The 49,862-nt window shown below is 66.1% G+C and carries 48 protein-coding genes, 1 pseudogene and 1 riboswitch; of the genes and pseudogenes, 27 read left to right on the top strand and 22 right to left on the bottom strand.

The features are described from left to right. The 7 genes and pseudogenes from C1H84_RS17275 to C1H84_RS17245 all read left to right on the top strand — a co-directional run. Nucleotides 1-188 (top strand): annotated as a pseudogene (locus tag C1H84_RS17275) (serine hydroxymethyltransferase); the annotation flags it as partial. Nucleotides 189-190: 2 nt separating this feature from the next. Continuing rightward, entirely contained in the window at nucleotides 191-1,408 is a 1,218-nt protein-coding gene (locus C1H84_RS17270) for a sarcosine oxidase subunit beta family protein (RefSeq protein ID WP_047120392.1), read from the top strand. 11 nt (nucleotides 1,409-1,419) lie between these two features. Beyond that, on the top strand, nucleotides 1,420-1,716 hold the full coding sequence (locus C1H84_RS17265) for a sarcosine oxidase subunit delta (protein ID WP_047120391.1): 297 nt from the start codon (nucleotides 1,420-1,422) through the stop codon (nucleotides 1,714-1,716). Then, the gene (locus C1H84_RS17260; protein ID WP_113608119.1) at nucleotides 1,713-4,616 is read left to right on the top strand and encodes a sarcosine oxidase subunit alpha; all 2,904 of its coding nucleotides are present in this window, start codon (nucleotides 1,713-1,715) and stop codon (nucleotides 4,614-4,616) included. The genes C1H84_RS17265 and C1H84_RS17260 overlap by 4 nt, the downstream gene beginning before the upstream one ends. Next, nucleotides 4,609-5,220, top strand: a complete 612-nt coding sequence (locus tag C1H84_RS17255) for a sarcosine oxidase subunit gamma (protein WP_047120389.1) — start codon at nucleotides 4,609-4,611, stop codon at nucleotides 5,218-5,220. Before C1H84_RS17260 ends, C1H84_RS17255 begins: the two co-directional genes overlap by 8 nt. Before the next feature lie 339 nt (nucleotides 5,221-5,559). Next, nucleotides 5,560-6,420, top strand: coding sequence for a formyltetrahydrofolate deformylase (gene purU, locus C1H84_RS17250; protein WP_047120388.1), 861 nt, complete (start codon nucleotides 5,560-5,562; stop codon nucleotides 6,418-6,420). A 73-nt stretch (nucleotides 6,421-6,493) separates the two neighbouring features. Next, complete coding sequence (locus C1H84_RS17245; RefSeq protein WP_113608118.1) at nucleotides 6,494-7,603, top strand: hypothetical protein; 1,110 nt, start codon at nucleotides 6,494-6,496, stop codon at nucleotides 7,601-7,603. Here C1H84_RS17245 and C1H84_RS17240 read toward each other — a convergent pair. Next, the gene (locus C1H84_RS17240) at nucleotides 7,600-8,016 is read right to left on the bottom strand and encodes a DUF1801 domain-containing protein (RefSeq protein WP_113608117.1); all 417 of its coding nucleotides are present in this window, start codon (nucleotides 8,014-8,016) and stop codon (nucleotides 7,600-7,602) included. The two genes, C1H84_RS17245 and C1H84_RS17240, sit on opposite strands and share 4 nt — an antisense overlap. Nucleotides 8,017-8,031: 15 nt before the next feature. Then, a complete protein-coding gene (locus tag C1H84_RS17235) occupies nucleotides 8,032-9,420 on the bottom strand; it encodes an MFS transporter (RefSeq protein ID WP_425323575.1) in 1,389 nt (462 codons plus the stop codon). 294 nt (nucleotides 9,421-9,714) lie between these two features. Here C1H84_RS17235 and C1H84_RS17230 point away from each other — a divergent pair, with 294 nt between their 5' ends. From C1H84_RS17230 to C1H84_RS17215, 4 genes are all read left to right on the top strand, one after another. Further along, complete coding sequence (locus C1H84_RS17230) at nucleotides 9,715-10,056, top strand: DUF1801 domain-containing protein (protein ID WP_244910939.1); 342 nt, start codon at nucleotides 9,715-9,717, stop codon at nucleotides 10,054-10,056. Between the two features lie 151 nt (nucleotides 10,057-10,207). Beyond that, nucleotides 10,208-11,824 (top strand): AMP-binding protein, encoded by a 1,617-nt coding sequence (locus C1H84_RS17225; RefSeq protein ID WP_113608116.1) that lies wholly within the window; start codon nucleotides 10,208-10,210, stop codon nucleotides 11,822-11,824. Between the two features lie 123 nt (nucleotides 11,825-11,947). Next, nucleotides 11,948-13,378 carry a glycosyltransferase family 2 protein gene (locus C1H84_RS17220; RefSeq protein ID WP_047120383.1) on the top strand — a complete coding sequence of 477 codons (1,431 nt, stop codon included), beginning with the start codon at nucleotides 11,948-11,950 and terminating at the stop codon, nucleotides 13,376-13,378. 2 nt (nucleotides 13,379-13,380) lie between these two features. Continuing rightward, the gene (locus tag C1H84_RS17215; protein ID WP_244910938.1) at nucleotides 13,381-13,602 is read left to right on the top strand and encodes a hypothetical protein; all 222 of its coding nucleotides are present in this window, start codon (nucleotides 13,381-13,383) and stop codon (nucleotides 13,600-13,602) included. Here C1H84_RS17215 and C1H84_RS17210 read toward each other — a convergent pair. Beyond that, nucleotides 13,564-14,259, bottom strand: a complete 696-nt coding sequence (locus C1H84_RS17210; RefSeq protein WP_181728195.1) for an EAL domain-containing protein — start codon at nucleotides 14,257-14,259, stop codon at nucleotides 13,564-13,566. The two genes, C1H84_RS17215 and C1H84_RS17210, sit on opposite strands and share 39 nt — an antisense overlap. Nucleotides 14,260-14,399: 140 nt before the next feature. Here C1H84_RS17210 and C1H84_RS17205 point away from each other — a divergent pair, with 140 nt between their 5' ends. After that, nucleotides 14,400-15,422, top strand: a complete 1,023-nt coding sequence (locus C1H84_RS17205; protein WP_181728194.1) for a GGDEF domain-containing protein — start codon at nucleotides 14,400-14,402, stop codon at nucleotides 15,420-15,422. On the opposite strand, the gene C1H84_RS17200 is transcribed toward C1H84_RS17205, so the two are convergent. Further along, nucleotides 15,419-16,903 (bottom strand): SulP family inorganic anion transporter, encoded by a 1,485-nt coding sequence (locus tag C1H84_RS17200; RefSeq protein WP_053799046.1) that lies wholly within the window; start codon nucleotides 16,901-16,903, stop codon nucleotides 15,419-15,421. The genes C1H84_RS17205 and C1H84_RS17200 overlap by 4 nt on opposite strands. A 94-nt stretch (nucleotides 16,904-16,997) precedes the next feature. Here C1H84_RS17200 and C1H84_RS17195 point away from each other — a divergent pair, with 94 nt between their 5' ends. The 9 genes from C1H84_RS17195 to C1H84_RS17155 all read left to right on the top strand — a co-directional run bounded on the left by C1H84_RS17195 (nucleotide 16,998) and on the right by C1H84_RS17155 (nucleotide 26,750). Further along, nucleotides 16,998-17,186 (top strand): hypothetical protein, encoded by a 189-nt coding sequence (locus tag C1H84_RS17195; RefSeq protein WP_047120380.1) that lies wholly within the window; start codon nucleotides 16,998-17,000, stop codon nucleotides 17,184-17,186. 640 nt (nucleotides 17,187-17,826) lie between these two features. Further along, complete coding sequence (locus C1H84_RS17190) at nucleotides 17,827-18,903, top strand: sugar diacid recognition domain-containing protein (RefSeq protein ID WP_181728193.1); 1,077 nt, start codon at nucleotides 17,827-17,829, stop codon at nucleotides 18,901-18,903. 9 nt (nucleotides 18,904-18,912) lie between these two features. Then, on the top strand, nucleotides 18,913-20,079 hold the full coding sequence (locus tag C1H84_RS17185; RefSeq protein ID WP_047120378.1) for a glycerate kinase: 1,167 nt from the start codon (nucleotides 18,913-18,915) through the stop codon (nucleotides 20,077-20,079). Between the two features lie 108 nt (nucleotides 20,080-20,187). Then, nucleotides 20,188-21,021 carry an alpha/beta fold hydrolase gene (locus tag C1H84_RS17180; protein WP_113608112.1) on the top strand — a complete coding sequence of 278 codons (834 nt, stop codon included), beginning with the start codon at nucleotides 20,188-20,190 and terminating at the stop codon, nucleotides 21,019-21,021. 192 nt (nucleotides 21,022-21,213) lie between these two features. Further along, a riboswitch (SAM riboswitch) is annotated at nucleotides 21,214-21,304 on the top strand. 51 nt (nucleotides 21,305-21,355) lie between these two features. Beyond that, nucleotides 21,356-22,561, top strand: coding sequence for an acyl-CoA dehydrogenase family protein (locus C1H84_RS17175; RefSeq protein ID WP_181728192.1), 1,206 nt, complete (start codon nucleotides 21,356-21,358; stop codon nucleotides 22,559-22,561). 49 nt (nucleotides 22,562-22,610) lie between these two features. Then, entirely contained in the window at nucleotides 22,611-23,828 is a 1,218-nt protein-coding gene (locus C1H84_RS17170; protein WP_113608111.1) for an acyl-CoA dehydrogenase family protein, read from the top strand. A gap of 57 nt (nucleotides 23,829-23,885) precedes the next feature. Continuing rightward, nucleotides 23,886-25,616, top strand: a complete 1,731-nt coding sequence (locus C1H84_RS17165) for an HNH endonuclease signature motif containing protein (protein WP_113608110.1) — start codon at nucleotides 23,886-23,888, stop codon at nucleotides 25,614-25,616. A 117-nt stretch (nucleotides 25,617-25,733) separates the two neighbouring features. Continuing rightward, nucleotides 25,734-26,162: a DUF6069 family protein gene (locus C1H84_RS17160; RefSeq protein WP_113608109.1), complete on the top strand. Its 429-nt coding sequence runs from the start codon at nucleotides 25,734-25,736 to the stop codon at nucleotides 26,160-26,162. A 150-nt stretch (nucleotides 26,163-26,312) separates the two neighbouring features. After that, nucleotides 26,313-26,750, top strand: coding sequence for a DUF6069 family protein (locus C1H84_RS17155; protein WP_113608108.1), 438 nt, complete (start codon nucleotides 26,313-26,315; stop codon nucleotides 26,748-26,750). Nucleotides 26,751-26,813: 63 nt separating this feature from the next. Here C1H84_RS17155 and C1H84_RS18355 read toward each other — a convergent pair whose 3' ends face one another. From C1H84_RS18355 to C1H84_RS17130, 6 genes are all read right to left on the bottom strand, one after another. Next, complete coding sequence (locus tag C1H84_RS18355; protein WP_181728191.1) at nucleotides 26,814-26,969, bottom strand: hypothetical protein; 156 nt, start codon at nucleotides 26,967-26,969, stop codon at nucleotides 26,814-26,816. Between the two features lie 249 nt (nucleotides 26,970-27,218). Continuing rightward, nucleotides 27,219-28,016, bottom strand: coding sequence for an HpcH/HpaI aldolase/citrate lyase family protein (locus C1H84_RS17150; RefSeq protein ID WP_113608107.1), 798 nt, complete (start codon nucleotides 28,014-28,016; stop codon nucleotides 27,219-27,221). Then, nucleotides 28,013-28,513 (bottom strand): MaoC family dehydratase, encoded by a 501-nt coding sequence (locus C1H84_RS17145; RefSeq protein ID WP_113608106.1) that lies wholly within the window; start codon nucleotides 28,511-28,513, stop codon nucleotides 28,013-28,015. Before C1H84_RS17145 ends, C1H84_RS17150 begins: the two co-directional genes overlap by 4 nt. Continuing rightward, nucleotides 28,506-30,479, bottom strand: a complete 1,974-nt coding sequence (locus C1H84_RS17140; protein ID WP_113608105.1) for an acetyl-CoA carboxylase biotin carboxylase subunit — start codon at nucleotides 30,477-30,479, stop codon at nucleotides 28,506-28,508. The genes C1H84_RS17145 and C1H84_RS17140 overlap by 8 nt, the downstream gene beginning before the upstream one ends. A gap of 2 nt (nucleotides 30,480-30,481) precedes the next feature. After that, entirely contained in the window at nucleotides 30,482-32,077 is a 1,596-nt protein-coding gene (locus tag C1H84_RS17135) for a carboxyl transferase domain-containing protein (RefSeq protein ID WP_113608104.1), read from the bottom strand. Beyond that, nucleotides 32,074-32,706: a TetR/AcrR family transcriptional regulator gene (locus C1H84_RS17130; RefSeq protein ID WP_113608103.1), complete on the bottom strand. Its 633-nt coding sequence runs from the start codon at nucleotides 32,704-32,706 to the stop codon at nucleotides 32,074-32,076. The genes C1H84_RS17135 and C1H84_RS17130 overlap by 4 nt, the downstream gene beginning before the upstream one ends. A 271-nt stretch (nucleotides 32,707-32,977) precedes the next feature. On the opposite strand from C1H84_RS17130, the gene C1H84_RS17125 reads away from it, so the two are divergent. Continuing rightward, a complete protein-coding gene (locus tag C1H84_RS17125) occupies nucleotides 32,978-33,427 on the top strand; it encodes a hypothetical protein (RefSeq protein ID WP_113608102.1) in 450 nt (149 codons plus the stop codon). Nucleotides 33,428-33,474: 47 nt separating this feature from the next. Here C1H84_RS17125 and C1H84_RS17120 read toward each other — a convergent pair whose 3' ends face one another. Genes C1H84_RS17120 through C1H84_RS17105 form a run of 4 tightly spaced genes read right to left on the bottom strand, consistent with a single transcriptional unit; the run spans nucleotide 33,475 to nucleotide 38,184 of the window. Continuing rightward, the gene (locus C1H84_RS17120; RefSeq protein WP_113608101.1) at nucleotides 33,475-35,121 is read right to left on the bottom strand and encodes a glycoside hydrolase family 13 protein; all 1,647 of its coding nucleotides are present in this window, start codon (nucleotides 35,119-35,121) and stop codon (nucleotides 33,475-33,477) included. 10 nt (nucleotides 35,122-35,131) lie between these two features. After that, nucleotides 35,132-35,992 carry a carbohydrate ABC transporter permease gene (locus C1H84_RS17115; protein WP_052772596.1) on the bottom strand — a complete coding sequence of 287 codons (861 nt, stop codon included), beginning with the start codon at nucleotides 35,990-35,992 and terminating at the stop codon, nucleotides 35,132-35,134. A 5-nt stretch (nucleotides 35,993-35,997) separates the two neighbouring features. Next, nucleotides 35,998-36,912 (bottom strand): carbohydrate ABC transporter permease, encoded by a 915-nt coding sequence (locus C1H84_RS17110; RefSeq protein WP_113608100.1) that lies wholly within the window; start codon nucleotides 36,910-36,912, stop codon nucleotides 35,998-36,000. 9 nt (nucleotides 36,913-36,921) lie between these two features. After that, nucleotides 36,922-38,184 carry an ABC transporter substrate-binding protein gene (locus C1H84_RS17105; RefSeq protein ID WP_047120361.1) on the bottom strand — a complete coding sequence of 421 codons (1,263 nt, stop codon included), beginning with the start codon at nucleotides 38,182-38,184 and terminating at the stop codon, nucleotides 36,922-36,924. Between the two features lie 87 nt (nucleotides 38,185-38,271). Here C1H84_RS17105 and C1H84_RS17100 point away from each other — a divergent pair, with 87 nt between their 5' ends. From C1H84_RS17100 to C1H84_RS17090, 3 genes are all read left to right on the top strand, one after another. Then, a complete protein-coding gene (locus tag C1H84_RS17100; RefSeq protein ID WP_113608099.1) occupies nucleotides 38,272-39,450 on the top strand; it encodes an ROK family transcriptional regulator in 1,179 nt (392 codons plus the stop codon). After that, nucleotides 39,447-40,649 carry an MFS transporter gene (locus C1H84_RS17095; protein WP_244910937.1) on the top strand — a complete coding sequence of 401 codons (1,203 nt, stop codon included), beginning with the start codon at nucleotides 39,447-39,449 and terminating at the stop codon, nucleotides 40,647-40,649. Before C1H84_RS17100 ends, C1H84_RS17095 begins: the two co-directional genes overlap by 4 nt. A gap of 273 nt (nucleotides 40,650-40,922) precedes the next feature. After that, nucleotides 40,923-42,107: an ATP-binding protein gene (locus C1H84_RS17090; RefSeq protein WP_231735879.1), complete on the top strand. Its 1,185-nt coding sequence runs from the start codon at nucleotides 40,923-40,925 to the stop codon at nucleotides 42,105-42,107. 3 nt (nucleotides 42,108-42,110) lie between these two features. Here the strand turns inward: C1H84_RS17090 and C1H84_RS17085 are convergent, their stop codons facing one another. From C1H84_RS17085 to C1H84_RS17070, 4 genes are all read right to left on the bottom strand, one after another. Further along, nucleotides 42,111-42,866, bottom strand: coding sequence for an iron ABC transporter ATP-binding protein (locus C1H84_RS17085; protein ID WP_113608098.1), 756 nt, complete (start codon nucleotides 42,864-42,866; stop codon nucleotides 42,111-42,113). Next, nucleotides 42,863-43,846 carry an iron chelate uptake ABC transporter family permease subunit gene (locus C1H84_RS17080; RefSeq protein WP_113608122.1) on the bottom strand — a complete coding sequence of 328 codons (984 nt, stop codon included), beginning with the start codon at nucleotides 43,844-43,846 and terminating at the stop codon, nucleotides 42,863-42,865. Before C1H84_RS17080 ends, C1H84_RS17085 begins: the two co-directional genes overlap by 4 nt. A gap of 55 nt (nucleotides 43,847-43,901) precedes the next feature. After that, nucleotides 43,902-44,882 (bottom strand): ABC transporter permease, encoded by a 981-nt coding sequence (locus tag C1H84_RS17075; protein WP_053799493.1) that lies wholly within the window; start codon nucleotides 44,880-44,882, stop codon nucleotides 43,902-43,904. An 87-nt stretch (nucleotides 44,883-44,969) separates the two neighbouring features. Beyond that, nucleotides 44,970-45,956 (bottom strand): siderophore ABC transporter substrate-binding protein, encoded by a 987-nt coding sequence (locus tag C1H84_RS17070; protein ID WP_113608097.1) that lies wholly within the window; start codon nucleotides 45,954-45,956, stop codon nucleotides 44,970-44,972. Nucleotides 45,957-46,257: 301 nt separating this feature from the next. Between C1H84_RS17070 and C1H84_RS17065 the strand changes: the two genes are divergently transcribed. Continuing rightward, nucleotides 46,258-46,854: a GNAT family N-acetyltransferase gene (locus C1H84_RS17065; protein ID WP_113608096.1), complete on the top strand. Its 597-nt coding sequence runs from the start codon at nucleotides 46,258-46,260 to the stop codon at nucleotides 46,852-46,854. On the opposite strand, the gene C1H84_RS17060 is transcribed toward C1H84_RS17065, so the two are convergent. Both C1H84_RS17060 and C1H84_RS17055 read right to left on the bottom strand, forming a co-directional pair. Further along, nucleotides 46,844-47,374: a DUF488 domain-containing protein gene (locus C1H84_RS17060; RefSeq protein WP_047120357.1), complete on the bottom strand. Its 531-nt coding sequence runs from the start codon at nucleotides 47,372-47,374 to the stop codon at nucleotides 46,844-46,846. The two genes, C1H84_RS17065 and C1H84_RS17060, sit on opposite strands and share 11 nt — an antisense overlap. Before the next feature lie 3 nt (nucleotides 47,375-47,377). Then, nucleotides 47,378-47,593: a hypervirulence associated TUDOR domain-containing protein gene (locus C1H84_RS17055; RefSeq protein WP_113608121.1), complete on the bottom strand. Its 216-nt coding sequence runs from the start codon at nucleotides 47,591-47,593 to the stop codon at nucleotides 47,378-47,380. A 196-nt stretch (nucleotides 47,594-47,789) separates the two neighbouring features. Between C1H84_RS17055 and C1H84_RS17050 the strand changes: the two genes are divergently transcribed. Further along, nucleotides 47,790-48,470: an SDR family oxidoreductase gene (locus C1H84_RS17050; RefSeq protein ID WP_113608120.1), complete on the top strand. Its 681-nt coding sequence runs from the start codon at nucleotides 47,790-47,792 to the stop codon at nucleotides 48,468-48,470. Nucleotides 48,471-48,650: 180 nt separating this feature from the next. Here the strand turns inward: C1H84_RS17050 and C1H84_RS17045 are convergent, their stop codons facing one another. Then, on the bottom strand, nucleotides 48,651-48,854 hold the full coding sequence (locus tag C1H84_RS17045) for a cold-shock protein (RefSeq protein WP_047120355.1): 204 nt from the start codon (nucleotides 48,852-48,854) through the stop codon (nucleotides 48,651-48,653). 467 nt (nucleotides 48,855-49,321) lie between these two features. Beyond that, on the bottom strand, nucleotides 49,322-49,862 hold a 541-nt coding region (locus C1H84_RS17040; RefSeq protein WP_181728190.1), incomplete at its 5' end, for a fatty acid desaturase family protein.

Raw genomic sequence — 49,862 nt, 5'->3', positions numbered from 1 at the left:
GCACCCCGGCGTTGGCGACCCGCGGGTTCTCCGAGGAGGCGTTTGCCGAGGTTGCGGAGATCATCGCGCAGACCCTGATTGCCGGGGCCGAAGGCAACACCGGGGTGTTGCCGGAGTTGAAGGCCCGGGTTCTGGAGCTGGCCGCAGCCCACCCACTGTACCCAAACCTGAAAAAGATCGGAGAATAGCCATGGCTGATTTGCTGCCTGAGCACCCGGAATTCCTCTGGGCCAACCCGGAGCCGAAGAAGTCCTATGATGTCGTCATCGTCGGCGGCGGCGGCCATGGCCTGGCCACCGCCTACTACCTGGCCAAGAACCACGGCATCACCAACGTCGCCGTCCTGGAAAAGGGCTGGCTGGCCGGCGGGAACATGGCCCGCAACACCACCATCATCCGCTCGAACTACCTGTGGGACGAATCCGCGGGCATTTACGAGAAGTCCCTGAAGCTGTGGGAGCAGCTGCCCGAGGAACTGGACTACGACTTCCTGTTCTCCCAGCGCGGCGTGCTGAACCTCGCCCACACCCTGGGAGATGTGCGCGAATCAGTGCGCCGCGTGGAGGCCAACAAGTTCAACGGAGTCGACGCCGAGTGGCTCACCCCGGAACAGGTCAAGGAAGTCTGCCCGATCATCAACATCGGCGACGACATCCGCTACCCGGTCATGGGCGCCACCTACCAGCCGCGCGCCGGCATCGCCAAGCACGACCACGTGGCCTGGGCCTTCGCCCGCAAGGCCAACGAAATGGGCGTGGACATCATCCAGAACTGCGAAGTCACCGGCTTCCTGAAGGACGGCGAGAAGGTCACCGGCGTGAAGACCACGCGCGGCACCATCCACGCCGGCAAGGTCGCCCTGGCCGGTGCCGGGCACTCCTCGGTGCTGGCGGAACTGGCGGGCTTCGAACTGCCCATCCAGTCCCACCCGCTGCAGGCCCTGGTCTCCGAGCTGTTCGAACCGGTCCACCCGACGGTGGTCATGTCCAACCACATCCACGTCTACGTCTCCCAGGCCCACAAGGGCGAACTGGTCATGGGCGCGGGCATCGACAGCTACAACGGCTATGGCCAGCGCGGCGCGTTCCACGTGATCGAGGAACAGATGGCCGCCGCGGTGGAGCTGTTCCCGATCTTCGCCCGGGCGCACGTGCTGCGCACCTGGGGCGGCATCGTGGACACCACCATGGACGCCTCGCCAATCATTTCCAAGACGCCGATCCAGAACCTCTACGTCAACTGCGGCTGGGGTACCGGCGGCTTCAAGGGAACCCCGGGCGCCGGTTTCACCCTGGCGCACACCATTGCCAACGACGAGGCCCACGCGTTGAACGCACCGTTCAGCCTGGAACGTTTTGAAACCGGCCACCTGATCGACGAACACGGCGCAGCAGCCGTGGCCCACTAGGAGCAGCCACCATGATGCTGATTGAATGCCCGAACTGCGGGCCGCGCAACGAAACCGAATTCTCCTACGGCGGCCAGGCCCATGTGGCCTACCCCGAGGACCCGAACGCCCTGAGCGACAAGGAATGGTCCCGCTACCTGTTCTACCGCGAGAACTCCAAGGGGATCTTCGCCGAACGCTGGGTCCACTCCGGCGGATGCCGCAAGTGGTTCAACGCCCTGCGCGATACCGCAACCTATGAATTCAAGGCCGTCTACCGGGCCGGGGAACCGCGTCCGGAACTGAACACCCAGGGAGGATCCCGATGAGCCAGAACACGTCCTACCGGCTGCCGGCCGAGCAGTCCCCGGCCGCCCGGATCGACCGCGGAGAAGCCCTGGTCCTGACGGTCGACGGAAAGCAGCTGGAAGCCTTCCGTGGCGACACCGTAGCCAGCGCCATGCTCGCCAACGGCCAGCGCGCCTGCGGCAACTCGATGTACCTGGACCGCCCGCGCGGTATCTTCTCCGCCGGCGTCGAGGAGCCCAACGCCCTGGTGACCGTGGAGGCCCGCCACGAGCAGGACATCAACGAGTCGATGCTCGCCGCCACCACCGTTCCGGTGACCGCCAACCTGAGCGCCACGCTGCTGCGCGGCCTGGGCGTGCTGGACCCGAGCACCGATCCGGCCTACTACGACCACGTGCACGTGCACACCGATGTGCTGGTGGTAGGCGCCGGCCCTGCCGGCCTGGCCGCCGCCCGCGAGGCGTCCCGCTCCGGGGCCCGTGTGCTGCTGCTGGATGAGCGCGCCGAAGCCGGAGGCTCGCTGCGCGATGCCGCCGGCGAGCAGATCGACGGCCAGGATGCCGCAGCGTGGATCGATGCGACCGTCGCCGAGCTGGCAGCGGCCGAGGAAACCACCCACCTGCAGCGCACCACAGTGCTCGGCTCCTACGACGCGAACTACGTGGTCGCCGTGCAGCGTCGCACCGTGCACCTGGATAGGCCTTCCGGCGCCGGCGTCTCGCGTGAACGCATCTGGCACATCCGCGCCAACCAGGTGGTGCTGGCCACCGGCGCCCACGAGCGCCCGATCGTGTTCGAGAACAACGACCGCCCGGGCATCATGCTCGCCGGCGCCGTGCGCAGCTACCTGAACCGCTACGGCGTGCGCGCCGGGGCGCAGATCGTCGTGGCTACCACCAACGACTCCGCCTACCCGCTGGTTGCGGACCTCGCCGCCAGCGGTGGAGTAGTCGCCGTCATCGATGCCCGTACCACGGTGTCCGCCGCGGCGGCGGAAGCAGTGGGCGCCGGGGTTCGTGTCATCACTGGCTCCGTCGTCGTGGACACCGAAGCCAACGAGTCAGGCGAACTGTCGGCAGTGATCGTCGCCGAGCTGGGCGAGGACCGCGACCTGGGCGAGCCGCAGCGCTTCGAGGCCGACGTGCTGGCAGTGGCCGGCGGCTTCAACCCGGTGGTGCACCTGCACTCACAGCGCCAGGGCAAGCTGGTGTGGGACACCTCGATCCACGCCTTCGTCCCTGACGCGGCAGTGGCCAACCAGCACCTGGCCGGCGCGCTGACCGGCCTGTTCGACACCGCCAGCGCGCTGTCCACCGGCGCCGCGGTGGGGGCCGCGGCGGCCACCGCCGCGGGCTTCGAGCGCATCGCCCAGGTGCCGCAGGCGCTGCCGGTGCCGGCCGGGGAAACCCGCCCGGTTTGGCTGGTGCCCTCGCTGAACGGCGACCAGGCAACGAACTACACCACCCACTTCGTCGACCTGCAGCGCGACCAGACCGTCTCCGACGTGCTGCGTGCCACCGGCGCAGGCCTGGAATCGGTGGAGCATATCAAGCGGTACACCTCGATCTCCACCGCCAATGACCAAGGCAAGACCTCTGGCGTCGCGGCCATCGGCGTGATCGCCGCGGTGCTGGGCATCGAGAACCCGGCCGAGATCGGCACCACCACCTTCCGCGCCCCGTACACCCCGGTCGCCTTCGCCGCCCTGGCCGGCCGGACCCGCGGTGAGCTGCTGGACCCGGCGCGCATCACCCCGATGCACTCCTGGCACCTGGCGCAGGGCGCGAAGTTCGAGGACGTGGGCCAGTGGAAGCGTGCCTGGTACTACCCGCAGGACGGGGAGGACATGGACGCTGCGGTCTACCGCGAATGCGCAGCGGTGCGCGAGTCGGTCGGCATGCTCGACGCCACCACCCTGGGCAAGATCGAGATCCGCGGCGCGGATGCAGCCGAGTTCCTGAACCGCATCTACACCAACGGCTACACCAAGCTGAAGGTCGGCATGGCCCGCTACGGCGTGATGTGCAAGGCCGACGGCATGGTCTTCGACGACGGCGTGACCCTGCGCCTGGCCGAGGACCGCTTCCTGATGCACACCACCACCGGCGGCGCCGCCGGCGTGCTGGACTGGCTGGAGGAATGGCTGCAGACCGAATGGCCGGAGCTGGATGTCACCTGCACCTCGGTGACCGAGCAGCTGGCCACCGTGGCGGTGGTCGGTCCGCGGTCGCGCGATGTGGTGGCCAAGCTGGTGACCGGGCTGGACGTCTCCAACGACGCGTTCAAGTTCATGTCCTTCCAGGACGTGACCCTGGATTCGGGCATCGAGGCGCGCATCAGCCGCATCTCCTTCTCCGGCGAACTGGCCTACGAGATCGCGATCCCGTCCTGGCACGGCCTGCGCGTCTGGGAAGACGTGTACGCCGCCGGGCAGGAATTCAACATCACGCCGTACGGCACCGAAACCATGCACGTGCTGCGCGCCGAAAAGGGATTCATCATCGTCGGCCAGGACACCGACGGCACGGTGACCCCGCAGGACGCCGGCATGGAATGGGTGGTCTCCAAGCTCAAGGACTTCGTGGGCAAGCGCTCCTTCTCGCGGGAAGACAATCTGCGCGAGGATCGCAAGCACCTGGTCTCCGTGCTGCCGGTGGACACCGCGCTGCGGCTGGCCGAGGGCGCCGCCCTGGTCGCCGACGGCGCGGTGGAAACCGAGGGCTGCACCCCGATGGAAGGCTGGGTCACCAGCTCCTACAACTCGCCGGCGCTGGGCCGCACCTTCGGCCTGGCACTGATTAAGAACGGGCGCAGCCGCATCGGCGAAGTGCTCAAGACCCCGGTCAACGGCCAGCTGGTCGATGTCCTCGTCTCCGATCTCGTACTTTTCGACCCGGAAGGGAGCCGCCGCGATGGCTAGCAACACCCTGATTGAATCAACCTCCGTGCGCCGTTCCCCGGCCGAGCACCTGGCCGAAGCCATGGCCCAGGGCTCCACCGCCGGCACGGTCCAGCTGCGGGAAATCGCCTTCGCCACCCAGGTCGGCGTGCGCGCGGTGCCTGGCAGCGGCGGATTCGCCGCGCTGGCAGAAGCCGTCGGCACCGGGCTGCCGCAGCAGGTCGGGGAGGTCGCAGGCTCCGTGGAGGGCACCGCGGTGCTCTGGCTCGGACCGGACGAGTTCCTGGCCATCGCGCCGGAAGGCGCGGAACTTGCCGCAGAGCTGGTTGCGGCGCTGGGGGACGAGCCCGGCCAGGTGGTCGACCTGTCGGCCAACCGCAGTGTGCTTGAACTGTCCGGACCGGCCGCGCCGCTGGTGCTGCGCAAGAGCTGCCCGGCGGACCTGCACCCGCGCGCCTTCGGCGTCAACCGCGCCATCACCACCACGCTGGCGAACATCCCGGTGCTGCTGTGGCGCACCGGCGAGCAGTCCTGGTACATCCTGCCGCGCGCCTCGTTCACCGAGCACACCGTGCACTGGCTGATCGACGCGATGAGCGAATTCGCCTCGGAGCCGGTCGCCTAGCGCGGCGTAGTCCTCCATTCCGGGCGCTGGCTGGTTTGCGGCCCGACCGGTTCCCGCCACGTCCAGTGCCGGGAACCGGTCGGTGGCGACCGGCGCCGGCGTTGCTCAGCCGGGATGGGCTGCGCCTCGCCGCCGCATTGGGAGGTCCGGCGGCGGAGCGTTGAGCGGTCCCTGCCCGGCGGGTTGATGGTTCCCGCCGGGCACCGGGGCTTCACCGGTTCAGCCCGCCGAGGGGGAGTAGCCTGGGAGCACCCCGGGCGAAGAAACCAGACACAAACTTTTTCGCGGAGCACGCCCCGAGTGCGTGTTCCGCCCCAGACACCTGAATGGAAGTGGATCATGAGCGAACAGGTTCGGCACGTCTTGACCCTTCAGTGCCCTGAAGGCATCGGCATCGTGCACGCGGTGACCGGTTTCCTGGTCCGGCACCAGCGCACCATCGTGGAGCTCAAGCAGTACGACGACATGAGCGCCGGACGCCTGTTCCTGCGCGTGGATTTCGCCGGCGACTCCGCCCCGGATCTGTTGGACGCCCTGCGCAGCGAGTTCTCCGAGGTCGCCGCGAAATTCGACATGGACTGGCAGCTGCGCGAGCGCGGCCAGAAGACCAAGGTGCTGATCATGGTCTCCAAGTTCGAGCACTGCCTGCAGGACCTGCTTTTCCGCATGCACTCGGGGGACCTGCCCATCGAGGTGGTCGGGGTTGCTTCCAACCACCCGGACCACCGCTCGCTGGTGGAATGGTACGGAATCGGCTTCCACCACATCCCGATCAGCAAGGACACCAAGCCGCGGGCCGAGGCCGCGCTGCTTGAACTGATCGATCAGACCGGCGCCGAGCTGGTGGTGCTGGCCCGCTACATGCAGGTGCTCTCCGACCACTTGGCCAGCGAGCTGACCGGAAAGACCATCAACATCCACCATTCGTTCCTGCCATCCTTCAAGGGCGCCAAGCCTTACCACCAGGCGTGGGAACGCGGCGTGAAAACGGTGGGCGCCACCGCGCACTACGTGAATTCGGAACTCGACGAGGGCCCGATCATCGCCCAGCAGGTGGTGGAGGTGGACCACACCTACGGCCCGCAGGACCTGGTGGCCGCCGGCCGCGACTCGGAATGCAAGGCGCTGTCCAACGCGGTGCGCTGGCACTGCGAAGGGCGCGTGTTCCTCTACGGCAACCGCACCGTGGTGCTGCGCTAGCATCCGGGTCGCAGGAGGCCAGCCGTTGCCCGTAGGCTTAATGGCAAACCTCCACCCAAGCGAAGGACGGCTCATGGCCAGCAAGAAGCGTCAAGGCAAAAAGAACTCCGGCGCAGGAAACCCTGCCAAGGCGGCCCAGCGCGGCCGCAGCGTGCACAAGATCCAGGCCGAGCTGTCGGTTGACGCGCTGCGCGGCCAGTACGTCGCCTGGGTCGCCGCCCAGGTTCCTGCCTTCTCTCCGGCGGACGCAGCCCAGGCCGCGGAGATCCAGTTGGACGTCATCCGCACCATCGGCGGGGAGTACGCCGAAACCGCGCGCAGCTCCAACCTGTTCGACCTGGACCCGGAGCTCTTCGGCCAGGCCCTGGCCGACTTCCTGGTCAACCTGCCGGACAACGTGGCGCCCGAGCCGATCTTCTCCACCTGGCTGGACTTCTTCAGCTTCGCCGAGGACACCAGCCTGTGGCAGGGCGGCGCGGATAATCTCGAGGAAGTGCGCGAGATGCTGGAAGACGCCCTGGACGGCTTCGCTGAAGGCGATGCGGAAATCTGCGCCCTGCTGCGCGCCACCCCGCTCTTCGACGCCGTGAAGAACTTCGCGGTGGCCATCGGCGACGGCATCGCGACCAACGACTTCACCGATTCCGCCAGCTCCTCGCGGGCCCAGGTCTTCGAGGCCATGGGCATCGACGCGCAGTCCGTGGAAGCCGACGCCCCGGCCCCGCTGCGCTTCAACTACATCTGGAACGCGGCGATGATGTCCGTGGTGACCACCACCGAAACCAGCATCGTGCGCGACGAGGAAGCCTTCGCCGAATTCCTGGACGGCGAGCAGGCCGACAGCGCCCAGCTGCTCTTCGAGATGGCCGTCGCCTGCGTGCAGGCGCACCTGAACCCGACCATGGACACCAGCCTGCGCGACGAAGCCCACTACCTGGTGGTGCGCAACCTGCTGGTCACCGCGTCCACCGGACGCGACGGGGACCTGGAAGGCCTGCGCCGCAATGTCGGCGCGAAGATCTACGACTCGGTGCTGCCAGAGGCCACCGAGGCAATGGCCTCGCTGGCAGGTTTCGGCCTGCTGCAGCGCGACGGGGAAACCTACAGCATCGACGAACGCCTGGTCCCGGTGGTCTCCGCCGGCATCAGCGAGGTGGAAGCCTTCTTCGAGGAAGCCGTCTAGTCATCCCCGCGTGAAAACGCAATCGCGATGAGCCTGCGCAGCACCGACTCGTCGACGTCATCCAGCTTCTTCACGTAGACGCAGCCTGCTCCCTCGGTATACGTGCCGAGTTCCGGGAGCAGCGCTGCGCCTGCGGGCAGGTCCTTGAGCCCGTAGATGGACAGCGCCGTTTTGCGCGGCGAGAATCCGGTTTTGGGCCAGATGCCGGTGGTGCGCGCATTGGCGGGGGAGACATACCGGTACTGGCCGTAGCCCACGATCGACGGCCCCCACATCACCGGGTCGGCCCCGGTGGTTTCGGCGAAGATCCGGGCCAGCTGCTCGCCGTCGGTCCGGCGTTTGGCCGGGGTGGCGGCGGCGAGGAACTCCTCGACGCTGGCATCGGTGGGCTGGGTCTTGGGTGCACTGGCCATGGCGGGCTCCTGGTTCTAGCTGGCTTCGGCGGCCGGCGTCGGCTCGTCCGAAAGGAAGATGGCGGACAGCTTGCGGTACTGCCCGGTGGTCATGGCCAGCAGCGCGGCCAGGATCATGACCAGGCCGCCGACCAGGAAGATCAGCGCGATCCCGCGCGCCTGCCCCTGCCCGACCAGCCAGCCGAAGGCGGCGTCGCCCTCGGCGCTTTTCATGAACGGGATGATCAGGTACTGGGCCAGCGGGGCGACCAGGAATGCGGTGATCGGGGCCGCGGAAGCCTCCATCATCTGGGCGAAGCCGAACACGCGGCCCTGCCGCCGGAACGGCACGACCTTCTGGATCACTGTCTGCTCGGCCGCCTCGCAGGCAGGAATCAGGCACATGTACAGCCAGATGCCCGCGATATACAGCCATACCCATTCGCGCACCGTGAAGACCGCGCCCAGGAAGCCCATGCAGGCGACCAGGATCAGCAGCGTGCGGATCGGATTCCTGCCCAAGCCGAACTTCGCCACCAGCGCGCCGCCGACGATGAAGCCGGTCGAGGCCAGACCGAAGGTGATGCCCCAGGCCTCCACCGACATCACGGTCAGCCCGTAGGGATCCATCAGCGCCATGTAGATGCCGCCGATCAGGTTGTTGAACATCGAGAAGATGATCAGCGCCAGTAGCCCCGGGATCGCCATCACCGTGGTGAAGCCCAGCCGCAGGTGCGCGGTCTTCCCGCCCGAAACCTCGGGGTCGGCCTGCGGCTTGTCCTCAGGGATGGAGATGGTGACCAGATGCAGCATCGTCAGCACCACAAGCGCGATGGAGATAACCAGCGTCCAGCCCATGCCCAGCAAGCCGATCGACAGCCCGGAGAACACGCTGGTGACGATGAACGCCAGCCCCTGCACGGTGCCGACCAGGCCGTTGGCGTTCGCGTGCCGTTCCACCGGGATCAGCAGCGTCACCGTGGTGGACAACGCGATGCCCCGCATCTGCTCCACGATGGCGCCGAGCAGGATCACGATGCAGAACAGCCAGAATTCCCAGCCGTCGATGTCCAGGATTCGCTCGGTGGGCAGCCACAGGTAGAGCAGCCCCGCCAGCGTGAACATCACCGCGGTCACGGCGGCGGAAAAGACGAATACGATTTTCTTGCGGTGCTGGTCCACGATGGTGCCGAAAACCATGGAGAACAGCGCAATCAGCAGCATGAAGGCACCGCCGATGATGCCGGTGGCCATGACGTTCTCGGTTTCCAGGTACACCCAGAAGGTCAGCGCGAACCACAGGTAGCTCGTGGTCAGGTTGGCCACGGCGGTATTGATCAGGATATGCAGGAATGAGCGCATTCCATGCTCCGGAACCTGCGGGTTCGAATCATGAACATCGCTTCCCTGCGGGATCTCGCTCATGTCGATTCCTCGGGTCGGTGCAGCGTATATCGGTAGTGAAAAGGATACGGACACCCACCCACAGAGTCAGCAGGCGCTGCGCGAATCCCTGCCTGCTCCAACGGTTGCCGCAACCTGTCTGATCCTGTGCTGACCTGTACGGAAGGAAGCGGCAGTTGGCCGCTGTCGGCGAATTCAGACGCGAAAAAAATTCTTCTGCATGCCGCCGGAGGCAGGACCTAGAATTGCAGGCGGGGCGTGGCGCATCTAAGCCTGCCCCGTGGACATCCACCGGCCACCTGAAGGAGCCAGCCAATGATTTTCGGTAAAAAGGGCGACGACGCGGTCCTCGCCAAGCTCGCCTCGGCACCGGAACCCTACCGCGGGATCGCCGAACGCCTTCACGCCATCATCCGCGAGACCGCGCCCGGCCTGGAGCCCGTTCTCCGCTGGGGCCTGCCGTTCTATGTCAAGGACGGCGAGGACGTCTGCTACATCAAGCCGGACAAGGACTACCTGGTCTTCGGCTTCGGCGAGGTAGCGAACCCCGCCTTCGAACAGGGCGCACACATGCACCCAGTAGCCTGGACGCTCACCTCGCTGGACGATGCCACGGAGCAGCGCATCCGGGAGCTGGTGGCCAAGGCGGCCGGCTAGCTCCGACCCCGATGGCGGGAAGCGTCGGTGGACAGGCACAGGGTCCGCCGCTGCTTGGCTGGACACGGGCCGCGCGTTAGGGTGTGGAATGTGACGCCGGACACCACGGCGCCGCTGCCGCCCATCCGCTGAAGACCCAGGGAGTACACGCATGAAGGCCTATGCCAAGGGCGAGAACGAACCAGCGCTGCTCGATAAGACCATCGGCGCGACGCTTCAGGACACCGCTTCCCGCTTCGGGGCGCGCGAGGCGCTTGTCGACGCCGCCGCCGGCCGGCGCTGGACTTGGGCGGAACTGGACGCCGACGTCAACCGCCTGGCCAAGGGGCTGCTCGCCGCCGGGCTGCACGCGGGGGACCGGCTGGGCATCTGGGCGCCGAACTGCGCCGAATGGGTGCTCACCCAGTTCGCCACCGCCAAGCTCGGCGTCATCCTGGTCAACGTCAACCCGGCCTACCGCACCCACGAATACGCCTATGCCGTGAACCACAGCCGGATGCGCATGCTCATCACGCTCACTCAGTTCAAGACCAGCGACTACCGGGGCATGGTGCAGGCCACCGCGGCCGACACCCCGAGCCTAGAGCGCGTGGTCTACCTGGACACCGGGGACTGGGACGAGCTGCTGGCGCAGGGAGAATCCGTAACGGACCAGGCGCTCGCCGAGCGGCTGGCAGCCACCTCACCGGGGGACGCCATCAACATCCAGTACACCTCCGGCACCACCGGCTACCCCAAGGGTGCGGTGCTCAGCCACCACAACATCCTGAACAACGGCCACCAGGTCACCGGCATGATCGACCTGACCGAAGAAGACCGGCTGTGCATTCCGGTGCCCTTCTACCACTGCTTCGGCATGGTCATGGGAAATCTGGGCTGCGTGGCCCGAGGCACCGCCATGGTCATTCCGGCGCCCGGCTTCGACCCGGAAGCCACCTTGAGGGTGGTCGCCGAGGAGCAGTGCACGGGCCTGTACGGGGTACCCACCATGTTCATCGCCATGCAGAACCATCCGAACTTCGCCGACTACGACCTCTCGCTGCTGCGCACCGGCATCATGGCCGGATCCATCTGCCCGGTTCAGGTCATGCGCCGTTGCGTGGAAGACATGGGCATGAGCGCGGTGTCCATCGCCTACGGCATGACCGAGACCAGCCCCGTCTCCTGCCAGACGCGCAGCGACGACGACTTCGAGCACCGCACCAGCACCATCGGCCGCGTCCATCCGCACGTGGAAATCAAGGTCATCGATCCGGTGAGCGGCGAGACTCTGGAACGCGGCGAAACCGGGGAATACTGCACCCGCGGCTACTCCGTGATGCTCGGCTACTGGGACGACGATGAGAAAACCCGCGCCGCCATCGACGCCGAGGGCTGGATGCACACCGGGGACCTGGCGGTCATGCGCGAGGATGGCTACTGCACCATCGTCGGGCGCATCAAGGACATGGTCATCCGCGGCGGGGAGAACATCTACCCGGCGGAGATCGAGGAATTCCTCTACAAGCACCCGGACATCGAGGACGTCTCGGTCATCGGAGTGCCGGACCCGAAATTCGGCGAGGCCATCTGCGCCTGCATCCGGATGAAAACCGGGCGCGAACCGTTGGATGTCGAGCAGCTTCGCGCCTACTGCGAAGGGCATCTGGCGCACTACAAGATCCCCGCCTACGTGCGCATCCTGGAGGAATTCCCGACCACCGTGACCGGCAAGATCCGCAAGAACCAGTTGCGCGAGGACGCCGCGCAGCAGCTTCGTCTTTCCTAGGCGCGCAAAGCTGCGGATTCCGGGTGCACCGCACGGCGAGTCCTGTACGAACTCCGAGGTGATGGGATAGGTTTTAGCTGGGGTCCCACAGCTGAATATTTTGCCTATTTCCGAAAGATAGTTATGCACAAGCATTTCGGTCGCCTCGTGGGTATCGCCGTCATCGTCATCGTCGTGCTGGCAGCGCTGCTGCTCTGGTGGGTGCTGAGCGCCAGCGGGACGACTCCGCAGATGTGGCACCCGGTCAAGGTGCAGCTCGGCGGCATCTGGTCCACGTTCTACAGCACCCAGTTGCCCGACCTGTCGATCCTCATTGGCGCGGTGCTCATCGCCCTGGTCCTCATCCTGTTCGTCGTGGTCGGCGAACGCGTGGTCACCCTGCGCTACCGCCGCACCCCGATCCAGAAGTCCTCCCGGCCGCTGGCGCCCAAGCGCATCATGGACCGCACCCGCGGCGTGTACGCCGGGCCGGTTACCGTCACCGTGCTGATTCCCGCGCACAATGAGGAAACCTCGCTGGGGCACACCATCAACGCGCTGAAGCAGCAGAGCTTCCTGCCCGCCCGGATCCTGGTGGTCGCGGACAACTGCACCGACGGCACCGTGGACGTCGCCCGAGCGCACGGCGTCGACGTGTTCGAATCCGTGGACAACAAGCACAAGAAGGGTGGCGCGCTGAACCAGGCGCTGGCGCAGATCCTGCCCGGCATGGGCGACAACGACTGCGTCATGGTCATGGATGCCGACAGCCAGATCGGCACCGACTTCCTGGCCACCGCCCGCGACCGCTTCACCGCCGACCGCGCGCTGATGTCCGTGGGCGGGCTGTTCCACGGCGAAGAGGGCCACGGGGTGCTGGGCCAGTTCCAGCGCAACGAATACGCCCGCTACCAGCGCGAGATCGCCCGCCGCGACGGCCGCGTTTTCGTGCTCACCGGGACCGCCTCGGTCTTCCGCGCCACCGCGCTGCGCGAGGTGGCCGCCGCCCGCGGCACCACGATCCCGGGCAAGCATGGCGAGGTCTACGACACCGCGGCGCTGACCGAGGACAATGAGCTGACCATCGCGCTGAAGTCCCTGGGCGCGCTGATCACCTCCCCGAACGAGTGCACCGTGGTCACCGAGCTGATGCCCAACTGGAAGATGCTCTGGGCGCAGCGCCTGCGCTGGCAGCGCGGGGCGCTGGAGAACCTGGGCGCCTACGGCGTCACCCCGCAGACCGTGCGCTACTGGTCGCAGCAGATCGGCATCGGCTACGGGGTCATCGCCCTGTTCAGCTACTTCTTCCTGATGGTGCTGATGCTTGTTTCCATGGACACCTGGGTGTGGTTCCCGTTCTGGATGCTGCTCGGCCTGGTCTTCGCGGTTGAACGCGTGGTCACCGCCTGGAGCGGCGGCTGGAAGGCCCGGCTCCTGGCGGCGCTGGTGCTGCCGGAGCTGGTCTACGACGCCTTCCTGGACCTGGCGTTCCTCAAGGGCGTTTGGGACATCGCATTTGCCAAGAGCGCCGACTGGAAGCACGTCGAGCACGCACCGGCCCGAAAGGAAGCCTAGTCATGATGGAATTAGCGATGCATGTCCCGCGAGGCATACTGCTTCCCGAGTCGGTGCTCTACGCGCAGTGGTTCAGCGTGCTGGCGTCGTTCGTCGCGATCAACACGGTGATCTACCTGATCCTGGGCATCACCAAGATCCTGCCGCCGATCCGCTTCGGCGGCTCCAAGGGGCGCGAGCGGCGCTCAGAAACCCGGAGTATCGATCCCGACGCGCCGGTTTAACTCGCGCATGGCATCTGCAAGCTCCGCGGCGGGCAGGCCCCGGCTGTAGTAGAACCCCTGGGCGTAGCTGAAGCCCAGCCGGTCGACCAGCTCGATGTGCTCCGGGGTCTCGACGCCCTCGGCCAGGGTCCGGGCCCCGGTCTCCCGGGCGGCCTCCAGCAGGTTGGCGACCATGCCGCGTACCTCGGCGGAGGACTCGTAGTTGATGATCATGCTGCGATCCAGCTTCACGATGTCGGGATGCAGGCATTCGATGCGCTCGCGGTTCGCGTAGGCGACGCCCGCGTCGTCGATCAGCAGCAGACAGCCAAGGGTATCGGCGTACTGCCGGGCGCGGCCGGAGCTGCAGGGCTCAGATTCCTCATTCAGCTCCAGCCCCCAGACCAGCCGCCCATCAAGCTTCATCGCGGAAGCGGCGAAGGCCTCGATAGTCGGGCCCGAGGCATTGAGCGTGACCAGGTACTCGTCTGGCAGCCGGCGGCTGGCGTCGAGGATTCCCTTTATGGCCTCCAGCTCCAGCTCGACGATCCGGCCATCGGCGCGGGCTTCGCTGAAATGCTCTTGAGGGCCGCGGCCGTCGTCGAATCGGGTCAGTGCCTCGAAACCCAGTAGAGTTTTGTTTCGAAGATCAATGAGGGGCTGGAAAACGAACTTCACTATTTGCCTAACGGGTGAGGGACCGTACGTTGCGTCTGGCCAAGGTCAGCCGGAGCTTACGCCCGAAGCAGATTTTACACATCCGGCCGATCCGATGCGGTCCGTTTTTGAACAATTTGTAGACAATGGGGTGGCGGGGCTTGGAAAAACAGGTAGAGCGGCGAAGTCAGACGGGTATTTCATGGCGCTCCAGGCTGCTTCCCGCGCGAGTCCGCGCCATCACCAGTATGGAGATCGCGGTGACCGGCATCGTCGCCTGCTTCCTGTCCGTCTTCTACGGCCTGAACCTGTTCAGGACCTTCCCTTCGGAAGCGCTGCAGCTAGTGGCCGTAGGGCGGTTTGCCGGGGCCCTGGGTGTCGTGACGCTGGTGGTGATCCTGCGCGACGCGTTCCCGCTGTGGCTCGCCTACCTCGGCGCCTTGGCGGAACTGACGGCCTTCGTCTACTTTGTGGGCTTCACCGTCGACCACGAGCAGTTCGTCTTCCGGCTCCAGGAGTTCCCGCTGATCGCGCTGTACATGGCGTGGCTCTTCCCTTCGGTGATCTCCCGGATGACCATTTATCCCATCCTCGTCTTCACCCTCACCTATTCGCTGCTGTTCGGCCCGGCGGTGGGCACCGAGCACCAGAACGGCCTGCTTAACGTCCTGAGCCTGGTGTTCTTCACCGTGGTCGGCATGTTTGTCGGCAGCTTCGTGAAACGCAAATTCAAGCAGCAGACGGAAATCGACGTGCTCACCGGCGCCTACAACCGCCGGGCGCTGGGCCGGATGGGCGATGCCGCCCTGGCCCAGGGGCGCCGGCAGAACCAGCCGGTCAGCGTCGCGTTGGTGGACATGGACGGCTTCAAGCAGATCAACGACCAGTTCGGCCACGCGGCCGGCGACGAGGTGCTGCGCGGGCTGGTCCGGCACTTGAAGCGCGCGACCCGCAAGAACGATGTGATCACCCGGCTGGGCGGCGACGAATTCGTGCTCCTGATGCCCCAGACCGGATACGACCAGGCCCAGCAGCTCATGGAACGCGTCCACGAATCCTCCGAGCACAGCTGGAGTTTTGGGGTGGCCACCGCGGAACCGGACGATAACCTGAGCATGGTCATCCTGCGTGCGGACCGCGCCATGTATATCTCCAAGCGCGAGCGGGCGGAGCAGCGCGACTAATCCAGGTTGCCGCTGAGCCGGTCGCGGAACCTGGCGCTGGGCTCGTTCAGCCCGCGGACCTCGACGCTCTTGCCGTAGCCGGCGTACTTGGCGGCTACGGAATCCAGCGCGGCCACGGTCGAGGCGTCCCACACGTGCGAGGCGCTTAGGTCAATCACTACCTGCTGCGGATCCTGCGCGTAGTCGAACTGCGTGTACAGGTCGTTGGACGAGGCGAAAAACAGTTCGCCGGTCACCGTATAGATTGCGGTGTCCCCGTCCACCCTGCGGTCGACCGTCACGAAATGCGCCACTCGGTTGGCAAACAGCACCATCGCCGTGAGGATGCCGGCGCCTACCCCGATGGCCAGGTTGCTGGTCGCCACGGTCAGCACCACGGTGACGAGCATGACGAAGGTTTCGCTCTTGGGCATCATCCGCAGCGTGGAAGGCCGTATGCTGTGCCAGTTGAAAGTCGCGGCGGAGACCACTACCATCACCGCGACGAGCGCGGCCATGGGGATCTGCGCCACCACGTCGCCGAACGCCACGGCCAGCACCAGCATGAACACGCCCGCGAACAGCGTGGAAATGCGCGTGCGCCCGCCGGAAACCTTCACCCCGATCATGGTCTGGCCGATCATCGCACAGCCGCAGATCCCGCCGAAGAAGCCGGTCACCACGTTGGCGGCCCCCTGCGCCCAGGACTCGCGCGTCTTGTTCGACGGCGTGTCGGTGATGTCGTCGACAAGCTTCGCCGTCAGCAGCGACTCCAGCAGGCCGACGAACGCCACCGCCACCGCGAACGGCGCGATGATCCGCAGGGTTTCCATGTCGATCGGGACAGTGGGCAGCGTGAAGACCGGCAGCGACTCGGGCAGTTCGCCCTGGTCGCCCACCGTGGGCACCGTGATCTTCGCGAACACCGTCACCGCCGTGAGCACCGCAATGGCGATCAGCGGCGCCGGAACCGCGTTGGTCAGCTTCGGGAACAGGTACACGATCGCGATCCCGACTGCCACCAGTGGATACACGGCCCACGGCACATCGACCAGCTCGGGCATCTGTGCCAGGAAGATCGAGATGGCCAGGCCGTTCACGAAGCCGATCATCACCTGCCGCGGTATGAACCGCAGCAGCTTGGCCACGCCCAGCGCGGCCAGCAGGATCTGGATGATTCCGGCCAGGATCACGGCCGGGAACAGGTACTCCACGCCGTGGGTCCTCACCAATGGAGCGACCACCAAGGCCACCGCTCCAGCCGCCGCGGTAATCATTGCCGGCCGTCCGCCAGTGAAGGCGATGACAACTGACATGGTGAACGAGGCGAAAATGCCGACCCGCGGATCCACCCCGGCGATCACGGTGAACGCGATGACCTCCGGAATCAGCGCCAGCGAGACCACCAGCCCGGCGAGCAGCTCGGTTTTCAGCAATCGGGGAGACTTGAGGGTTCGCCACACCGACTGCCGTTCTAAGGGGGTCAATGCCGCCGTTGCCATGGTGGACCTGTTCTTTGGCTCGCCGAATTCCGTACCTATGTATTCTAGTTGCCCGGCAGGTTCCAGCACTGCGCTTGGCTGTTAGATTACTGCCATGGCCATATTGAAGGATCCCACCAAACGCACCATCAATATCTGTGAAGCCGCGGGGAAGCAGCGGTACCGCACTAACGCGATCGCACTCAAGGCCGCGCTGAGGCATTCCACGGTAGCTGGCAAGCAGCTGGGCACCTACGCATGCGAACAGTGCAAAGGCTGGCATATCGAAGGCCAGGGCGGTTAAAGAAAAGTTCCCGTTGGGAGGAAATCCAACGGGAACTTCACGATCATCACTCGCACCTTTATGAGGTACTTCAATTCTAGGAATGCACCCTGTGCCGGAGCTTTGGAATTCCGAGCCGCTAGCTAAGCATTTCTGCGGTGTCCACGCAGCTGGCCGGACGTTAAACTCAAAACCCCCACCGAAATCATTTCGTTGGAGGGTTCTCGATCATCACTCGCACCTTTTGAGTTACCTTCACTGCACTTCCGGTTCCTATGCCGGGCCTGGACACCATCTGGAGAATGCCGGCGCATCGGTGATGCGGCGCTCGAAGGTTTCTTAAAAATACTGGCTCCGTTGCCGTGCGCAACGGAGCCAGACTTACATCATCACTCGCACCTTTGAGGAAGGTAACTTCCATTTTAGGGAGCAAGGCTATGCCTCGGCTTTGCCCGAGCCCGGCGCAGGCAAAGAGTCTGCATCAGCCATGGGACGCAGGAAAGTGAAAACTCCCGCCGGCTGAAGCCGGCGGGAGTTTACGATCATCACTCGCACCTCAAGGAGGTGTCTACGACATTACTGCCCGACTCTGTGCAGAAGCTTGGCTCAGCCTCCACGTTGTCAAAAGACGCGTGGTCAGATGGTGGGTAGACTACCAAGCATGGCGCAGAAGGCAACAGGAAAACTCACCCACACGGTGGCGCTGCGTGTTGTCCAAACCATCGCCCCGCGCGTCGACTACCCGCTGAACATCATGGACGAGCGCGGGATCATCATCGCTTCGTCCGACCCTAAACGGTTGGGGAACCCGCATCCGGATGCGCTCAGGGCCCTGTCGGAGAACCGCACAATTGTCACCGCCCAGGCCGACCCGGTGTCCGGGCAGCTGCCGGGCGTCAACGTGCCACTTTATGCGGACGGCGTCGTGCAGGGTGTCGTGGGGGTGACAGGGGCACCGCAGGAGGTTGCGTCGCTGGCCCAGCTGATTTCGCTGACCGTGCAGCTGCTGCTTACCCAGCACGAGGAGCATGTCCGAAGCACGGTGCGCGCCACCCAGATTAGTGACATGCTCTCCGGACTTGTGTCGGGATCCGCGAGCGACGAAGCCTTGGCTGAGCAGCTCGAGCAGCTGGGCTTGAGCGCGCCATGGTCGCTGAGCCTGCTGCTCGACGAGGACGGGCCTGAGCAGTACGAAGCAGCATTGACGATTAACAATGCCCGATGGGTGCTGTCCTCCGGTCCAATCGAGGATCCTGCTTCTGCCCGCGCGATCCTCGGGCCCCCTCGGACACAGCCCAGCGACCTTCTGGTCGACGCCGAGAACCTGCGGACCCTGGGCGCGGTGCCCGCGCTGGTTCCGGCTGCCGGACTTCGCGAGCTCTGGAACGAGGACATGGCGCTGTCGGCGGCCAGAGCACCGGAAGCGTACTGCCGTTCGCTGGCCCGGCGCACGGCCCAGATCAGTGCGGAGCATGCGTTCACGCTGCTGGCGCTGGCCGCCAGTTCGACGCAGTCCGAAGCCATCGCAAGGCTCACGGTCCACCGCAATACGCTGATCCAACGAATGGACCGGATCAAGCAGGTCACCGGCAGCGACCCGCGGGTTCCCGGCGAGCTGATGGCCTTGCTCAGCTCCATCTACGCCCGGGTCCGGCTGGGCGAAATGCACATATTCCAGTATTCGAAGCAGCTGAAGTATGGGCTTCGGCCTATAGGACTTGTGGAGGAATCTCCATAGGGTTAATGCATGACCTCAACACCGAACTCTTCGCCGGCCACTGGGTTGCAAATCGCCGTGGTGCCGGATTCCTTCAAAGGCAGCGCTCGCGCCAGCGAGGTCGCCGAAGCCATCAGGACCGGATTCCTCGCAGGTGCCGGCAGCCTGGGCCGTGAAATCTCCGTGACCGCGGTGCCCTTCGCCGACGGAGGCGAGGGAACCCTGGAAGCGCTGATCGACGCGTGGGGCACCGAACCGGTTCCGGTGCAAACCGCTGATGCCTTAGGCAGACCGGTGCAATCACGGCTGGGGCTGTCTGCCGACGGGAAGATCGCGGTGGTCGAAGCAGCCGAAGCAGCCGGCCTGCCGCAGGTCGCCGATGCGCCGCGCCAGCCGCTGTCGGCCACCACCTACGGGCTCGGCGCGCTGGTATCCAAGGCGCTGGACCTCGGGGCCGAGCAAATCATCCTCTGCCTGGGCGGCTCCGCGACCACCGACGGCGGCACCGGTTTGCTTTCCGCTCTGGGCGCCAAGTTCCTCGACGCCGACGGCAACCAGCTGCAATCGGGAGGCGGCCCGTTGAACGAGCTGCACAGCATCGATGTCAGCGGGCTGGATCCGCGCGCCGCCGGGGTAGTGTGGCAGATCGCTTGCGATGTCACCAACCCGCTATTGGGCGAGAACGGCGCCGCAGCGATCTTCGGGCCGCAAAAGGGTGCTTCCCTGAAGGATGTCGCAACCCTCGACGCCGGGCTGGGCCGGCTGGCCGATGTGCTGGAAACCGCCACCGGCCGGGTGCTGCGCGACCGAGAAGGCATGGGCGCCGCCGGAGGCCTGGCCTTCAGCCTGGGCAGCTACTTCGCGGTCGACCTGGTCCCCGGGTGGGAGCTGGTCGCCCGGGTGCTGGACGCCCACCGCATCATGGGCGGCGCGGATCTGGTCATCACCGGCGAGGGCCGGCTGGACTCGCAGTCCCTGCAGGGCAAGGTGGTATCCGGGGTACTGCAGGCCGCCGGGGGAGACGTTATCGTGATCGCCGGATCGGTCAGCCTGGAAGACCAGGTTTTGGCCGACGCCGGAATCCTCGCGGCCTACTCGATCGCTCCGGGCCCGGCGAGTTTGGCCGAGTTGTCCGCCGACGCGCTGAAGCTGCTGGAGCGCACCGCGTTCAGCGTCGCACGGACCTATCTGCGCTGAAGCGCTCGCTGTCGCTTTGCGCAAAACCCTTGCCACCGTCGAGGACCGATGCCTAGCGTGGGAGGCAGCGCGGCAAGTGCCGCGCCCTTCGTCGGAGAAAGGGCCAGCATGGCAACCGTGAAAGTCGGAGAAGAGAACACCACCGATATCGAGCTGTACTACGAGGACCACGGCTCCGGGCAGCCGGTGGTGCTGATCCACGGCTACCCGCTGGACGGATCCTCCTGGGAGCTGCAGACCGCGGCGCTGCTCGGCGCCGGCTACCGGGTCATCACCTACGACCGCCGCGGCTTCGGCAAGAGCTCCAAGGCGGCCGTCGGCTACGACTACGACACCTTCGCCGCCGACCTGCACACGCTGCTGGAAACGCTTGACGTGAAGGACGCAGTGCTGGTGGGCTTCTCCATGGGCACCGGCGAGGTAGCCCGCTACCTGTCCACCTACGGCTCGGCCCGCGTCGCGAAGGCCGCCTTCCTCGGCTCGCTGGAACCGTTCATCCTGCAGACCGATGACAACCCCGAGGGTGTGCCGCAGGATGCGCTGGACCCGATGGCCGAGGCCGCCAAAACCGACCGCTACGCGTTCTTCAGCAGCTTCTTCGAGAACTTCTTCAACACCGAGACCTTCCTGGGCAACCGGCTGAGCGAAGAGGCGCTGGCCGCGAACAAGGCCCTGGCCTATGCCGCCTCGCCCTACGCCTCGGTCGCGGCCCAGTACACCTGGACCACCGACTTCCGCGCCGACATCCCGAAGATCGACGTGCCCGCGCTGATCGTGCACGGCACCGCCGACCGGATCCTGCCCGTGGACGTCACCGGCCGGCGCTTCGCCGAGGCGCTGCCCGCCGCCGAGTACCACGAGGTGGATGGCGCCCCGCACGGGCTGTTGTGGACCCACGCCAAGGAGGTCAACGACCTGCTGCTCGGCTTCCTCTCCCGCTAGCAGCAAGGCCCGCCGGGCCCGGGCACTGCGTGCGCCAATATGACGTCGTGCGACGGCTGGATGCTGCCGCGCGCCTTCGCGATCTGGGCCCGGCGCGGGTTCCAAACTCCCAATATGACGCAGTTTTGCGGTGCGTTCCGCCGCGTGACGGGGCGGTTCCCTCAGGCTTCGGCGGCGTGCTTGAATCGGTGCACACCATCCAGAGCGGCTGAGAGACCTGGCTCCGCGACGCCGCAGCAAGCCTGTAATCCGCAGGGAGTGCTAACGCCAGGTTCGATGGAGCCCGGGCCGCGTCCCGGTATCCCTCGGAAGTCCAATTCCAAGGAGCCCGATCATGACCGTCACCGCATTGCCCCGCGTCCCGTACACCGGCACCGCCAGCGAGGCCGAACTGGAGCGCTGGCGCGCCGTCGCCCGCCAGGTTGCCGGCACCCTGGCCGCCGACGCGCTGGCCCGCGACCGCGCCAACAAGCAGCCCTTCGCCGAGGTGCAGCTGCTGCGCGAGGCAGGGTTGCTGGAGCTGCTGGTCCCGGCCGAGTTCGGCGGCGCCGGCGGGCACTTCGAGACTGCCTTCGAGGTCATCCGCATCCTGGCCGCCGCCGACGGGTCGATCTCCCAGCTGCTGGCCTACCACTACATCAACCAGTCGGGCATCGCCTTCTACGCCCCGGCCGAGGCGCAGGCCGACTGGTGGCGGCGCACCGTGGAGGGAAGCTGGCTGTGGGGCGACTCGGTCAACCCGGTGGACCCGAACCTGGTGCTGACCCGCGAGGGCGATGGCTACCGGCTGAACGGGGCCAAGCGCTTCTCCACCGGCTCCGGGGTGGGCGAGGTCATCGTCGTCAACGCGGAGGTCGAAGGCAGCGGCGAGCTGCTGGCCTTCGTGGTCCCGCGCGAGGCCGAAGGACTGCGCATCGTCGACGACTGGGACTATCTGGGCCAGCGGCTGAGCGCCTCGAACTCGCTGGTGTACCGCAACGTGCGCATCGAGCCGTCCGACGTGCTGGGCCCGGTCACCGACGAGCCGGTGGCCACCCTGCTCACCCCGGGCATCCAGCTGGCCTTCGCGAACTTCTACCTGGGCATCGCGGAGGGCGCGCTGGCGCGGGGCCGGCAGATCCTGCTGGGGCGCACCAACGCCTGGTTCCTCTCGCAGGCCGAAACCTATTCGCAGGACGTCGTCTTCCAGCGCACCGTGGGGGAGCTGAAGGCCCGCACTGCCGCGGTGGCCGCGCTGGCGGAGAAGCTGGGCCGCCGCTTCGATCAGGTGCTGGGCGGGGCAGTCAGCCAGCCGCAGCGCGCCGAGTTGGCGGTGGCGATCGCGGAGCTGAAGGTCGTGGCCAGCGAGGCCGGCGTGGACGTCGCCAACCGCATCTTCGAGGTCACCGGATCCTCCTCCACCAAGAGCGACGTCGGGCTTGACCTGTTCTGGCGCAACGTGCGCACGCACTCGCTGCACGACCCGGTGGACTACAAGAAGATCGAGGTCGGCGCCTACTTCCTGCGCGGCGAATCGCAGCCGCTCTCGCTGTACACCTAGACACTGGACGCCTACGCCACCCTGCCTGCAACACCGATTGGAACACCAGATGATCGCCCTGTCCACATCCCGCCTGGCGGGGCTGCGCGAACGCTTCGCCCCGCACTTCCAGGCCATCGCCGACGGCGCCGCCGACCGCGACCGCACCGGCGAACTGCCCTACCGCGAGGTCGCCGACCTCGCCGCCGCCGGTTTCGGCGCGATCCGCGTCCCGGAATCCCACGGCGGCGCCGGCGCCACCTTGCCCGAGCTGTTCGAACTGCTCACCGACCTGGCCGCCGCCGACTCCAACATCGCCCAGGCGCTGCGCGCGCACTTCGCGTTCGTGGAGGACCGGCTGGTCGCCGCCCCGGGCCCGGGGCGCGATACCTGGCTGGCCCGCTTCGCCTCAGGCGAGCTGGTCGGCAACTCCTGGACGGAGGTCGGACCGGTGACAGTGGGCGAGGTGATCACCAAGGTCAGCCCGGACGGTTCCGGCGGCTTCACGATCACCGGCGCCAAGTACTACTCCACCGGATCGATCTTCGCCGACTGGCTGGACACCTACGCGCAGCGCACCGACACCGGAACCCGCGTCATCGCCGCGGTCTCCCGGCACCAGCCGGGCGTGGAGCTGGCCGAGGACTGGGACGGCTTCGGCCAGCGCACCACCGGCACCGGCACCTCCACCTTCACCGGCGCGGCGGTGGAGGAGCTGATCGAGTTCGACACCCGCTTCAAGTACCAGACCGCGTTCTACCAGCAGGTGCTGCTGGCGGTGCTCGCCGGCTCCGCCAAGGCCGCCGAACGCGAGTTCGCCGCGCAGCTGGCGGCCCGCAAGCGCACCTTCAGCCACGCCGCGGCCAACATCGCCGGGCAGGATCCGCAGCTGCTGCAGGTCATCGGCGAGGTCTCCGCGGCCGCCTTCGCCGCCGCGGCCACCGTGGAACGCGTCTCCCACGCCCTGCAGGGCGCCTACGAGTCGGCGATCTCGCTGCACTCCGGCGGCTCGATCCAGGAGGACGAGGCCGCCAACGACGCGGCCGAGCTCGCCTCCGCCCAGGGTCAGGTGGTGCTGACCCCGCTGGTGCTCACCGCGCTCACCCACGCCTTCGACGCGCTGGCCGCCTCCGCCACCAGCGTGTCCAAGAACCTCGACCGCCACTGGCGCAACGCCCGCACCGCCGGCAACCACAACCCGTGGGTGTTCAAGGCGCGGCTGATCGGCGACCTCGCGGTCAACGGCACGCAGCTGCCGCGCGTCTGGGCAATCGGCGCCTCGAAGTAATCCACAATCCGCAGCTGCGGCGGCCCGCCCTCCCGGCGCCCGCCGCACGCTGGGGACATGCAGACCTCCACAAGCACCGAAGCGGTCGGGAAACTGGCCGAGGCCCGCAGCCTCATCGCCGCGGCCTGGGCGGACGTGGCCGACGCGGACCTCCCCGCCGGCCACGCCGCCTACTTCGCGCTGCTTGTCGAACAGCTGGGCCAGGAGTTCGCCCGCGCCCAGCTCTTCGCCGCCGACCTGCTGCGCCGCACCGGCGCCCACCAGCTGGACGCCGACTCCTTTCAGGCCATCGCCGACGCCGGCGAGCACCCCTCCGCCGAGGACCTCGCCCGCGCTGCCGGGCGCACCACCATGGGCCGCACCCCCTACAAGAACACCGCCGGGCTGCTGCACAACTGGCTGGGCATCCCGCTGGGCACCGCCCGCGACCGCCTGGCCCAGACCGACTGCCTCATCGCCCAGGTCACCACCGCCGGGCACCGCGCCGCGCCGCTGCTGCCCCAGTTGGCCGCCGAATTCACCGCCCCGCGCTCCGACCCGCGTCTGGTGCTTTCCGCCTCCCGGCTGATCCACGGCGCCCAGAAGGACTTCGGGCCCGGCCCCGCCGGGCAGAAAGCGCGCGCCAACATCCAGGCGGAGGCCGTCGCGCTGATCCGCGAACAGCCCGCAACCGCCCGCAAGCACGTCGCCGACCTGATCCACCAGCTCAAGTCCGGCAAGCGGCCGCTGGGCGCGCTGCTCTCCGAGATCGGCCTGTTCAAGCTCGGCCGCCGCAAGGGGCTGGAACACTACCTGCTGCGGGTGCTGCCCTCGCAGGCCGAGGTGGTCGAGGCGCACCTGCGCAAGGTGGACAACCCCAAAACCGAGACCGGCAACCGCGAAGAACTCCACCGCCAGGCCTCCGCGGACCTGGCCGCCGAAAACGGCGACCCCGCCCCGCCGGACTGGGACGATTCCGAGACCATGCCGGATTGGGCGCAGGACCCCAAGGAAGCCGACGACGCGGCCGCTGAAGAGCCGGACCACGAAGATCTGGATACAGACCGCACTGATCATGAAGGCTTCGACGTCGACAGAGAACCCGCCGAGGACATACCGCCGGCAGACCCTGAAGCCGCCGAGCTGCTGGTTCCCTTCGAGGACATGCGGCCCGAACTGCGCCACCTGATGGGCCTGCTTGCGACGCTGAGATCCGCCAGAACGGGCAAGCGCCAACGCTCCGCCACCGAGGTCGGCATCATCATCGACTACGACAAGATGGTCGAAACGGGGCAGGACTTCGCGGTGACCATCACGGGCAAACCGATTTCCGCGGGCGAGGCCAGGGCCGCGGTCTGCAATGCCGGCATCTACCCGGTGGTCCTGAACGGACGCGACCGGATCCTCAACCTCGGCCGGTCGCAGCGGCTGTTTTCCAAGAGTCAGGCCAAGGCCCTGCGCACCGCGCGACGCGGCTGCGCCTTCCCAGGGTGCACCATGCCCGCCGAACGCTGCGAACTCGACCATCTGGACGCATGGGAAAAGGGAGGCCGGACGGACATCGACCGCAGCGACCTCTACTGCACGGTGCACCACATCGGGCGCCACTGCGGCTTGTTCCATGCAGTCAAGGTCGAAGGCAGCAGGCCCATGGTGCTGCTGCCCAAGAGCGTGGACCCCGAGCAGCGGCTTCACATCAACACGCACTTCCTCACTCCTGCCGAGTCGAAACGCGCCTTGGCCTGGGCCGCCGAAGCGACCCAGCTCTGGAAATCCGGAAAGCTGAAAGTGACCATCGCCGAGGCCTGAGCGCATCTCGGGCGATCGAAACTGCGAGCCGTAAAATCGTCGGGTTCAAAGGTTGTTTTCGGGCGTACAGTGAAAGAACGGGTATTCGGTTTTTCACATCAAAGGAGATGTCCAGCCATGCAAGCTGACGTCAAATTCAAAATGCCGTTTAACTTCGTCCAGGTGTTGATCGCCGCCTTTGGCGCCATGGCCCTGAGCATGCTCACGTTCTTCATCGCGGAGGCCGCCGGGGCATCCATGAAATTCTCCGACGGGATGTTCCGAAACCTCGATTTCATCCACATCATCCGGTTCACCGTGCCTCCGATCGTGGTGCTCGGCTTCCTGACCTTCCTCATCGCACGCGGCCGTCCGGGCTTCTGCCGCGTCGCCCAGGTGATCGGGCTTGCCCTGCTGCTCCTCTCGGCCGTGACGCAACTGTTCTTCGCCGAAGACGCAGGAAGCGCGGTTGCGGTCGCCATCATGCACGTGATCGTCGGCGCCAGCTGGTACATCGCGGTGAACAACTCCAACAAGAGGGCCAACGAGCGAGCCATGGCAGGGTGATTGGGCTTGGCACGTTCTGGGGGCGTGCCAACTCGCGGATAGCTGGTGCGGGCCGGGTGTTGCGGAAGTCACCCGGCCCAAGTGTTTTGGCTGGATATGTTCGACTATAGAATCGTTGAGAACTGTCAACGATATTTTTAGGGAACGCCAATGGCCCCGCAGGGAACCCCAAACAGCCCATTCAATTTCATCCAGGTAGCGATCGCCGCGCTCGGCGCAGGGTACCTCAACGTCATCATCTTCTTCATCGGCGGCTCGGCCGGAGCCTCCATGCAGATCGGTGAAACTTCGCACGATGTCGTGCACTTCGCCCAGGTTCTGGGTTACACCTGGGCTTCGGTGATTGTCCTTGGCTTCGTGGTGTTCCTGCTCGGCCGCGCCAAGAAGGGCATCACCAAGGTGGCCCAGTGGATCGGCCTGATCATCGCCGTGGCGTCGATCGCCTTCCCGATCATGAATTCCGCCGACGCCGCCACCGCCATCACCCTGAGCCTCATCCACATCATGACCGGTGTGGCGTGGTTCTTCGCCGTGCACTACGGAAACAAGAAGCTGCATACCGAAGCGCAGGCACTCGCCATCGCCTAGCGACAGGTTGAAACTATCGGCATCGGAGGTCTTCTCCGGTGCCGATTTTGCATCCCGGGGCGACTACGGCTGGCGGTGGACCAGATGGATCAGCATCGCGATGATCTTGTGCAGGACCACGATGGAGAAGATTCCGGCCAGTAGGAAAAGGCCGATGCCCGACATGGAGGCCACCGTCAGCCCCCATGAGTTGATGGTGATTGCACCGTTCAGCGTCAAGTAGGCGTTGGTACTGTTGGATGCAATGCCCAGAGCCCAGAGGATGATGGCGAACCAGAAAAAGACCAGGGTGTCGTAGCCGGGTTTGCGACTGGAAGAGGCGAACTACCTTTGAGCGTTCGAAGCGCATGGCCTGTCCAGGCGGCACATTATCAACGCTAGGCGCAGGCGCCATGGGCCGCCAAACGCTCAGCGGTCGGTGTCGGAGGCCAGCACGGTGCCCGCTTGCCCGGTGTGCTTAACAGGCCGTCACTTTTCACCTTCCACGATGGCCCGGGCCTGGCGCAGCAACGGCTCGTCGACCATCTGCCCTTCAAACGTGAAGGCGCCGGCGTTCCCTTCGGCGGCGGCCAGCAGCCGCCGCGCCCGATCCAGCTGTTCCGCGGAGGGAGCGAAGGCCTCGCGGATGACCTGCATCTGGCTGGGGTGGATGCTGGCCTTGGCGGTGAAGCCGCTGGCAGCGGCGTCGGCGGCCTCGACCCGCAGCCCGTCCAGGTCCGCGATGTCCAGGTAGACCGAGTCGATGGATCCCTTGCCGTGCGCTGCGGCCTGCAGCAGCACCTGCGCGCGGGCGAAGCGGGAGACGTCCCGGTAGCTGCCGTCGGGGTGGCGCGATGAGGTGCCGCCCAGCGAGGCGGTCAGGTCCTCGGCGCCCCACATGAGCGCGGAGACGTTGGCGGCCGCCGCAATCTGCGCGGCGGCGTTGATGCCGCGGGCGGTTTCGCACAGCGCGATGACCTCGAAGGGATCCAGCTTCAGCACCTGCTCGGCGGATTCGCACTTGGGCAGCATGATCCGGGTGTACCCGGCCTGCTTGACCGCGCGCAGATCGGCGACGATGTAGTTGGTGTCGAACGGGTTCACGCGCACGATGGTGCGTTCGGGGTCCAGCGAGCTCTCAAGCACCGCCTGCCGGGCGGACTCCTTGTGCTCCGGGGCGACGGCGTCCTCCAGGTCCAGGATGACGGTGTCGGCGCGGTCGGCGGCCTTGGCGTAGCGGTCGGGCCGGTCGGCCGGGCAGAACAGGATCGCAGGTCCGAGTTTCATTGCTCCTCCTTGTTCAGTGCCGCCTCGTGGGCGGCCTTGGTCCACATCAGGCAGGTACGGGTGGCGGTCGCGACAACCACCCCGTCCTGGTTGCGCCCGGTGTGCCGCATGGTGGCGATGCCCTGGCCGGGGCGGGATTTCGAGGGGCGGACCTCGACGATTTCGGTTTCGGTGTACAGGGTGTCCCCGTGGAACACCGGGTGGGGGAAGCTGACCGCGTCCAGCCCCAGCTGGCCGATGATGGTGCCCTCGGTCAGCTGCGGCACCGACTGGCCGATCATGGTGCCCAGCGTGAACAGCGAGTTGACCAGCGGCTTGCCGAAGGGCTGCGTGGCAGCCCAGGCAGCGTCCAGATGCAGCCCCTGGTTGTTCATGGTCAGCGTCGTGAACAGCACGTTGTCCGACTCGGTGATCGTGCGGCCGGGCCGGTGCTCGTAGAGCTCGCCCACGTTCAGTTCGTCCAGGTACAGCCCGCGCTGCACGATGCGGTTAGCCATTTTCGTCCTTTCGCGTATGCTCATCATCGGCGCTCGGCTCGATGGTGGCAAGGGTCTGCTTGGTGGTGACCAGGTCGCCGGGCTTCAGCGCGGGCATGCGCACGATCCCGTCGGCCGGCGAGGCCAGCTGGTGCTCCATCTTCATCGCCTCCACGATCAGCAGCACCTGCCCGGCGGCGACCGCGTCGCCGTCGGCCGCCTTCACCGCGATCACGGTGCCGGGCATGGGGGAGGTGACATGCGGGCAGACGGTCGCGTCGGCTTGGGCCTGGCGGATCTGCTCGCGCCGGCCCAGGCGGCGCACCGCGGTGCTCCAGCCCTCGGAACCCAGCCAGAGGGTGTCGCCCTCGCGCGCCCAGGAGATGTCGGCCAGCTGCCCGTCCAGCTGCACGCCGTTGGGGGTGTCGAGCAGCTCGTGGGCCTCGCCGTCCACCACCGCTGTGCCGGCGGACAGCGACACCTCGTGCACCCGGTCCCCGGCCTCCAGCTGCATCCGCCGCGGTGCCGGGGCGCCGGGCCGCCAGCCGTCGGCCGCCCAGGGGCCGGTGCCGGGCGCCGGGCTGAGCAGGTGCGCGGCGAGCGCGAGCTGCGCCGGACCGGGCCGGCGGAACTCGAAGCTGCGGCGCTCGATCAGCGTGGTGTCCAGCTTGCCGGCGACGACGTCGGGGTCGGCCAGCAGCAGGCGCAGGTACTCGATGTTGGTTTTCACGCCCAGCACCACGGTGTGCGCCAGCGCCCGGTCCAGGGCGCGCAGCGCGGCGGCGCGGTCGGGCCCGTCGGCGATCACCTTGGCGAGCATCGGGTCGTAGTGCGGGCTGATCTGCTGGCCCTCGCGCAGCGCGGCGTCCACGCGCACGGCGCCGGGCAGCCGCAGCTTTTCCACGGTGCCGACGGAGGGCAGGAACCCGGCGGCCGGGTCCTCCGCGTAGAGCCGCGCCTCGATCGCGTGCCCCTGCAGGCCGACCTCCTCCTGGTTGAAGTCCAGCCGCTGGCCGGCGGCGATGCGCACCTGCCAGGCGACCAGGTCCAGCTTCTGCCCGCGCACGCGCACCACCTGCTCGGTGACCGGGTGCTCGACCTGCAGCCGGGTGTTCATCTCCATGAAGTAGAACTCGTCCGGGTTCGCGTCGCTGAGCAGGAACTCGACGGTGCCGGCCCCGACGTAGCCCACCGAGGCGGCGGCCGCGACCGCCGCGGCGCCCAGCTTCTGCCGCAGCCCGGGGCCAACCAGCGGGGAGGGCGCCTCCTCGATGACCTTCTGGTGCCGGCGCTGCAGCGAGCATTCGCGTTCGCCCAGGTGCAGGACGGTGCCGTGGGCGTCGGCCAGGACCTGCACCTCGATGTGCCGGGGGCTGGGGACCAGGCGCTCCAGGAACAGGGTGTCGTCGCCGAACGCCGAGGCAGCGGTGCGCCGGGCGCTGGCCAGCGCCTCGGGCAGGGCCTCGGGGGAGTGGACCGCCACCATGCCCTTGCCGCCGCCGCCGGCCGAGGGCTTGATCAGCAGCGGGTAGCCGACGCCCGCCGCGGCGGCGGACAGCGCGGCGTCGTCGAGCCCGGGTTCGGCGATGCCCGGGGTGGTCGGCACCCGGTGGGCGGCGACGTGGTTCTTCGCGCGGATCTTGTCGCCCATCAGGTTGATGGCGTGAACCGGCGGGCCGATGAAGGTGATGCCGGCGGCCTCAAGGGCGCGGGCGAAGTCCACGTTCTCCGAGAGGAAGCCGTAGCCCGGGTGCACCGCCTGCGCGCCCACGGCCCGGCAGGCGGACAGGATCGCGTCGATGTCGAGGTAGCTCTGGGCGGCCGGGGCGGGGCCCAAGCGCACCGCCACGTCGGCGGCCGCCACGTGCGGGGAGCCGGCATCGGCGTCGGAGTAGACGGCGGCCGAGCGGATGCCCAGCGCGCGCAGGGTGCGGATCACGCGCACGGCGATCTCCCCGCGGTTGGCGACAAGTACTGTGTTGAACATGCTCACATCCTGAACAGGCCGAAGGTGGTGTCCGGCAGCTGCCCGGCGCAGGCGTCCAGCGCCAGGCCGAGCACGCGGCGGGTGTCGGCCGGGGCGATGACCCCGTCGTCCCACAGCCGGGCGGTGGAGTACCAGGGGCTGCCCTGGGTTTCGTACTGCTCGCGGATCGGCGCCTTGAAGGCCTCCTCGTCCTGTGCGGGCCAGTCCTGCCCGGCGGCTTCCAGCCCGTCGCGCTTGACGGTTGCCAGCACGCTGGAGGCCTGCGCCCCGCCCATCACGGAGATGCGCGCGGCCGGCCACATCCACAGGAAGCGCGGGGAGTAGGCCCGCCCGCACATGGAGTAGTTGCCGGCCCCGAAGGAGCCGCCGATGACCACGGTGAACTTGGGCACCCGGGCGGTGGCCACCGCGGTGACCATCTTCGCCCCGTGCTTGGCGATGCCGTCCGCCTCGTAGTCGCGGCCCACCATGAAGCCTGCGAGGTTCTGCAGGAACACCAGCGGGATGCCGCGCTGGTCGCACAGCTGGATGAAGTGCGCGCCCTTGAGCGCCGACTCGGAGAACAGCACCCCGTTGTTCGCGATGATGCCCACGCGGTGCCCGTACAGGGTCGCGAACCCGGTGACCAGGGTGGTGCCGTACTCGGCCTTGAACTCGTGGAACCCGCTGCCGTCCACCAGCCGGGCGATCACCTCGCGCACCTCGTAGGGGGTGTTGACGTCCACCGGGACGATGCCTGACAGCTCGGCGGCGTCGTAGAGCGGCTCGGTGTACACGGCGCTCCGGGGCTCCGGCTCGGGCAGGGTGCAGATGATGTCGCGCAGGATCTGCAGCGCGTGCTCGTCGTTGTCCGCCAGGTGGTCCACCACCCCGGAGGTCTTGGCGTGCAGCTCGCCGCCGCCGAGCTCCTGTGCGGTGACCACCTCGCCGATCGCGGCCTTCACCAGCGGCGGGCCGCCCAGGAAGATGGTGCCCTGGTTGCGCACGATCACCGTCTCGTCGCTCATCGCCGGCACGTAGGCGCCGCCGGCGGTGCAGGAGCCGAGCACCGCCGCCAGCTGCGGGATCTTGGACGCGGAGAGGTTCGCCTGGTTGTAGAAGATGCGCCCGAAGTGCTCGCGGTCCGGGAACACCTCGTCCTGCATCGGCAGGAAGGCGCCGCCCGAATCCACCAGGTACACGCAGGGCAGCCTGTTCTCCAGCGCGATCTCCTGCGCGCGCAGGTGCTTCTTCACGGTCATCGGGAAGTAGGTGCCGCCCTTGACGGTGGGGTCGTTCGCCACCACCATCACGTGCCGGCCGTGCACCAGCCCGATGCCGGCGATCATTCCCGCGCCCGGGCTGGCCCCGTCGTACATGTCCTCCGCGGCCAGCGGCGCGACCTCCAGGAAGGGCGAGCCGTCATCCAGCAGCCGGTCCACCCGGTCGCGGGGCAGCAGCTTGCCGCGCTGAACGTGACGCGCCCGGGACTTTTCCGAGCCGCCGCGCGCGGCCCGTGCCAGGCGCTCATGGAGCTCGTCGACCAGCGGCTTGTACTCGCCGCGGCGGCGGGCGAAATCCTCGGAATCCGCGTCAACGTGCGTGGGCAGGGTCTTCATCGTGCTCCTTCGGGGTCGTGCGGTTCGCTGTCCAGCCGGGCGGGAACCGGCAGCTCTTCAGGGACGGCCGGGTCGGCCGCCAGGATGCGCAGGGCCATCTGGATGAAGTTCAGCTGCACCTGGGCCAGGGCCAGCCGCCCGCCGGGGCGGTACCAGTGCGCCACGCCGGTGCCCATCTCCATGATGGCCAGCCGGGCCATGCCCGCATCCGGGGCGTGGAACAGGCCCGCGCGCTCGCCGTCGGCCAGCGCGTCGGTGAACAGCTGCTCGTATTCGTCGCGCAGGGCCTGCATGGCAGCGCGGTGCTCGCCGGACAGCGAACGCATCTCGTATTCGGCCACGCGCGCAGTCTGCGGGTTGGTGGCAGTGAAGCCGACGTGGAAGGCGACCAGTGCGGCCAGCCGTTGCGCGGGGTCGGCGTCCTCGATGGCGTCCTGCGCGCCGTCGATCATCGCGTCCAGGCAGTTGCGGATCACGCCCAGCAGCAGCTCCTGCTTGCCGCCGACGTAGTGGTAGAGGGTCGCCGAATTCAGCCCGACCGCGGCGCCCAGCTCCCGGATCCCGGTGGCCGCGAACCCCTGCCGCGCAAAGCAGGACACCGCCGCCTTGTGGATCTGTCCCAGTTGCATGCCGCTCCCAATCGATCGATTGACCCCCAGTACACCGCACGTCGCCACGTGATGTCAATCACTTGATTGGGTTTTGCTGTTGAAGCGACGATTCTTGACAGCGAATATGCTGGAGCCCATGGAACAACGTTGCGGTGGCCGTACCGCGGCTGGCTTCGAGAGGGCGAATGAACCGGATCGACGTGCGGTGGAACGTGCGCGAACAATGCGCAGAACTCGTGGTCGACGGGCGCAGCCTGGAGGAGATCGTCGACCCGGAGCGCGCCTGGGGGTGTCGCCCTTTGCCCGGAGATTTCTGCGCAGGCCGCTGAAGGAGACGCTTGCGACCTACCGCGCGGACTTCAGTCGTCGTGATGACCGGATGAGCGGGAGCGAAATCGAACTCCACGTCTGCTGCGCCTGCGGCGATCTGGGATGCGGTAATCTGGCGGTCGATCTGGACCTCGGCCCGGAGCAAGTGACATGGTCGCGGCCGCACTGGGCGGCTGATGACGACGAGCCCGAGGAACCAGAGGAGTCTGTGCCCGGGGATCCGCTGGAACTCATGCCGCAGGAGCTGGTCTTCGCGCGCGCCGAGTACGATCGGGCACTGGCGAAGATCGAGGCCTATCTGTCACGGCCCGGGTGGCGCCAGGTACCCAAGGCCGACCCGGAAAACATCGTGCTGCGCCGAATTGTTGCCTGGGTTTCCGGCCGCGAAGGGCGTCGCTGGCAGGAATAGCGCGAAGGGCGCCGGAACCCTCGAGGTCCCGGCGCCCTGTCAGTCGCTTAGCCGCGCAGCCACGCGGTGGTGGCAGCCGGCAGCCTGCCGTCCACCAGCTCCCCGCTAGCCAGCAAGGGCGCGGAGGGCAGTTCCTGCGGCTCGGCGCTGAAGTTGGTGATGCAGGTCCAGCCGTTCGGGCGGCTGAATGCCAGCACCCCCGGTGCGGAGGGCAGCCAGGCCAGCGATTCGCCGCTTTGCAGCTCGCGGCGCAGCGCCAGTGCGGAACGGTAGAGCTCCAGGGTGCTGCCGGGCACCCCGTCTTGGGCGGCGACCGACAGGCCTGCGAACACGGCCGGTTGCGGCAGGTGCGTCCCGCCGCCGCCAAAGCCCAGCGAGCTTCCGGTAGTTGCCCATGGCAGCGGTACGCGGCAGCCGTCGCGCCCCAGATCCACGTCGCGGTTGCGGAAGAAGGTGGGATCCTGGCGCTGCTCGTCGGCGATCTCGTGCACCTCCGGCAGGCCGAGCTCCTCGCCCTGGTAGAGGTAGGCGCTGCCGGGCAAAGCCAGCTGCAGCAAGGTGGCGGCGCGGGCGCGGCGCAGGCCCAGCGCGGTGTCCGCCACCGAGGCATCGGCGCCCCGGAACAGCCACTTGCGGGCGGCCTCCGGATCGCCGGCGGGTTCCAGTGCGTAGCGGGTGGCATGGCGGACCACGTCGTGGTTCGAATAAACCCAGGTGGTGGAGGACCCTGCAGCCGCGGCCTGGTCGAGGTTGAAGGTGATGATGTTCTTGAAGGCCTCGGGGAGGAAATCGGCCTGCAGCAGGTCGAAGTTGAACGCCTGGCCCAGTGAGGTGGAGCGGGCATAGGCCGGGCGGCGTTCCGCGTCGGTCCAGGCCTCGGCCACGGCGATGCGCGGTGGGGTGTACTCGTTGAACAGCGCGCGCCATTCGGCGTAGATCTCGTGCACCTCGTCGCGATCCCAGATCGGGTGGCTTCCGTCCCACGGCATGGCGTCCAGTTGCGCCTTGGTGGGCAGGTCGCGCTCGGCGATGTCCTTGGTCAGCGCGTGGGCGACGTCCACGCGGAAGCCGTCCACCCCGCGGTCCGACCAGAAGCGCAGCGTGGTGAGGAAGTCCTCCCGGACCTCAGGGTTCGCCCAGTTGAAGTCCGGCTGTTCGGGGGCGAACAGGTGCAGGTACCACTGACCGTCGCCCACCGGTGCCCACGACGGGCCGCCGAAGACCGATTCCCAGTCCGCTGGCGGCAGTTCCCCGTTGGCCCCCAGCCCGTCGCGGAAGATGTAGCGTTCTCGTTCCGGCGAGCCCTTGGGGGAGGCCAGCGCGGCCTGGAACCACTTGTGGCGGTTGGAGGAGTGGTTCGGCACGATGTCCACGATCACCTTGATGCCGGCTTGGTGCAGGGCGGCGGCCATCGCGTCGAAGTCCTCCAAGGTGCCCAGCCGCGGGTCGACGTTGCGGTAGTCGTCCACGTCGTAGCCGCCGTCGGCCAGTGCCGAGGGGTAGAAGGGGGAGAGCCAGACCGCGTCGATGCCCAGCTCCTTGAGGTAGGGCACGCGCGAGGTGATGCCAGGCAGGTCGCCCAGGGAATCGGCGTTGGAGTCCGCGAAGCTGCGCGGGTAGATCTGGTAGACGGCGGCCTGGCGCCACCAACTGGCGTCGATGGCGGAGTGCTTTTCGGTTTCCTGCATGGTCATGGGTTTTCCTTTACTTGATGGCGCCCTGGGTCAGGCCTGACATGACCCAGCGCTGGGTGAAGAGGTAGGCGATGATGCTCGGAGCCATCGCCAGCAGGTAGGAGGCGAACGAGACGTGGTAGTTGTTGGAGAACTGGGTCTGGAATAGCTGCTGGACCACCGGCAGGGTCTGGTTGGCCTGTTCCGCGATGATCAGCGAGGGCATCATGAAGTCGTTCCAGGAGCCTAGGAAGGCGAAGATCGCGACGGTCGCGCTCATCGGGGCGATCAGCGGGAAGATGATGCGCCAGAACGCGGTCCAGGTGCTGGCCCCGTCCATGCGGGCGCTTTCCTCCAGCTCGGCGGGCAGCCCGCGCATGAATGCGGTGAACAGCAGCACGTTGAAGGACAGCCCGAACATCACGTGCAGGATCGCCACGCCGAAGGGGTTGTCCAGCCCGGCCAGGCCGGTGAGCTTGACCTGGGACAGGGCCAGCACCGGGAAGGGCAGGAACATTGCGCCGAGCAGGTAGTAGAAGCTGTAGCGGTAGAACTTGCGGTTCCAGTTGCGGTGGATCGCGTAGGAGGCCATGGAGGCCACCAGCACCCCGCCGCAGACGGAGATCAGCGTGATGAACAAGGAAATGGTGAATGCCCGCGGGAAGTTCACCAGCTCCCAGGCCGCGGTGAAGCCCTCCACGGAGAACGGGTCGGGCCAGGAGAAGGCTTTGCCGTCCACTGCCTGCCCGGCGGACTTGAACGCCATGGAGACGGTGACGAACAGCGGCATCAACACACTGAAGGCGCAGGCGGCCAGTATGGCGGTGGCTGGCCAGTTGGTCTTCTCGCGGCCGATGCGGGCGCGGGAGGGACGGGTCAACCGCTGTTGCAGGGTACTCACTTGGACTCCTTGGAGGTCAGGCGCAGCTGGATGAGCGCGATCAGCAGCGAGATGAGGAAGAAGACGGTGGCGTTGGCCATTTGGTAGGCGTAGTCGCCGCGTTCGAACCCGGTGAAGATCGTCATCGCGATGGAGCGGGTGGCAACACCCGGGCCGCCATTGGTCAGGCCGACGATGATGTCATACGCGGCGAGGAAGTTCTTGAACCCCAGGATCATGTTGATGCCGATATACCCGGCCATTAACGGCAAGGTGACGTGGCGCAGCTGGCCCACGGCACCGGCGCCGTCCAGCGCGGAGGCCTCGTAGAGGTCGTAGGGGATCGCCATGAGCCCGGCGATGTATATCAGCATGGCCGAGGGGATCGCCTGCCAAGCGGTGACGATGACGATCGAGATCCATGCCAGATCCGGGTTGGCCAGGATCGAGCTGCCCAGCGTTTCCAGTCCCATCGCCTGGCCGGCGGCGGGCAGCGTGTTGGAGAACAGGAAGTTGAACACGTAGGCGATTACGATGCCGGAGATCACCATGGGCATGACGAACACGGTGCGCAGCACCACTCGGGCGCGGATCTGCGCGGTCAGCCCTAGTGCCAGTAGGAAGGCCAGGGCGTTGGTCAACAGCACCGTGATCAGCGAGAAGCCGATGGTGAAGGCGTAAGCGCCGAGCACAGCGGGATCCGTGACCAGAGCCGCGTAGTTGCGCAGCCCCACCATCTCGAACTCGCCGAAGCCCACCGAATCGGTGAAGCTGAAGAAGATGCCCATGATCGCCGGCACGGTAATCGCCAGCGTGAAGCAGGCCAGAGCGGGCAGCAGGAACAGCAGGTGCATGCTGGGCCGGCGTCGCGGACGGGCCGGGCGGGGCGCTGCGGCCGGAGGCGCGCTGACCGTGGATTCAATTAGTGCCATGGTGCGTTCCTAACTGCGTCGGGCCAGCCGGGCCCAGTCGGCGTCGAGGGTGGCCAGGGTCTGGTGCACGTTGCCGCCGGTGGCCACCGACTGCATGTAGTTCTCGAAGGGGATGGTGCGCGGGATGGCGGTGGACACGCCCTGGTAGATGCGGCCGGCATCAATGTACGGTTGCATCTGTGCCAGGCGCTCGTCGGTAGCCGGCGGGGAGTCGCTGCGCACCCCGAAGCCCAGGGCAAGCTCGTTGTAGGCGTTCTGGATTTCGGGCTGGCACAGGAACTCCAACAGGGCCCGGGCCTCCTGCTGGTGCTCGGACTGCTCCGGGATCCATAGGGCCAAATCGATGTTGGCGCGGACCTTCAGGTCCGCCGGGTCCTCGGTCATCGGCAGCGGGAACGTGCCGATGGACGCGTCCGGGTTGCTCTTGGCGATTTCCGGCAGCGCCCAGGGGCCCTGTAGGTACATCGCTGCCTTGCCCTGGGCGAAGGCGAGGTTGCCATCGCCGTAACCGCGGCTGGTCGCATCCTCGTTGGAGTATCGGGCCAACTGCTGCATCCGGGTGAGCGGTTCGGCGAAGAAGGCGGAAAAGGAGAGCTCTGAGCCCGGGGTGAAATCCGCCCCGGCCTCGCGCAACGCGGCGAACAACGCACCGATGTCCACCGCGCCACCCAGCGAATAGTCGGCCAAGCCCTGGCTGGCGGTCCACGCGTCCTTAAAGGTGGAATAGATCGGGGTGATGCCCAGGTCCTTGAGCTGCTCGCACAGCTCGACGAGCTCCGAGTACCGTTGTGGGATCGGCAGATTGTGCTGCGCGAAGATCTCCTTGTTGTAGAGCACCGCGGCGCCCATCATCGAATACGGCAGCACCGAGGTGCGACCCGGGTAGTCCGGGTACAGGGCCAGCAACTCCGCGATGAACGGCGCGTTCATCTTCACCTGCGGCAGGTCAGACAGGTCGCTGAGCGCGCCGCGCTCCTGGAAGCGGGCCATCTCGAAGTTGTAGTTCAGACAGCCCAGATCCGGCGGATCCTGGCGGGCGAACGCCGCCGAGAGCCCCGCGGTGACTTCGTGGACCGCGGTGATCGAGTCCTGAGAGGTGTTGAACTGCTCCAGCAGCGTGCGGAAGTGCGTGACGACCTCCGGCTTGGACTGGTTGAAGCGGATGGTGGAGCGCGCTTGGGCCGGACTGCACCCGGGTAATCCGGCCAGCGCCACGGTGCTGGCCAGCGCGCCGAGGAAGGTGCGGCGGCCGAAATGCCTTGGTATGCTCATGGGCTCCTCCGGGTGGGGTGATGTGGTTCACATGCTGATCGGATATAAATTTAGCATCTAAATAAAGTCGAGTCTATACTCGAGATTGTGAATTCCAGCGATGCACCAATAGCCCAGCAACCCGGCGCCCACCAGCTGCGCCGGAGCAACTCGCGAAAGATCCTGCATGCCGCTTGGGACCAGGGTCCGGTAACCGCCAGCGAGCTGATTGAAGCCACCGGGCTCACCCGCGCCACCGTGCTGAACCAGGCCAAGGAGCTCGTCGCCGCCGGATGGCTGCGCGAAGCCGCCGACACCCGCAGTGCTGGCGAGTACTCCAAGGGACGCCCTGCCCTGCGCTATGAACTGGACGACAGTTCTGGGCTGATCGCCGGCCTGGACGCCGGCCAGCATCGCATCACCCTGGCCCTGGCCGACCTCACCGGCGCTGAACTGCTGCGCGAGGAGGTCCGCACCGATCCGGAGGCCGGCGCCGAACAACGCATCACAGCGGTCATCGGGTTGCTGCAGCGCACCCTGGGCAGTCTGGGAGTGCAGCGCTTCGCCGCCCTGGTCATCGCCGTGCCCGCCCCCGTGGACTCCGCTGGGCGCTCGCCGGAACACCCTGAAGGCTTCTGGCAGCGGATGAACCCGAATTGGATTACAGCGCTGGAGCCCTACGCCCAGCTGCTGGCGGTGGACAACGACGCGAACCTGGCCGCGGTCGCGGAAATGCGCGCCGGCGCCAGTGGCTCCTTCGCTGCGCTGATGGTCGGAGAACGCTTGGGCGCGGGCATTGTCGTGGACGGCGCCCTGCTGCGCGGAGGCCAGGGTTTTGCCGGGGAAATGCGCGCGCTGTCCTACGTCAGTGGGGTCGGCAACGCGCTGGGCCTGGGATACCTGGCCCGCAAGGAAGCACGGGAGGCACTGGAAAATGGGCGCGTGAGCACCCTGCGCCGCGAGGGCCTGGACGCGCGGCAGGTTTTCCGCGTGGCCGCTGCAGGGGACTTGCTGGCCGGGGAAATCCTGGAGTCACTGGGCGAACGGCTGGCCCGGATCGCTGCGGTGACCGCCGGATTCCTGGGGCTGGAAAGGATCGTTTTGTGCGGGGCCATGGCCGAATACCTGGACCCGGTGCTGTGCATCGCGCACCGCGAGCTGGCCAAGGATCCCGAGCTGGCCGCTGTGCAGCTGGCGGCCTCCAGTCTGGGCGCGGATGTCGCCCTCAAGGGCGCGCTGGCCAACGCCCTGGACCTGGTGCGTCGCGCCGCCCCCTTTGCCAAGTGAACGCACCGGCCGCGCCCACCCGTGAGAACCGCCGTGCCCGCGGGGCCGTCGCCGCGCTGTTTTTGACCAACGGGGCATTGTTCGCCAACATGGCGCCGCGGCTGCCCGAGTTCAAGGCGCAGCTGGGGCTGGACGCCGGGGCCTACGGACTGCTGGTCGCCGCCTGGCCGACCGGGGCGATCATCGCCGGGCTGGCCGCCGGGTCGCTGATCCGGAGGTTCGGATCGGCCGCGGTCGCGGTGTTCGGCACGCTGGCCACCGGGCTGGCGGTGCTGGGCGCAGGCTCGGCAGGAAGCCTGGTCCTGGTGGCGGCGGCCTTCGTCGTCGGCGGGGCCATGGACGCGATCACCGACGTCGCGCAGAACGCGCACGGCCTGCAGGTACAGCGGCGCTACGGCCGACCGATCCTGAACTCCTTCCACGCGCTGTGGTCCGTCGGCGCGGTGCTCGGCGGCCTGATGGCGGCCGGAGCCATGGCGCTGGGCCTGCCGCTGGCCGCGCACTTCACGATTTCCGCGCTGCTTTTCGCCGCCGTGGCGCTGACCGCGTTCAAGTTCTGCCTGCCGGCGCGCGGGCCCGTCGAACCGGTCGGGGAGCAGGCCGCCGACGCCGGGCCGGTGCGGGTCTTCACCCGCGCCCGCATCGTGGTGGCGATCGCGGCGCTGGTGCTGATCGCCTCGGCCGGGATCATGGTGGAGGACGCGGGCAACTCGTGGGCCACGCTGTACCTAGGGTCCCTGGGCGCGCCGTCCGCGCTGGCCGCCGCGGGCTATATCGCGCTGGTCGGGGCCCAATTCATCGGCCGCATCCTGGGTGATGGTCTGGTGCACCGCTTCGGCCAGCGGCTCGTCGCGCAGCTCGGTGCGGTGCTGGTGGCCGGCGGCATGGGCCTGGCGCTGGCCTTCCCGAGTATCCCCGGAAGCCTGCTGGGTTTCGCTGCCGCCGGATTCGGGGTGGCCATGCTGGTGCCGGCGGCCATGGAGCAGGCCGACAAGATCCCGGGCCTGGCCCCGGGCACGGGCCTGAGCGTGGTCTCCTGGCTGATGCGCCTGGGTTTCCTGCTCTCCCCGCCGCTGGTGGGCTTCATCGCGCAGGCCTTCTCGCTGCGCGCTGGCCTGCTGGTGGTGCCGGCCGCCGGGGTGATCGTGCTCTTGTGCTCGCCGGTGCTGAATGCGCGCCGATCGAAGGGCCGACGGTAGTGGCAGATACCGTTGGCTGTTGTGGCAACATGACTTGAAGTATGTGACCTGGACTCACGGACGAAGCGACTCGAGGCGTTGGGTAAATCGGTAAGGGTCTCGTCATGGTGTAAGCCCTCGATGCTTTGATACTGGTCCATGCTCAGTTCACGCACCTGTGCAAGGAACCCGACAAGGTGACGTCGTGTATCTTCGGTGCTCGGGTATAGGGAAATATAGTGAAGTATAGTGAAAAGTTATACATGTATATATTTTCTTATACTAGGGATGTGAATGATGGAAGCGGAGCTCAATCCTTATCATCCGGGCGCGGGGATGGTGCCTAGGGTTTTGGCTGGTCGCAGCGGTGACATCGATGCTTTTGACGCTCTCATCGCACGAGCAAAACGTTTCTCACCCGTACGTCCCATTATTTTCAGTGGGTTGCGCGGCGTTGGCAAGACGGTCCTGCTTAATCGAGTTCGAAGTCTCGCTGAGCATCACCGTTTTCATGTTGTTCAATTCGAGGCTAGGCCTGGCGATGCAGGTGGCAAGGCTGCACGCAGGGAATTGACCGCAGGCTTTGTGAAAATCTCCGCACGCTTTCGCTCTCAGATATCGAAAGACTTAGTCAAACGCATGCTTGGAACCGTTTCTTCGTTTTCCGTGAGCCTTGGCATTGAAGGGGTCTCTCTGGGAATTGAACGCGACGTAACGCGTGCGTCAAGCGGATTAATCGATCTTGACCTCCAGGACACCATCGAAGACATTTCGCGTTTGCTTCGAAACGAGCGAAGCGCATTGATGATCTTCATTGATGAGATGCAAGAGTTGGACAGTGAGCTCTTGGAATCGCTACTCACCGCCCAGCATTTTGCCTTGCAAAGAGAGCTTCCGTTCTATGTCATAGGCGCTGGACTTCCTAACCTGCCAACAAAGCTGACTGATTCAAGAAGCTATGCCGAAAGGCTCTTCGAATATCGGGGGATTGGAAAGCTCGATGACGCAGCAGCACGAGAATCCTTAGCAGGACCAGCTCGCCAGATGGGGCAAACTTATACCGATGAGGCGCTCGACATATTGGTAGCCGAAGCAGGGAACTACCCTTATTTCTTGCAAGAATTCGGTAGTGCAATGTGGACGGTGGCAACGGCATCGCCGTTCACATCGCAGAACGCCGAAGCTGCTACTGCTCTAGGTCGGGCGAAACTTGATTCTGGTTTCTTTCCTGCTCGTTGGGAACGGGCAACCCCGGCGGAACGAGACTATATGAAGGCAATGGCCTTGGATGGTGACGCAGGTTCACGGAGCTCCGACGTTGCCAGCCGGCTCTCGAAAACCCCGCAAGCGCTGGCGCCAGTCAGGGCTTCGCTAATAACCAAGGGTATTATCTATTCGCCGCAACGAAGCTTCATCGCCTACACCGTTCCGGGGATGGCTAACTTTATTGAACGCTATCGCAGACTCCTCGAGGATTGATCGTCAGTAGTACACCGCCAGCGGTCCCTCCGGCCCGGCGATCACGCGCACCGGGGTCTCGAATACGTTGGTGAGGATCTCGTCATCCATGATGCGCTCCGGGGTGCCGAACTCGACGACCTTGCCCTGCTTCATGGCGCAGATGTAGTCAGCGTAGTGCCCGGCGAAGTTGATGTCGTGCAGCACGATCACGATGGTGCGGTTCAGCTCCGCGGCGGCGCGCTTGAGGTGGCGCATCATGATGACCGAGTGCTTCATGTCCAGGTTGTTCAGCGGCTCGTCCAGCAGCACGGTGTCGGTGTCCTGTGCCAGCACCATCGCCACGTAGGCGCGCTGGCGCTGCCCGCCGGAAAGCTCGTCCAGGTAGCGGCCTTCCAGCTCGGAGAGGTCCAGGAAGTCGATCGAGCGGGAGATGATCTCCTCGTCCGCCATGGTCAGCCGGCCCTTGGAATGCGGGTAGCGGCCGAAGCCCACCAGCTGGCGGACGGTCAGGCGGGTGACGAAGTGGTTCTCCTGGCGCAGGATCGAGACGATCTTGGCCAGGTCCTTGGAGTTGGTCTTGGAGACGTCGTAGCCGGCGACCTCGATGGACCCCGAGTCGATGCCCAGCAGGCGTCCGACCATGGTCAGCATGGTGGACTTGCCGGCGCCGTTCGGGCCGACCAGTGCGGTGATGCCGCCGGTGGGGATCTGCAAGGTGACCGGGCCGATCGAGACCTCGGATGAGTACTTCTTCTGGACGTCGTTGAGGGTAATCACAGCCGGCCCTTTCGCAGGATGAAGATGAGGAATGTAATGCCGCCGACGGCTTCGATGATGATGCCGACCACGCCCTGGGCGTAGAAGACGTTTTTCATGATGAAGTAGGACCCGGCCAGCACCACGAAGCCGGCCAGGAATGCCATCGGGTAGATGAAGCGGTGGTCGTAGGTGTCGGCCAGCTGGTAGGCCAGGGTCGCGACCAGGAAGCCCAGGAAGGTCAGCGGGCCGACCAGGGCGGTGCTCACAGCCATCAGGATGGAGACGAAGAACAGGGTGACCATGACTTCGCGGCGGTGGTTGATGCCCAGGTTGATGGTGGTTTCCTTGCCCAGGGCCAGGATGTTCAGCTTCTTGGAGCTTGCCACCAGGTAGCCGCCGGCGACGATGAGCAGCGGGATGGCCAGCGGCATGTAGCTCATGTCGGCATTGGTCATGGAGCCGAACAGGCGTGCGGTGAGCACGTCGAACTCGCTCGGGGTGAGCATGCGCTGCATGAATGTCGCCACCGAGCCGAGCCCGGTGCCGATGATGATGCCCACCAGCAGCATGATCTGGATATTGCCCAGCTTCCCGGACAGCAGCCAGCCGTACAGCGCCACGGACAGGGCCACCATGATCGCCACCTGCAGTGCGAACTGGCTGACGCCGGTGAAGAAGGTGATGCCGGCGACGCCGAGGAAGAACACCGCGCCGGTCTGCACCACGCGGTACAGCGCCTCGAAGCCCATGATGGACGGGGTGAGCAGGCGGTTGTTGGTGACGGTCTGGAAGGAGACGGTGGCGATCGCCTGGCAGGCGGCGACCACTGCCATGGTCAGGATGCTTCCGGCGCGCATCTTCGCGATGATCCAGAAACCCTCGGAGCCCACCGGCATGGGGTTGTCCCAGGCCAGCAGCCCCGCGGCGAAGACCAGCGCGAGCGCGATCATGATCCCTAAGGTGATCCAGTAGCGCTTGCGCACCTTGGAGGTGGGCATCGCGCCGGAGGCCCGGGAGGAGTTGTGGCCGGCAAGTGCCGGCAGTGAAATCAGATTAGCCACGTTTGCGCTGCCTTAGAAGCATGATGATGAAGACGACGGCGCCGACCACACCCAGGATCAGCGACACCGGGATCTCGAACGGCATGATGATGGTGCGGCCCACGAGGTCGCACACGGTGGTGATCGCGATGCCCAGCAGGCACACCCACGGCAGGTTGCTGCGCAGGTCGTCGCCGCGCACCATGGACACGAGGTTCGGCACGATCAGCCCCAGGAACGGCAGGTTGCCGATCACCACGGTCACCACGCCGGTGGCCACCGCGATCAGCGCGGTGCCCAGCAGCATGACGTTGCGGTAGTTCAGCCCCACGTTGGTTGCGATCTCCTCGCCCAGGCCCGCCACGGTGAAGCGGTCAGCGACGATGAAGATCGCCACGGCCACGGCGGCCACGATCCACAGCACCTCGTACTGCCCGCGGATCACCGAGGTGAACGAGCCTGCCAGCCAGATGCCCAGGGACTGCAGCTTGTCGGTGGTCAGCGCCAAGAACGTGGAAAACGCCCCGACCACCGAGCCAAGCATGATGCCCACGATGGGCACGGTCAGCGAGGCCTTCAGCGAGACGCGGCGCAGGAAGAGGAAAAAGAGCATGGTGCCGGCGAAGGCGAAGACGATCGCCACTGCCATCTTGGAGAGGATGGAGGCCTGCGGGAAGAGCACCAGCATCACCAGCAAACCCAGGCCCGCCCATTCGGTGGTGCCGGTGGTGGTCGGCTCGACGAACCGGTTCTGCGTCAGCAGCTGCATGACCAGCCCGCTCATCGCCATCGCCGCGCCGGCCAGCACCAGGGCGATGGTGCGCGGGATGCGGGTGATGGCGAACATCTCGGCGCCGTCCTGCGCGCCGAAGACGTCGTACACGCCGGTGAACAGGGAGAACGCCAGGAGGATGAGCACACCGATGATGCCCAGGAGCAGCTGCCAGCTCAAGAGCCTGCCCTTGGTGCGAGGTGTGGACAACGTGGTAGTCATGAAGCCGCCGATGAAAGTGTGGTGGTGGTGCAAAGTGGCGGGACCGTCGCCGGGCCCGCCACTTCTACGCTGTGATGCGCGGTTGGATTACTTCGCCGCTTCCAGGGCGTCGGCGAATTCGTTGAGGAACTCGGTGTAGGTCTGGATGCCTTCGTTGGTGTAGGTGTCCGCCGGCATGACGACGACGTTGCCTTCCTTGGCGGCGGTGACGTTCTTCAGCGCCTCGGAGTTCTCCAGCAGTTCCTTGGCCGGCTTGTAGCCCTCGGCGTCGGCCTCCACGGCTGCGTCGCGGTCCATCAGGATGATCCAGTCCGGGTTGGACTTTGCGATGGCCTCGACCGAGACGTCGTCGCCTTCGTGGTCGGTGGAAGCTTCGTCCAGCTTCAGCGCCGGGGTCAGGCCCAGCACGTCGAACAGCGGGCCGACGGTGCGGCCGGTGCCCGGCGCGGAGTAGCCGAACTCGCCACCGGAGGTGATCAGGCCCATGACGGTGTCTTCAGGGTTGTAGGCGTCGGTGACGCGCTTCTCGGCGGCCTGGAGGTCCGCGACCAGCTTGGCCGCTTCGTCCTGCTTGCCGAAGATCTCGCCCAGCACGGTGGTCTGGCGCTCCAGCTCGGCGTCCAGCGGCTCGCCGTCGCGTGGGTCGAGGTTCACCAAGGTGGCCTTCGGGGCCAGTTCCTTGAGCTTGTCGGCGTGCTGGGTGAAGCGCTGGCCGTTGATGATCAGGTCGGGCTGGACCTCGACGACTGCTTCCAGGTTCGGCTCGCGGTGGCTGCCCAGGTCGACGATCTTCTCGTCCTTGGTGTAGGCGATGGTGTCCGGCATCAGCGCAACGGCGCCAGCCTTCAGCTCCACGCCCCAGTCGGAGAGGGTCTCGAAGGTGCGGTTGTCGGTGGCGACGACGGAGGCCGGCGGAGTGGCGATGTTCTTCTCGCCCTCGTTGTCCGTGATGGTTACGGTCTTGGCTGCGGTGTCGGTGTCGTCGGAAGCGGCCGAGGTGGTCGAACCGCAGGCGGTCAGGGACAGGGCTGCGATGCTCAGCAAGGCTGCTGCGCGAAGCTTCATGGAGGCCATGGTTTCCTTCGTGTCGAAGCAACCGTAAAGGTTGCTGGAACAAGTGATTTAAGTATTAGCTTAGCCTTAGCTGCAGGAAATACGTTAAGCCGTTGTCCTGTTGTGTGGGACACATAAAATAGGCCTGCATTGGCTAACTTCGGGCGAAAACCCCGGTTTTCCGGGCATTAATAGACGCACCTAAGATTCATGGTTGATAATTGCAACCGAAAAAAGTTAGCTATTTGTGACTTGCCGTGGCGACCAATGGGCCGAATTCTGGCTCAGGCCGGCTGAAACGCCATGGAATAAGCTTCTTGGTATGGAAGATTCTCTGAATAAAGTCGCCTGGCCCGTAGCCACCGAACGCCTGACCCTGCGCAGGCTCGAATCCGAGGATCTGGAGGCCACCTGGCGGTATCGCCAGCTTCCGGAAGTGACCCGGTGGATCACCTCCGCTCCCGGAACCCTCGAGGAGTACCGCGTGTATTTCCACGAGGAAGGCCGGGTGGAGCGCGATGTGGCAGTCGAGGTCACCGAGGACGACGGCAGCAAGGTGCTGATCGGCACGGTCATGCTCAAGGTGCATGATGCCTGGGGACAGAGCGAAATCCTTGACCAGACCCGCCACGTCGAAGCGGAGATCGGCTGGAGCTTTGACCCTGCCTACGGAGGCAAGGGCTACGCCACCGAGGCCGTCCGGGCGGTGCTGGAGCTGAGCTTCGGCGCGCTGGGGCTGCGCCGCGTTGTCGCGGAGAGCTTCGCGGCCAACGACCCGTCTTGGAAACTCATGGAACGGGTCGGCATGCGCCGCGAGTCCTACAACCGCCGCAACGGGCTGCACCGCAGCGGCGAGTGGATGGACGGCGTGGTCTACGCGATGCTGGCTGACGAGTGGGGAGAACTGGTCACCGCCTAGGGTAGGTCACCTGGCATTCCGGGCCGATCACCGCGCCCGGGCTGAGTTCGGCTTCCGTAGCCGACTCGACGATATGCAGCACCCTGGCACCGCGGGCCATCAGGTGGTCGGCGATGATGCGCCGGTGGCAGCGCCACCACACAGCCTCGGAGCACATCAGCGCCATGCGCTCGGAGCCTGCCTGCGCCACCAGATCCCGCGTGGCGGCGTCGAATTCCCGTCCCAGCGCATGATCCGCGTAGTTGTGGAAGCTGCGGTTCTCCCACCAGGCATTGGTCTCGAACGGCACCGTTGTGCTCACCGGGCGCCGTCCCTCCAAGGCCGGATCGGCGCGCAGTCCGATGCCGTATTCCGCCAGCGAGGCGCCCAGGGCGTCGGCGTTGAACTGCGGGTATCTGTTCGAGCCGCGAAGCTTGCGCACGTCGATGACCGTCTGCACCTCGTTGGCGCGCAGCAGTTCGATGAACTGCTCGATGCTGCGTGTCGAATGGCCGATGGTCAGGATCGTTGGTTCGGCCATGATCTAGTCGTCGAGCAGCCGAAGCGCCTGGCCCTTGTGCGCCGCGATGTGATCGGTCTTGTCACTCTTGATCTCGTATTGCGGATCCTCCGAGGACGCCCGGTGGGTGTGCCCCTTGTAGTCGAAGTCCCGGTGGTGGACCTTGACGATGCGGCCCGAGACGCGTCCTGCCTCGGAATTCCACGAAACGTGGTCGCCGATCTTGAATGTGCGTGCCATGGGAACCTCCTTGGTGGTTACGGCCATTGAATCAGCCGGGCGCGGAGGCAGCAACCGTTCATGAGGATTGCCCACATGCAGTCCGTACAGGAGCCGGGAGTTCGGCCCGAGGTGCGCCGCGCACCACCAGGCCCATGGAATAGTGGGCCGAATCGCGAGGTTATGCGAAGTGGAGACCAAGCAGGAAGGAAAGTTCATGACCGAATCACGACGAGTAGTCATCATTGGCGGCCACGGCAAGATCGCATTGCTGGCCGCCCCCAAATTGAAGGCCAAGGGGTTCGCGGTGGACGCGCTGATCCGGAACCCGGAACATGCCTCGGATGTCGAGGCCGCATCGGCCAACCCCGTGGTGCTCGACATCGAACGTGCGGGGATGGACGAGCTGGCCGAGGTGTTCAACGGTGCGCAGGCCATCGTCTTTTCGGCAGGCGCTGGCGGAGGCAACCCCCGGCGCACCAACGCCGTAGACTTCGAAGCTGCAACGCGGGCGATCCGCGCGGCCCAGCAAAGCGGCGTAAAGCGATTTGTCATGGTGTCCTACTCGCGCGCCCTGGTCGATGTCGACAACCTCGACCCTGCGCATTCCTTCTACCCTTATGCCCGCGCCAAGCACGATGCGGACCAAGCGTTGCGCGACTCGGATTTGGACTACACGATTCTCGGCCCCGGAACGCTGACCTTGGGTCCGGCGACGGGCAAGGTCGATGTCGCCGACGCGTCGGGCAAGATCGATGGCAGCGACCCGGCCTCGGCCGATACCTCGCGCGAGAACGTAGCCGAGGCGATCGCGCTGGTGATCGGCAAGGGCCTGCTCATTCGCCAGACGGCGAACTTCTTCGACGGGCAGACGCCGATGGAGGAAGCCTGGAGCTAGCGCCCTTGCAGCCAGGTAGAGCTGATAAACTCCTAGGCCTCCTCGCGAAGCCGCAGGAAAACCCTCCGTCCGCTGCTGTGCTTCTCGAATTTTCATGATGAGCGACGAGACACCTTAATAAAAACGAGTCTGGGTGGGCTTTATGCCCACCCAGACTCATTTGGTAATTGCTAGATGCGTTTAGCGCGTCTGAATCTCGGTAGCCTGAGGACCCTTAGGGCCAGCTTCAAGCTTGTATTCAACGGCTTGGCCTTCTTCAAGGTTTTTGAAGCCGAAGCTCTGGATCGCACTGTAGTGTGCGAAAACGTCGGCGGATCCGTCTGAAGGAGCGATAAAGCCAAAGCCCTTTTCCGAGTTGAACCATTTAACAGTGCCAGTAGCCATGTGTATTCCTAAATCTTTGCCAGCGGTGAGACCGGGGTTTAAGCATGTGCCGCCTGGGCAGCACGCAGTAAGTCTGGGATGCATCAAATGATTTTTCATCGAGCCCAAGTGGGCTCTTCGACCAGAACATCGAATTCTGAGTCCGGGTATACAGAAACTTCGATCCAGATGCATGTGTGAGCGGTCGGATAGGTCCTATAGAAACCAGGTGTCCAACCGAATGCCCGACATAAGAAGTCGGGACGAATATTTCAAGAGACGCGACTCGCTCATATGGAAGTTTCTTCCGAGGAGGCGCTTATTAAAAATCCAAAAAAGAGGCGATACAACTTTTGCTTAGCGGCATAGCATCCACGAGTGAGCCTACCATGCTTAGCGCGGTTGACTCATTCAGGTCGGCGGTTAGGCGGATTCGGTGAGCATGCCTGGAGCCATCTTCAGCGTTTCACCTGCTGAACGAATGCTGTTTACGAGAGCCGGTACCCGGAAATCATGGGGCACTCGAACGGGTCGCGGCCCGAAAGCCCGACCTTGTTCAAGTAAGAGATGACCTGGGCGTAGGACTCGCGGACGCTGGCCACGGTGTAGGGGATCCGGTGCTCGGCGCAGTAGCTGCGCACGATCCTTGAAACCCCTGCCAGATTGGCGCGCGGCATCGCGGGGAACAAGTGGTGCTCCACCTGGTAGTTCAACCCGCCGTAGACGTGCGAAAGCACGCTGTTGCCGAAGCTGGAGCGAGCCAACACGTTGCGTCCCGTGAGCACCTGGCGCGAGAAGAAGTCGATGCGGGCGTCCGCGGGCACCAGCGGCATGCCCTTGTGGTTGGGCGCGAACGAGGCGCCCATGTAGATGCCGAAGACAGCCAGCTGCACGCCGAGGAAGGCGAAGGCCATGCCTATCGGCAAGAGGAAGAAGACGGCGCCCAGGTACAGGGCAATGCGCAGGCCGATCGAGATCAGTTCGCGGCGGCGGTGCTTCACCCGCCGGCCGACGAACAGGTACTTGATC

The sequence above is a fragment of the Glutamicibacter soli genome (genome assembly GCF_003309065.1).
GTDB classification, from domain to species: domain Bacteria; phylum Actinomycetota; class Actinomycetes; order Actinomycetales; family Micrococcaceae; genus Glutamicibacter; species Glutamicibacter soli.
Note: the sequence above shows the minus strand (reverse complement) of the source record. Positions and strands in the feature narration are given on the sequence as shown.

Coding starts and splice junctions, on each gene's coding strand:
- C1H84_RS17200 (WP_053799046.1), bottom strand. CDS start 16,903: ATGGCAACGGCGGCATTGACCCCCTTAGAACGGCAGTCGGTGTGGCGA.
- C1H84_RS17225 (WP_113608116.1), top strand. CDS start 10,208: ATGAAGGCCTATGCCAAGGGCGAGAACGAACCAGCGCTGCTCGATAAG.
- C1H84_RS17060 (WP_047120357.1), bottom strand. CDS start 47,374: ATGGCCGAACCAACGATCCTGACCATCGGCCATTCGACACGCAGCATC.
- C1H84_RS17090 (WP_231735879.1), top strand. CDS start 40,923: ATGATGGAAGCGGAGCTCAATCCTTATCATCCGGGCGCGGGGATGGTG.
- C1H84_RS17270 (WP_047120392.1), top strand. CDS start 191: ATGGCTGATTTGCTGCCTGAGCACCCGGAATTCCTCTGGGCCAACCCG.
- C1H84_RS17050 (WP_113608120.1), top strand. CDS start 47,790: ATGACCGAATCACGACGAGTAGTCATCATTGGCGGCCACGGCAAGATC.
- C1H84_RS17110 (WP_113608100.1), bottom strand. CDS start 36,912: ATGGCACTAATTGAATCCACGGTCAGCGCGCCTCCGGCCGCAGCGCCC.
- C1H84_RS17155 (WP_113608108.1), top strand. CDS start 26,313: ATGGCCCCGCAGGGAACCCCAAACAGCCCATTCAATTTCATCCAGGTA.
- C1H84_RS17130 (WP_113608103.1), bottom strand. CDS start 32,706: ATGCAACTGGGACAGATCCACAAGGCGGCGGTGTCCTGCTTTGCGCGG.
- C1H84_RS17260 (WP_113608119.1), top strand. CDS start 1,713: ATGAGCCAGAACACGTCCTACCGGCTGCCGGCCGAGCAGTCCCCGGCC.
- C1H84_RS17190 (WP_181728193.1), top strand. CDS start 17,827: ATGGCGCAGAAGGCAACAGGAAAACTCACCCACACGGTGGCGCTGCGT.
- C1H84_RS17160 (WP_113608109.1), top strand. CDS start 25,734: ATGCAAGCTGACGTCAAATTCAAAATGCCGTTTAACTTCGTCCAGGTG.
- C1H84_RS17065 (WP_113608096.1), top strand. CDS start 46,258: ATGGAAGATTCTCTGAATAAAGTCGCCTGGCCCGTAGCCACCGAACGC.
- C1H84_RS17245 (WP_113608118.1), top strand. CDS start 6,494: ATGGCCAGCAAGAAGCGTCAAGGCAAAAAGAACTCCGGCGCAGGAAAC.
- C1H84_RS17080 (WP_113608122.1), bottom strand. CDS start 43,846: ATGCCCACCTCCAAGGTGCGCAAGCGCTACTGGATCACCTTAGGGATC.
- C1H84_RS17255 (WP_047120389.1), top strand. CDS start 4,609: ATGGCTAGCAACACCCTGATTGAATCAACCTCCGTGCGCCGTTCCCCG.
- C1H84_RS17240 (WP_113608117.1), bottom strand. CDS start 8,016: ATGGCCAGTGCACCCAAGACCCAGCCCACCGATGCCAGCGTCGAGGAG.
- C1H84_RS17105 (WP_047120361.1), bottom strand. CDS start 38,184: ATGAGCATACCAAGGCATTTCGGCCGCCGCACCTTCCTCGGCGCGCTG.
- C1H84_RS17230 (WP_244910939.1), top strand. CDS start 9,715: ATGATTTTCGGTAAAAAGGGCGACGACGCGGTCCTCGCCAAGCTCGCC.
- C1H84_RS17055 (WP_113608121.1), bottom strand. CDS start 47,593: ATGGCACGCACATTCAAGATCGGCGACCACGTTTCGTGGAATTCCGAG.
- C1H84_RS17170 (WP_113608111.1), top strand. CDS start 22,611: ATGATCGCCCTGTCCACATCCCGCCTGGCGGGGCTGCGCGAACGCTTC.
- purU (WP_047120388.1), top strand. CDS start 5,560: ATGAGCGAACAGGTTCGGCACGTCTTGACCCTTCAGTGCCCTGAAGGC.
- C1H84_RS17075 (WP_053799493.1), bottom strand. CDS start 44,882: ATGACTACCACGTTGTCCACACCTCGCACCAAGGGCAGGCTCTTGAGC.
- C1H84_RS17150 (WP_113608107.1), bottom strand. CDS start 28,016: ATGAAACTCGGACCTGCGATCCTGTTCTGCCCGGCCGACCGGCCCGAC.
- C1H84_RS17045 (WP_047120355.1), bottom strand. CDS start 48,854: ATGGCTACTGGCACTGTTAAATGGTTCAACTCGGAAAAGGGCTTTGGC.
- C1H84_RS17265 (WP_047120391.1), top strand. CDS start 1,420: ATGATGCTGATTGAATGCCCGAACTGCGGGCCGCGCAACGAAACCGAA.
- C1H84_RS17235 (WP_425323575.1), bottom strand. CDS start 9,420: ATGAGCGAGATCCCGCAGGGAAGCGATGTTCATGATTCGAACCCGCAG.
- C1H84_RS17180 (WP_113608112.1), top strand. CDS start 20,188: ATGGCAACCGTGAAAGTCGGAGAAGAGAACACCACCGATATCGAGCTG.
- C1H84_RS17140 (WP_113608105.1), bottom strand. CDS start 30,479: ATGTTCAACACAGTACTTGTCGCCAACCGCGGGGAGATCGCCGTGCGC.
- C1H84_RS17220 (WP_047120383.1), top strand. CDS start 11,948: ATGCACAAGCATTTCGGTCGCCTCGTGGGTATCGCCGTCATCGTCATC.
- C1H84_RS17185 (WP_047120378.1), top strand. CDS start 18,913: ATGACCTCAACACCGAACTCTTCGCCGGCCACTGGGTTGCAAATCGCC.
- C1H84_RS17215 (WP_244910938.1), top strand. CDS start 13,381: ATGATGGAATTAGCGATGCATGTCCCGCGAGGCATACTGCTTCCCGAG.
- C1H84_RS17165 (WP_113608110.1), top strand. CDS start 23,886: ATGCAGACCTCCACAAGCACCGAAGCGGTCGGGAAACTGGCCGAGGCC.
- C1H84_RS17195 (WP_047120380.1), top strand. CDS start 16,998: ATGGCCATATTGAAGGATCCCACCAAACGCACCATCAATATCTGTGAA.
- C1H84_RS17145 (WP_113608106.1), bottom strand. CDS start 28,513: ATGGCTAACCGCATCGTGCAGCGCGGGCTGTACCTGGACGAACTGAAC.
- C1H84_RS17070 (WP_113608097.1), bottom strand. CDS start 45,956: ATGGCCTCCATGAAGCTTCGCGCAGCAGCCTTGCTGAGCATCGCAGCC.
- C1H84_RS17120 (WP_113608101.1), bottom strand. CDS start 35,121: ATGACCATGCAGGAAACCGAAAAGCACTCCGCCATCGACGCCAGTTGG.
- C1H84_RS17175 (WP_181728192.1), top strand. CDS start 21,356: ATGACCGTCACCGCATTGCCCCGCGTCCCGTACACCGGCACCGCCAGC.
- C1H84_RS17135 (WP_113608104.1), bottom strand. CDS start 32,077: ATGAAGACCCTGCCCACGCACGTTGACGCGGATTCCGAGGATTTCGCC.